Here is a 45,570-nt window from a genome sequence, read left to right as displayed (position 1 = left end):
GTGAGGGCTTGTTCGATGACGCGTTGTTGTGCGGGTCCGTTGGGTGCGGTGAGTCCGCTGCTGGCGCCGTCCTGGTTGATGGCGGAGCCGCGGATTATGGCGAGGACGGGGTGGTTGTTGCGGTGGGCGTCGCTGAGGCGTTCCAGGACGAGGACGCCGGCGCCCTCGCCCCAGCCGGTGCCGTCGGCTGCTGCCGCGAACGGCTTGCACCGCCCGTCCGGGGCCAGTCCGCCGTGCCGGGAGAACTCCACGAACGCGTTGGGCGTGGCCATCACGGTGACGCCCCCGGCGAGCGCGAGGGAGCATTCGCCCGAGCGCAGGGCGTGGGCGGCCTGGTGGATCGCCACCAGTGAGGACGAGCAGGCGGTGTCCACGGTCACGGCGGGGCCGGTCAGCCCGAGGATGTACGAGGTGCGGCCGGCGGCCACGGCCGCCGTGCTGCCGGTCAGCCGGTACCCGGCCACCTCGTCGGGGCCGTCCGTCCGCGGCGCGAAGGCGTACCCCTGGTGCGTCAGCCCCACGAACACACCCGTCCGGCTCTCCCGCAGCGCCAGCGGGTCGAGGCCGGCGCGCTCCAGGGACTCCCAGACGATCTCCAGCCACAGCCGCTGCTGCGGGTCCATCGCCAGCGCCTCACGCGGGCTGATCCCGAAGAACTCCGCGTCGAACCCGGCCACGTCGTCCAGGAACGCGCCCGAGCGCACCGGGGTCTTGCCGGGGCGGCCGGGCTCCGGGTCGTAGAGGGCGTCCAGGTCCCAGGTGCGGTCCGCCGGCAGGTCCGATACGGCGTCGGTGCCCTCGGCGACCAGCCGCCACAGCCCCTCCGGCGAGTCCACGCCCCCGGGGTAGCGACAGCCCATGCCGACGATCGCGATCGGTTCGTGCCGCTGTTCCTCGGCGTCGTGCAGCCGCTCCTTGGTCTGGCGCAGTTCGTTGGTGACCAGCTTCAGATACTGGCGGAGTTTGTCGTCGGCGGCGGTCACGAGATCCCCAGCTCCTTGTTGACGATGTCGAACATCTCCTCGTCGGTGGCCGCCGTCAGCACGTCGGCTTCCGCGGTCGCCTCGGACCGTGGCCGCTCCCACTTCCACAGCAGCGTCCGCAGCCGGCCGACGACCCGGTCCCGGTCGTCCGGCTCCAGCGCTCCGACCAGCTCCTCCAACTGCTCCAGCCGGCCGAGCGCGTCCGCCCCCTCCGCGTCGTCCGGCACCAGGGACGCGTCCAGGAACCGGGCCAGCGCGGCCGGGTTGGCGTGGTCGAAGACCACCGTGGTGGGCAGCCGGAGACCGGTGGCCTCGATCAGCCGGTTGCGCAGCGCGACCGAGGCCATCGAGTCGAAACCGGCCTCCTGGAACGCCTTCGTGGCGTGCACGCGGTCGGGCGAGGTGTGCCCCAGCGCGCCGGCCGCCTCGGTGCGCACCAGGTCCAGCAGCACCTGCCGGCGGCCGTCCGGGTCCAGCCCGGCGAGCCGCTGCCGCAGGTCCTCGGCGTGCCCGGGGCCCGGGTCGCCGCGCAGGGCCCGCTGGGCGTCGGGCAGGTCGTTCAGCAGCGCCCGGGTCCGGGCGAGGCTGTAGGCGGGGGCGAACCGGGACCAGTCGATCGCGGCGAAGGCGGTGGCGGTCTCGTCCCGGTCCAGCGCCGCCCGCAGCCCCGCGAGCGCCGTCTCGGGTGCCATCAGCGGCACCCCGCGCCGGCTCAGCACGGACTCGGCGCCCTCGGTGCCCGCCATGCCCGCGCCGTCCCACGCGCCCCAGGCCACGGACGTCGCCGGCAGACCCCGGCCGCGGCGGGCGCCGGCCAGGGCGTCCAGGAAGGCGTTGCCCGCCGCGTACGCCGCCTGCCCGGTGTTGCCCCACAGGCCCGCACCGGAGGAGAACAGCACGAACGCCTGCGGTGACCGGCCGGGACCGCCGTCGAAGACGGCGTCGAGGGTGCGGGCGCCGGCCAGCTTGGCGGCGAGCACCTCCGCGATCTGCCCGGGCGTGCACTCGGTCAGCGCGGTCTCGGCGCCGATCGTGCCCGCCGCGTGCACCACCGTGTCCACCGGCTGCCCGGCGGGCAGCGCCGCGAGGACGCCCTCCAGCTCGGCCCGGTCGGTGATGTCGCAGGCGGCGATCGTCACCTCGGCGCCCAGCGCGCGCAGTTCCGCCGCCAGTTCCTGTGCTCCCGGCGCGGCGGGGCCCCGCCGGCTGAGCAGCACCAGGTGCTCCGTCCCCTGGGCGGCGAGCCAGCGCGCCACGTGCGCGCCGAGCGCTCCGGTCCCGCCGGTCACCAGGGCGCTGCCGGACGGTTTCCAGGTCCGGCGCACCGGTGTTCCGTGCAGGGGCGAACGGACCAGCCGGCAGCCGCGCGGTCCGTCCGCGCGCAGGGCGAGCTGATCCTCGCCGCCGGCGTCGGCGAGCACCGCGGGCAGCCGGGACAGCGTCTCCTCGGACAGGGTGTCCGGCAGGTCGACCAGGCCGCCCCAGTGGTCCGGCCGCTCCAGCGCCGCGACCCGCCCGAGACCCCAGACGGCCGCCTGCACGGGACGCCGTACCGGGTCGTCGGCGCCGGTGGAGACGGCGCCCTGGGTCAGGGCCCACACCGGAGCGTCCACCTTCGCGTCCTCCAGCGCCTGGAGGAGGACGGTGGTCAGGGCCAGCCCGCGCGGCAGCGGCGAGCCGTCCGTCACGGGCCGCTCGTCCAGGGCGAGGAGCGACACCACCCGGGCCGGCGGTTCGGCACCGGCGGCGTCGCCCAGCAGGCGGGCCAGCTCCTCCCGGCCGGTGTCCTCGCCGGCCACGAGGTGGCGGACCCGGTGTCCCGCCCGGCGGCAGGCCGCGAGGACCTCGTCCACCGGGCCGCCCGCGCCCTCGCCGGAGACGACCAGCCAGTCCTGCGCCGGACCGGCGGCGGCGCCGGACCCGGACAGCCGCGCCCACTCCACGCGGTAGCGGTGCTCGTCGACCCGGGCGTTGAGCCGGTCGGACTCCCCGGCACCGGCCGGCTGGAGCCAGTACCGCTCCCGCTGGAAGGCGTAGGTCGGCAGCGGCACCGCCCGCCCGCCGGCGACCACGGCCGCCCAGTCGACCGGGACACCCCGGACGTGTACCTCGGCGAGGGCGGCCAGCAGGGTGCGGGACCCGGGCTCGTCGCGGCGGGCCACGGCGGTGAACACGGTGTCGGACGAGGCCGCACAGCTCGGGCCGAGCGCCGTGAGCACCGCGTCGGGGCCGAGTTCCAGGAAGGTGCCGGCCCCCTGCTCCTCCAGGGTCCGCACCGCGTCGTGGAACCGCACGGTCCGGCGGGCCTGGCGCACCCAGTAGTCCGGCGCGCACAGCTCCTCGGCCGTCACCAGGCCGCCGGTCGACGCCGACACGACGGCCAGGCGCGGCGCGTCGAGACGGACCCGGCCCACCACGGCGGCGAACTCCGCCAGCATCGGGTCCATGAGCGGGGAGTGGAAGGCGTGGCTCACCCGCAGCCGGCGGGTGCGCCGGCCCTCGGCGGAGAAGCGGGCGGCCACCGCCGCCGCGGCCTCCTCGTGCCCGGCGACCACCACCGAGGACGGGCCGTTCACCGCCGCGAGGCCGGCGCCGTCCGTCAGCAGCGGGGCGACCTCCTCCTCGGTCGCCTCGATCGCGAACATGGCGCCGCCCGGCTCCAGCCGCTGCATCAGCCGGCCCCGGGCCGCCACCACGGCCGCCGCGTCGGGCAGCGAGAACACCCCGGCCACGTGCGCCGCCGCCAGCTCGCCGACGGAGTGCCCGGACACGTACCGCGGGCGCACCCCCCAGGACTCCACCAGCCGGTACAGCGCGACCTCGACCGCGAACAGGGCGGGCTGGGTCCAGCCGGTCCGGTCCAGCAGCCCTTCGGTGCCGGGCCGCCCGAAGACGACGTCCCGCAGCGGCCTGTCCAGGTGCGGGTCCAGCTCGGCGCAGACCTCGTCGAAGGCCCGCGCGTACGCCGGGTAGCGCGCGTACAGCTCCCGGCCCATCCCCGGCCACTGCGCGCCCTGGCCGGTGAACAGCACCGCCAGGGCGCCGTCCGCCGCCTCGCCGCGGGCGCCCGTGGCGGGCCGCTCGCCCCGGGCGAGGCGCAGCAGCCCGTCGGCCAGCTCGTCCCCGTCCGCCGCCACGACCACCGCGCGGTGCTCGAACACCGAGCGGGTCGTCGCCAGCGAGTACGCCACGTCGGGCAGCCGGGGCGCCGGACCCTCCGTCAGGTACGCGTGCAGCCGCCGGGCCTGGCCGGCGAGCGCCTCCGCGTCGCGCCCCGACACGAGGTACGGCGCGACGGAGCCGCTCTCGGCGCCGGCCGTCGCCTCGGTGCCGGCCGGGTCGCCGGCGCCGTCGTCCGGGCCGGCCGCGGGCGCCTCCTCCAGCACCACGTGCGCGTTGGTGCCGCTGATCCCGAAGGAGGACACGGCCGCGCGCCGGGGCCGTCCCTCGTCCGGCCACGGCCGGGCGCCGGTCAGCAGCTCCACGGCACCGGCCGACCAGTCGACCTTTGTACTGGCCCGCTCGGCGTGCAGGGTCCGCGGGAGCGTACGGTGCCGCAGCGCCTGCACCATCTTGATGACCCCGGCGACACCGGACGCGGCCTGGGTGTGGCCGAGGTTGGACTTCACCGAGCCCAGCCACACCGGGCGCTCCGCCGGGCGGCCCTGGCCGTACGTCGCGAGGATCGCCTGCGCCTCGATCGGGTCGCCCAGCGGCGTGCCCGTGCCGTGCCCCTCGACCACGTCGACCTCGGCCGCCGACAGCCCGGCGTCCTGGAGCGCCTGCCGGATCACCCGCTCCTGCGCCGGCCCGCTGGGCGCCGTCAGACCGCTGCTCGCCCCGTCCTGGTTCACCGCGCTGCCGCGCAGCACCGCCAGGATCCGGCGGTTGTTGCGGCGCGCGTCGGACAGCCGCTCCAGCAGCAGCACGCCCACGCCCTCGCTCCACCCGGCGCCGTCCGCCGAGTCGGCGAACGACTTGCACCGGCCGTCCTGGGCGAGGCCGCGCTGCCGGCTGAACTCCACGAAGGTGGCGGGCGTCGACATCACCGTCGCCCCGCCCGCGAAGGCCAGCGAGCAGTCGCCGCGGCGCAGCGCCTGCATGGCCAGGTGCAGCGCCACCAGGGACGAGGAGCACGCCGTGTCCACGGTGATCGCCGGACCCTCCAGGCCCAGGGCGTACGCCACGCGCCCGGAGGCCACGCTGCCGGCGCTGCCGGTGCCCAGGTAGCCCTCCACCTCGCCGGCGTCCAGGCCGGGCCGGGAGCCGTAGTCGTGGTACATGATCCCGGCGAACACCCCGGTCCCGGTTCCGCGCAGGGAGCGCGGATCGATCCCGGCGTGCTCCCCGGCCTCCCAGGAGGTCTCCAGCAGCAGCCGCTGCTGCGGGTCCATGGCGAGCGCCTCACGCGGGGAGATCCCGAAGAAGGCGGCGTCGAACTCGGTGGCGTCGTACAGGAACCCGCCCTCGCGGACGTAGGAGGTTCCCGGCTCGTCCGGGTCGGACGAGAACAGGGACGCCAGGTCCCAGCCGCGGTCGGCGGGGAACCCGGACACCGCGTCGCGGCCCTCCAGCACCGCGTCCCACAACTGCTCCGGGGAGCGCACCCCGGACGGGTAACGGCAGGCCATCCCGACGATGGCGATCGGCTCGACCGTGGCCTGGACCGCGCCGCGGAGCCGCTCGTTCTCCTTCAGCGAAGCCCGCAGCGCTTCGACCACCGCTTCCGGCGATGTGGCCATGAATCCTCCGTAACCGAATCCGAGATCAGAACGTGTCGCCGCCGAAAGCGGTGCGTACGAGGTCGTCGACGTCCATGGCGTCGATGCCGGCCTCCGCGGACGCCGGCGCGGGGTCCGCGGCGGCGTCCTGTCCGGCGAGCCGCAGCAGGTCCGCCAGGAGACCGGCCTGCTTGAACCGCGCCAGCGGGACCGAGGCGAGGACCTCCCGGAGGGTGTGCTCCTGGGCCTCGGACTCGGTGAGTTCGCGGCTCTCCGGGAACAGCCGGTCGCGGATGAAGCGGGCGGTGTTGGCGGGGGTCGCCTGGTCGAAGACGAGCGTCGCGGGCAGCGGCAGACCGGTGGCGGCCCGCAACCGGGTGCGTAGCTCCACCGCCGTCAGCGAGTCGAAGCCCATCTCCAGGAACCCGCGGGTGTCGGCGACCTCCTCGGGCGAGGCGAGGCCGAGCACCGTCGCCGCCTCCCGGCGCACCAGGCGCAGGACCGCCGGGTACCGCTCGCCGGCCGGGAGCGCGTTCACCTCGGCCAGGAACGTCCCGCCCGGGCCGTCGCCCGCGGCCGCGGCCGCGCGCCGCCCCGCCCGCACCAGCGAGCGCAGCGGTGCCGGGACCAGCTCGGGCCGGCCCGCCGCGAGCAGCGACGCCAGGTCGAGCCGCAACGGCACCAGCGTGGCGTCCCCGGTGCCCAGCGCCGCGTCGAACAGGGCGAGGCCCTCCTCGGTGGGCAGCGGCCCGACCCCGGACCGGGCCATGCGCCGCAGGTCGGCGTCGGTCAGCGCCCGGGTGAGACCACTGCGCCGCTCCCACATGCCCCAGGCCAGCGAGGTGCCGGCCAGCCCCGTGGCCCGCCGCTCGTGGGCGAGCGCGTCGAGGAAGGCGTTGGCGGCCGCGTATCCGCCCTGGCCCGGTGTGCCCAGCACCCCGGCGGCCGAGGAGAACAGGACGAACGCCGACAGGTCCGCGTCCCGGGTGAGTTCGTGCAGGTGCAGCGCGCCGTCCACCTTGGGCCGCAGCACCCCGTCGATCCGCTCCGGGGTCAGCGAGGTGACCACGCCGTCGTCCAGGACGCCGGCCGCGTGCACCACACCGGTCAGCGGATGCGCGGCGGGTACGGCGGCGAGGACCGCGGCCAGCGCCGCCCGGTCGGCGACGTCGCAGGCCGCCACCGTGACCTCGGCGCCCGCCGCGCCCAGTTCCGCGACGAGTTCGGGCACGCCCTCGGCGCGCTCCCCGCTGCGGCTGGTCAGCAGCAGCCGGGTGACGCCGTGCGCGGCCACCAGGTGCCGGGCGACCAGTGCGCCGAGGCCGCTGGTGCCGCCGGTGACCAGCACGGTGCCGCCGGGTGCGAACGACACCGCCGGTTCCTGCGCGCCGGTGTCGGCGGCGCGGGCCAGGCGCACCGCGGACACCACGCCGTCGCGGACGACGAGTTGGGGTTCGCCGGACGCCAGCGCGGCGGCCAGCACCTGCCCGGAGGCGGCGGTGCCGTCCGTGTCCACCAGGGCGAACCGGCCCGGGTGCTCCGACTGCGCCGCCCGCACCAGGCCCCACAGCGGCGCCTGGCCCAGATCGGGCCGCTCGTCGCCGTCGCCGAGCGGCATCGCGCGGTGGGTGACGAAGACCAGCCGCGCGCCCTCGAACCGGTCGTCGGCGAGCCAGGCCCGCACCAGGGCGAGCGCCGCGTGCGTCGCGGTGTGCGCGGCGGCGGCGAGGTCACCGGCCGGCGCGGTCGCCGGGGCCGCCACGACGACGGCCTCGGGCAGCGGCGCGCCCTCGGCGGCCAGGGCGTCCAGGCCGGTCCGGGTGTCCACCTGCCGGCCGCCGGACTCCAGGACGGCGGCCAGGCCGCGGCCGGGCTCGCCGTCCGCGCCGGGTCCGGCGAGGACGGTCCAGGCACCCGCGGCCGCTTCCGTGGCCGCCGGCAGGGCCAGCGGTTCGCCGGTCACGCGGAACAGCGAACGGTGCCGGGCGCCACGGGCGCTGCCGAGGCGGTCGGCGGGCAGCGGACGCAGCAGCAGGGACTCCACCGACAGCACCGGCCGGCCGGCCGGGTCGACGGCCGTCACGCGGACCGTGTCCGGTCCCGCGGGCGTCAGCCGGACGCGCAACGCCTCGGCCCCGGTCCGGTGCAGCCGGACGCCCTTCCAGGCGTAGGGCAGCCGCGGTTCGGCCGCGTCGGGCAGCAGTCCGCCGAGGACCACGCCGTGCAGGGCGGCGTCGAACAGTGCCGGATGCACACCGAACGTCCCGGCCTGCGCGGTGCCGGGCAGCCGTACCTCGGCGAGGACGTCCGCTCCGGAACGCCAGACCGCGCTCAGCCCCTGGAAGGCGGGGCCGTAGTCGAGACCGGTGGCGGCCAGGACGGCGTAGCCCGCGTCCAGCGGCACGGGTTCGGCGTCCGCCGGCGGCCACGCCGGCATCGGGTCCGCCGGTTCCGGTCCGCCGGCCGCGAGCACCCCGACGGCGTGCCGCAGCCACGGGGTGTCCGCGGGCGCGTCCTCGGCGCGGGAGTGCACCTCGACCGCTGCGCGGCCGGTGCCGTCGGGACCGGTCACCGTCACCCGGAGCTGCACCGCGCTCCCCTCGTCCAGGACCAGGGGCTCCACCAGGGTCAGTTCCTCGACCAGGTCGTGGCCGCTCTCCTGGCAGGCCCGCAGGGCGAGTTCGACCAGGCCCGTGCCCGGGAACACCACGGTGCCCAGCACCGCGTGGTCGGCCAGCCAGGGCTGGGCGCCGGCCGACAGCCGTCCGGCCAGGACGGTGCCGGTGGAGTCGGGCAGCGTGACGACGGCGCCGAGCAGCGGATGGTGCGCCGTGCCGAGGCCGGCGGCGGCCAGGTCGCCCGGCCCGTCGCCGCGCCGCAGCCAGTACCGGTCCCCGCCGAACGGGTACGTCGGCAGCCGGGTCTCCCGCGCGGCGGACGGCGGGAAGGCCCGCGCCCAGTCCACCTGGCCGCCGCAGGTGTGCAGTTGGGCGAGCGAGGCGAGGAAGCGCCGGGGGCCGCCGTCGTCGCGGCGCAGCGAGCCCACGGTCGTGCCGGCCGCCCCGGCGGCGTCCATGGTCTCCTGGATCGCCATGCCCAGCACGGGGTGCGGGCTGGCCTCGACGAACACGTCGTACCCGTCGTCCAGCAGCAGCCGGGTCACCGGCTCCAGCAGCACGGTCTGCCGCAGATTGCGGTACCAGTACGCGGCGTCCAGGCCGGCGGTGTCGATCCTGCCGCCGGTGACCGTGGAGTAGAACGGGACCTCGGCGGGCCGGGGCGCGATCGGCGCCAGCTCCCGCAGGATGTCGTCCCGCACCTCCTCCACGTGCGGCGAGTGCGAGGCGTAGTCGACGGGCAGCGTCCGGGTCCGCACCCCGTCCTGCGCGCACTGTGCCACCAGCTCCTGGAGGGCGTCCGGGTCACCGGAGACGACGGTGGAGGAGGCGCCGTTCACCGAGGCCACGGAGAGCCGTCCGGGCCAGCGCTCCACCAGCGCCGACGCCTCGGCCTCGCCGAGGGCCACGGACACCATGCCGCCCTTGCCGGACAGCGCGCCCAGCGCCTTGCTGCGCAGCGCCACCGCCCGCGCGGCGTCGTCCAGGCTGAGCGCGCCCGCCACACAGGCCGCGGCGATCTCGCCCTGGCTGTGCCCCATCACGGCACCCGGCCGCACCCCGAAGGACTCCCACAGCCGGGCCAGGGACACCATGACCGCGAACAGCGCCGGCTGGACCACGTCCACCCGCTCCAGCGACGGCGCCTGCCCGGCGCCGTGCAGCACGTCCGTCAGCGACCAGTCGACGTACGGCGCGAGAGCCGCCTCGCACTCGCGGATCCGCTCCGCGAACACCTCGCTGGCGGCGTACAGTTCCGCGGCCATGCCCGGCCACTGCGAGCCCTGGCCGGAGAAGACGAAGACCGTCCTCTCCCGGGCGCGGGCCGTGTCCCGGACCACGCCGTCGGCGTCCCGGCCCTCGGCCAGCGCGCCCAGCGCGTCCCGCAGTTCCCCGAGTCCGCCGCCGATGACGACGGCCCGGTGGTCGAGGGTGGCGCGGGCCGTGGCCAGGGCGTGGCCGATCCGGGCCGGGTCGGCCCCGGGCCGGTCGGCGAGGTGGTCCAGCAGCCGCCGGGCCTGCGCGCGCAGCGCCTCCTCGGTCTTCCCGGACAGCACCCAGGGCACGACGGCCGGCTCCGGAGCGCCGGGCGAGGCGGCGGTGTCGTCCTCGTCCGGGACGGCGGCGGCCTCGGCCTGCTCCACGATGACGTGGGCGTTGGTGCCGCTGATGCCGAACGAGGAGACGGCGGCCCGCCGGGCCCGGCCGCTGTCCGGCCAGGGCCTGGCCTCGGTGAGCAGCGCCAGGCCGCTTCCCGTCCAGTCCACCTCGGGCGTCGGCCGGTCGACGTGCAGGGTGCGGGGCAGCACGCCGTGCCGCATCGCCGCCACCATCTTGATCAGTCCGGCCATGCCCGCGGCGGCCTGGGTGTGCCCGATGTTGGACTTCACCGAGCCCAGCCACAGCGGCTGCCCGGCGTCCCGCTCCCGGCCGTACACCGCCGCCAGGGCCTGCGCCTCGATCGGGTCGCCGAGCCGGGTGCCGGTGCCGTGCGCCTCCACGGCGTCGACGTCGGCGGGGGTCAGCCGCGCGTCGGTCAGCGCCTGCCGGATCACCCGCTGCTGCGACGGCCCGTTCGGCGCGGTCAGCCCGTTGCTGGCGCCGTCGGAGTTGACCGCCGTACCGCGGACGAGGGCGAGCACCGGATGGCCGTTGCGCCGGGCGTCGGAGAGCCGCTCCAGCAGCAGCGTGCCGACGCCCTCGCCCCAGCCGGTGCCGTCCGCCGCGGCGGCGAACGCCTTGCACCGGCCGTCGGGGGACAGGCCGCGCTGGCGGCTGAACTCCAGGAAGATGTCGGGTACGGCCATCACGGCGGCGGCACCGGCCAGGGCGAGGGAGCACTCGCCGCGCCGCAGGGACTGCACCGCCAGGTGCAGCGCCACCAGCGACGAGGAGCAGGCGGTGTCGATCGTCACCGCCGGGCCCTCCACCCCGTAGGCGTAGGCGATACGGCCGGACATGACGCTCGCCGTGCTGCCGGTCAGCAGATAGCCGCCGAGGTCGTCCGGGGCCTGCCGCGGGTCCGAGGGATAGCCCTGGGACGCGGCGCCGACGAACACGCCGACCTGGTCGCCCTTGAGCGAGGTCGGGTCGATGCCGGCCCGCTCCAGCGCCTCCCAGGAGGTCTCCAGGAGCAGCCGCTGCTGGGGGTCCATGGCCAGCGCCTCGCGGGGGCTGATCCCGAACAGGGCCGCGTCGAACCGCGCGGCGTCGTCGAGGAAGCCGCCCACCCGCACGTACGTGGTGCCGGGCCGGGTGCCGTCCGGGTCGTACAGGCTGTCGGTGTCCCAGCCGCGGTCGGCCGGGAACGGGCCGACCGTGTCGGCCTCCCCGGCCACCAGCCGCCACAGGTCCTCCGGGGTCGCCACGCCCCCGGGATAGCGGCAGCTCATCGAGACGATCGCGATCGGGTCGTCGTCCACCGGCCCGCGCGGCGCGGCGACGGCCGGCGCCGCCTCGGCGGCGGCGCCCAGCACCTCCGTGCGCAGGTGGCGGGCGAGTTCGGCCGGCGTCGGGTAGTCGAAGACGACCGTGGAGGACAGCTGCGCCGCGGCGGCCTGGCCGAGGCGGTTGCGCAGCTCCACCGCGGTCAGCGAGTCGAAGCCCAGCTCCTTGAAGGTGCGGTCGGCGGCCACCGTGGCGCCGTCGGCGTGTCCCAGGACGGTCGCCGCCTGCTCGCGCACCAGGTCCAGCAGGAGCCGTTCGGCCTGCGCCGGCGGCAGCGGGGCCAGCCGGTCGCGCAGCGGCGCGCCGGCGGCCGGGCCGCCCGCGGCGCGGCCGGCCCGGGGCCGCGGCTTGCCGGCCAGACCGCGCAGCAGGTACGGCACGTCCTCGGGCGTGCCGCGGCGCAGCGCCGCCGGGTCGGTCCGGGCCGGGACCAGGACGGCCTCCGCGGTGCCGAGGGCGGCGTCGAACAGGTCCAGCCCCTCCGCCTCGGTGAGCGGGACCAGCCCGGTGCGGCCCAGCCGGACCAGGTCCACCTCGGCGAGGCCGCCGAGCATGCTCTCGGAGTGTCCCCACGGTCCCCAGGCCAGCGACACCGCAGGCCGGCCGGCCGCCCTGCGGTGGTGGGCCAGGGCGTCCAGCAGGGCGTTGGCCGCCGCGTAGTTCGCCTGGCCGGCCCCGCCGAGGAGACCGGAGGTGGAGGAGAACAGCACGAAGGCCGCCAGGTCGGCGGAGCGGGTGAGGTCGTCCAGCAGCAGCGCCGCGTCGGCCTTGGCCCGCAGGACGGTGTCCAGCCGTTCGGGCGTGAGCGAGGTGAGGACACCGTCGTCCAGGACGCCCGCCGTGTGCACCACCGCGGTCAGCGGATGGGCGGCGGGCACGGCGGCCAGCAGGCGTTCCAGCGCGGCCCGGTCGGAGACGTCGCAGTCCGTCACCGTCACGGTGGCGCCCTGGGCCTCCAGCTCGGCCGCCAGCTCGGCCGCGCCCGGTGCCGCGGCGCCCCGGCGGCTGACCAGCAGCAGCCGGCGCGCCCCGTGGCGCTCCACCAGCCGGCGGGCGACCGCCGAACCGAGCGCGCCGGTGCCGCCCGTGATCAGCACGGTGCCGTCCGGGTCGAGCGGGGCCGGCACGGTGAGCACCACCTTGCCGATGTGCCGTGCCTGGCTGAGGAAGCGCAGCGCCTCGACGGCGTGGCGCACGTCCCAGGAGGTCACCGGCGGCAGCCGCAGGGCTCCCTCGCCGAACAGCGCGAGCAGCGCGTCCAGCATCTCCCGGATGCGTCCGGCCCCGGCGTCGACCAGGTCGAAGGCCCGGTAGCGGGCCCCGTCGTGCGCGGCGGCGACCGTTTCGGCGTCCCGGACGTCGGTCTTGCCCATCTCCAGGAACCGGCCGCCGGGTGCCAGCAGCCGCAAGGACGCGTCCACGTACTCCCCGGCCAGGGAGTTGAGCACCACGTCCACGCCCCGGCCGCCGCCCGCCTCCCGGAACTTCTCCTCGAACTCCAGGGACCGGGAGGAGGCGATGTGGCGGTCGTCGAGACCCAGGGCGCGCAGCGCGTCCCACTTCGCGGGGCTCGCCGTCGCGTACACCTCGGCGCCGAGGTGCCGGGCCAGCTGCACGGCGGCCATGCCGACGCCGCCGGCTCCCGCGTGCACCAGCACCGATTCGCCGGGCCGCAGGCCGCCCAGGTCGACCAGCGCGTAGTAGGCGGTGAGGAAGACCGCCGGCACGGCCGCGGCCTCGGTGAAGGACCAGCCGTCCGGGACGTGGGCGACCATGCGGTGGTCGGTCACGGCGACCGGACCGATGCCGCCGAAGATCATGCCCATGACCCGGTCCCCGGGCGCGAGACCGCGGACGCCGGGGCCGGTCTCCAGGACCACGCCCGCGCCCTCGACGCCGAGCGCTCCGGCCTCGCCGGGGTACATGCCGAGGGCGTTGAGCGCGTCGCGGAAGTTCAGGCCCGCGGCGCGCACGCCCACCCGTATCTCGCCCTCGGCCAGCGGCTCGCCGGCCCGCGGGTACGGCGTGAGGGCCAGCCCCTCCAGCGTGCCGCGCCGCTCGGAGTCCAGCCGCCAGGCCGGCTCCCGCGGCACCGCGAGGGCCTGCCCGGCGTGCGGCCGGGCCAGCAGCGGGGCCAGCGGCTCGCCCTGCCGGACGGCGAGCTGCGGCTCACCGGAGCGGACGGCGGCGGCCAGGGCCGCGTACGACCGCGGGTCGCCGTCGAGATCGACCAGCGCGAACCGGCCGGGGTGCTCCGACTGGGCGGTGCGCAGCAGTCCCCACACGGCGCTGTGCGGCAGATCGGCGATCCGCTCGTCACCGGCGGCGACGGCCCGGTGGGTCACCACGACCAGCCGGGAGTCCGCCGCGTTCTCCCGGGCGAGCCAGCCGCGGGCGAGGTCGAGCGCCTGGTGGGCCGCCGCGCGCACGGCGTCGGCGCGGCCGGCCGCCGGACCGGTGGCGGTGAGCGGCAGCAGCACCACGGCCGGGGCGGCGCCCTCGTCCGCCGCCCGGGACAGCGCGGCCAGGTCCGGGTACCGGGACACCGTGCCCTCGCCCAGGTACGCCGCGATGCCGGGCGTGTCGGGTCCCACCACCGCCCAGTCCGGCGCGGCTTCGCCGGCGGCGGGCTGCCGCGCCGGCTCCCAGCGCAGCTGGAACAGGCGGTCGCGGGCGGCGGCGTCCCCGCCGGGCGCGGCCGGACGCAGCACGAGCGCCTCGGCGGACAGCACGGTACGGCCGGTGCCGTCGGCGGCGAGCACGGACACCGCGTCCGTGCCCGCGGGGGCCAGCCGGGCCCGCAGCTCCGCGGCGCCCGCGGCGTGCCGGCGCACGCCCCGCCAGGAGAACGGCAGCCGGGCCTGGTCCCAGGCGCCGCCCGTGACGTTCAGCGCGACCCCGTGCAGGGCGCTGTCCAGCAGCGCCGGGTGGAGCCCGAAGTCCGCGGTGTCCGCGCCGTCCGGCAGCGCGGCCTCCACGAACAGCTCCGCGCCCCGCCGCCAGGCCGCGCGCAGCCCCTGGAACAGGGGCCCGTAGTCGAGACCGGTCTCCGCCATCACGGCGTACAGCGCCTCGGTGTCGACCGGCTCGGTGCCGGCCGGCGGCCACACGCCGAACTCCTCGGTGGCCACGGGTGACTCGTCCGGCGCGAGCAGACCGGTGGCGTGCGCCGTCCACGGCTCGTCGTCGTCCCCGCCGTCCGGGCGCGCGTGCACGCTCAGCGGGCGCCGTCCGGAGTCGTCGGCCGCGCCCACGCGCACCTGGAGCAGCACCCCGCCCCGCTCGGGCAGCGGCAGCGGCGCGTGCAGGGTCAGCTCCGCCAGCAGGCCGAGGCCGGTCCGCTCGCCCGCGTGCAGCGCCAGGTCCAGGAACGCGGTGCCCGGCAGCAGCGCCCGGCCGAACACGCTGTGGTCCAGCACCCAGCCGTGCGCCTCGGCCGAGAGCCGGCCGGTGAAGAGCAGTTCGTCGGCGTCGGCCGGCGCCACCACGGCACCGAGCAGCGGATGGCCGGCCGTGCCGAGCCCGGCGCTGCCCACGGCCGCCGCGGCGGCGGGCGGGGTCAGCCAGTAGCGCGTGGTCTGGAAGGGGTAGACGGGCAGTTCGACCGGGCGCGCCCCGGTCCCGGCGTAGAACGCCGTCCAGTCCACCGCGACACCGCGCGTGTGCAGCCAGGCCACGGCGTCGGTGACGGACAGCTCCTCGGCCCGGTCGGAACGCAGGGTCGCGCTCAGCGCGGCGTCCTCGGCGGTGACGCTGTCCTGCCCCGTCGCCGCGAGCACACCGCCGGGGCCCAGCTCCAGGAACGTGCGGACACCGGCGGCCTCCATGGCCCGTACGGCGTCCGCGAACCGCACCGTGCCCCGGGCGTGCCGCACCCAGTACTCGGGGTCGCGGATCTCCTCGGCCGTCACCTCGCGGCCGGTCAGGGTGGAGACGACGGGCAGGTGCGGAGCGGAGAACGTCAGCCGCGCGACCACCGCGCGGAAGTCCGCCAGCATCGGGTCGATCAGCGGCGAGTGGAAGGCGTGGCTGACGGTCAGCCGCCGGGTCTTGCGGCCCTGCCGCGCGAAGTGGCCGGCGATCTCGTCCACCGCGTCCTCGGCGCCGGCCACGACCACCGCGGACGGCCCGTTCACCGCGGCGAGGTCCGCCCGGTCCGCGCGCTTGGCCAGCAGGGGCCGCACCTCGTCCTCGCCGGCCTGCACCGCCACCATGGCGCCGCCCTCGGGCAGGGCCTGCATCAGCCGGCCGCGCGCGGCCACCAGCGTCGCGGCGTCCGCCAGCGACAGCACGCCCGCGGCGTGCGCGGCGCTCACCTCGCCGACGGAGTGGCCCGCGAGCCGGTCCGGGCGCACGCCCCAGCGGGTCAGCAGCCGGAAGAGCGCCACCTCCACCGCGAACAGCGCCGGCTGCGTGTACGCGGTGCGGTCCAGCGTCCCGTCGTCCGTGTCGGCGAACACCACCTCGCGCAGCGGCCGGTCCAGGTGCGGGTCCAGGGCGGCGCACACCTCGTCGAACGCCTCGGCGAACACGGGCGAGGCCGCGTACAGCGCGCGGCCCATGCCCACCCGCTGGCTGCCCTGCCCGGTGAACAGGAAGCCCAGCTTGCCGCGGCCGGCGGTGCCGAGGGTCACCCGCGGGTCGGCGCGGTCCTCGGCCAGGGCGGCCAGCGCCCGGGTGAACGCCTCGCCCTCGTCCGCGACGATCGCGGCCCGGTGCGGGAACGCCGAGCGGGTGGTGGCCAGGGAGTACCCGACGTCGGCCGCCGCCGGCTCGCGCTCGGCGAGCCAGGACAGCAGCCGCCCGGCCTGCTCCCGCAGCGCCTGCGGGGTGCGGGCGGAGAGCAGCCACGGCACCGTGCGCGGCGGTGTGCCGGCCCCGGCCGCCGGGTTCTCGTCGCCGGCCTCGGGGGTCTCGTCGCCGGCGGCGGGCGGCTCTTCGAGGATCAGGTGGGCGTTGGTGCCGCTGATCCCGAACGAGGACACCCCGGCCCGGCGCGGGCGGTCCGCCGCCGGCCACGGCACGGCCTCGGTCAGCAGCTCGATGTTCCCCGCGGACCAGTCCACGTGCGGGGTCGGGGCGTCGACGTGCAGGGTCCGCGGCAGCAGGCCGTGCCGCATCGCCAGGACCAGCTTGATGACCCCCGCGACACCGGCCGCGGCCTGGGTGTGGCCGATGTTGGACTTCACCGAGCCCAGCCACAGCGGCTGCGTGCGCCGCCTGCCGTAGGTGGCCAGCAGCGCCTGCGCCTCGATCGGGTCGCCCAGCTTCGTGCCGGTGCCGTGCGCCTCGACCGCGTCGACGTCGTCCGCGGACAGGCCGGCGTCCGCCAGCGCCTGCTGGATGACCCGCTGCTGCGCGGGACCGTTCGGCGCGGCGAGGCCGTTGCTCGCCCCGTCCTGGTTCGTCGCGCTGCCGCGTACGACGGCCAGCACCCGGTGGCCGAGCCGGCGGGCGTCCGACAGCCGCTCCAGCAGCAGGACGCCGACGCCCTCGGCCAGACCGGTGCCGTCGGCCGACGCCGCGAAGGACCGGCACCGGCCGTCCTGGGACAGCCCGCGCTGCCGGCTGAAGCCCATGAGCTGCGACGGCGTGGTCATCAGGGTGACACCGCCGGCGAGCGCGAGGGTGCACTCGTCGCGGCGCAGCGCCTGGCAGGCGGAGTGGATCGCCACCAGCGACGCCGAACACGCGGTGTCGAAGGTGACCGCCGGGCCCTCAAGACCCAGGGTGTACGCGATGCGGCCGGAGAGTACGCTCGCCGCTCCCGCGGTGAGGAAATAGCCTTCGTACTCGCCGAGTTCGGCCGTCCGGACCCGGGTCGCGTAGTCCTGGAACGCGGCTCCCACATAGACGCCGGTACGACTGCCGTGCAGGGACGCCGGGTCGATCCCGGCGCGCTCCACGGTCTCCCACGCCGTCTGCAGCAGCAGCCGCTGCTGCGGGTCCATGGCCACCGCCTCGCGCGGGCTGATCCCGAAGAACTCCGCGTCGAACCCGGCGACGTCGGTGAGGAACCCGCCCTGGCGGGTGTACACCGTGCCCGGGGTGTCCGGGTCCGGGTCGAACAGGGCGTCCAGGTCCCAGCCCCGGTCGGCCGGCAGGTCCGAGACCGCGTCCTCGCCGGCCGCGACGAGCCGCCAGAAGTCGTCGGGCGTCGCCACGCCGCCGGGCAGGCGGCAGCCCATCCCCACGATGGCGATCGGCTCCCGCGCCGCGGCGATCAGCTCTTCGTTCTCCTGTCGCAGCCGCTCCGTCTCCTTCACGGACGCGCGCAGCGCATCGACGAGTTTCTCCGGCGACGTGGCCATGTCCCCTCACAGTTTCTGTTGCGTCGGAACGAGCTGGATGTCCGGCGGTGGCTACCGTTCGCCGAGCGCGAGGCGCACCAGGTCGTCGGCGTCCATGTCGTTGATCCGCTCTTGCGCGTGCTGGATGCGCCGGGTCCGGTCGCGCTCCCGGTCGGACCCGGGCGCGTCCCGGGACACGGAGGCGTCGTCCCCGGCACCGGAGGCGTCGTCGGACGCGCTGTCGTCCCCGGTGCCGGCCGCGGCCAGCAGGAGGTCGGCGAGCTGCGCCACCGTGGGGTGGTCGAAGACCACGGTGACCGGCAGCCGCAGCCCGGTGTCGGCCTGGAGCCGGTTGCGCAGCTCCACCGAGATCACGGAGTCGACGCCCAGGTCCTTGAACGGCTTCTCCTCGCTGACGGCGTCCGGCCCGGCGTACCCGAGGACCCGCGCCACCTGCGTCCGGACGATCAGCGAGACCGTCTCCCGGCGCTGGAGGGGGCTCAGCGGGGCGAGCCGCCCGGCCAGCGTCTGCGTGGGCTCCTCGGCGGCCGGCCGCGCCTCCCCGAGGGCCGCGCGGGCCTCGGGCAGGTCGGCGAAGAGCGCCGTCGTCCGGGTCGCGCCGAACGCGCCGGCCAGCGCCTCCCAGTCCACGTCCGCGACCACCGGCGTCGGGTCGTCGCCGAGCAGGCACCGGCCCAGCGCGGCGGTCGCCGGCTCCGGGGCCAGCAGCCGCAGACCCCGCCGGACGACGGCCTGGGCCATGCCGCCCCGGGTCATCATGCCGTCGCCGTCCCACGGACCCCAGATCACCGAGGTCGCCGGCAGCCCCAGGCCGCGCCGGTGGAGCGCCAGCGCGTCCAGGAAGGCGTTGGCCGCCGCGTACCCGCCGTTGCCGGTGCTGCCCCACATCCCCGACACCGAGGAGAACAGCACGAACGCGTCCAGCTCCCGGTCCCGGGTCAGGTCGTGCAGGTGCAGCGCCGCGTCGGCCTTGGCCCGCAGCACCTCGGCGAACCGCTCGGGCGTCAGCTCGCCCAGCGGGGTGTTCTCGATGACTCCCGCGGTGTGCACGACCGCCCTGATCCGGTCGCCGGCGGCGTCGAGACCGTCCAGCAGCGCGGCGAGCGCCGCCCGGTCGGACACGTCGCACGCCAGCGTGCTGACCCGCACGCCCCGCTCGGACAGCAGGGCCTGAAGGGCGTCGGCCCCGGGTGCCGCCGGGCCGCTGCGGCTGACCAGCACAAGGTGCTCGGCGCCCCGGTCCGCCAGCCAGGCCGCGGTGTGCCGGCCGAGCGCACCGGTGCCGCCGGTGACGAGGACGGTGCCGCCGAACCGCGGCTCGTCGCCGCCGGGCCGGGTCTGTCTGGGCGCGCGCACCAGCCGGCGCACGAAGACGCCCTCGGTCCGCAGCGCCACCTGGCTCTCGCCCCCGGGATCGGCCAGCACCGCGGCGAGCGGGCCGGCCGCCGCCGGGTCCAGGTCCGCCGGCAGGTCGACCAGGCCGCCCCACCGCTGCGGGAACTCCACGGCGGCGACCCGCCCCAGACCCCACAGCTGCGCCTGCACGGGGGCGGCCAGCTCCTCGCCGCCGACCGCCACGGCGCCCTGGGTGACACACCACAGCGGCGCCGTCACTCCGGCCTCGCCCAGCGCCCGCAGCACGCCCAGCAGACCGGGCCAGTCGCCGGAGCGGGACGGGACCGTGGCCCCGAGGGGCGTCGGCGGCGCGAGCAGCAGCACACCCGACGGCTCCGGGCCGCAGGCCGGCAGGGACCGCAGTACGGCCGCCAGCCCGTCGGCTCCGCCGTCCGCGCCGTAGTGATCCACCGGCACCACCCGCGCGCTGTCGCCGAGCGCGCCGAGGACGGCGGCGGCGAGCGGCGATTCACGGGTCGCCGGGTCCAGCAGCACCAGCCAGCCGCCCGCCGGCGACCCGGCCGGGGTGTGCGGCGCGGGCCGCCAGGTGATCCGGTACCGCCAGGAATCGGCCGACGCGGCCGCCCGCTGCCGCTCGTGCCACGCCGACAGCGCCGGCAGCACGGCCCGCAGCGCGGCCTCGTCCGGCAGCGCCAGCTCCGCCGCGAGCCCGTCGGCGTCACCGCGCGCCACGATGTCCCAGAACGCGGAGTGCGTCTCGTCCGCGCCGCCCGGTGCGGCGGCGGGCGCGGGCGGCGCCAGCCAGTACCGCTCGTGCTGGAAGGCGTAGGTGGGCAGCTCCACCCGGGCCGCGCCGGTCCCGGCGAAGACCCCGGACCAGTCCACCGGCGCCCCGTGCGCGTGTGCCTCGGCCACCGAGGTCACGAAGCGCCGCAGACCGCCGTCGTCCCGGCGCAGCGAGCCCACGACCGCGCCCCGGGCGCCCCGCGAGGCGATGGCCTCCTCGATGTCGCCGCGCAGCACCGGGTGCGGGCTGATCTCCAGGACGAGCGTGTGCCCCTTGGCGAGCACCGTGCCCATGGTCCGCTCGAAGCGGACCGTCTCACGCAGGTTGCGGTACCAGTAGGCGGCGTCGAGCGTGGTGGTGTCCAGGACGTCCCCGGTCACCGTGGAGTAGAAGGGGATGCCGGCGGCGCGCGGCGTGACCTCGCGCAGCGCCTCCATCAGCTCTTCTTGGATCGCCTCCACCTGCGCGGAGTGCGCCGCGTAGCTGACCGGGATCCGCTTCGCCCGGACCCCGCGCTCGGCGCACACGGCCAGCAGTTCGTCCAGGGCCGCCGGCTCACCGGAGACCACCACCGACGACGGGCCGTTGACGACGGCCACGTCCAGGCGTCCGTCCCAGCACGGCAGCCGCCGCGCCTCCGCGTCCGGCAGCGCCACCGAGACCATCCCGCCCCGGCCCGACAGCGCCACCAGCGCCCGGCTGCGCAGCGCCACGATCCGCGCGGCGTCCGCCAGCGAGAGCGCGCCGGCCACGCAGGCCGCGGCGATCTCGCCCTGGCTGTGCCCGACCACGGCCGTCGGCCGCACCCCGTACGACTCCCACAGCCGGGCCAGCGACACCATCATCGCGAACAGCACCGGCTGGACGACGTCGACCCGCTCCAGGGTCGGCGCGCCCGGCTCGCCGCGCAGCACGTCGAGCAGCGACCAGTCGGTCACGGCGTCCAGCGCGGCGGCGCACTCCCGCATGCGCGCGGCGAACACCGGCGCGGTGTCGAGCAGTTCCACCGCCATCCGGGCCCACTGCGCGCCCTGCCCGGGGAAGACGAACACCCGCTCCGCGTCGGCCGCGGCGACCGCCCGCACCACCGCGTCCGCGGTGTCGCCGGCCAGCAGGGCGTCCAGCCCGGCCGTCAGTTCCTCCCGGCTCCCGCCGACCACGACGGCGCGGTGCTCCAGCGCGGCGCGGGTGGTGGCCAGCGAGTGGCCCACGTCGACGGGGGACAGGCCGGGCCGGTCCGCGAGGTACGAGCGCAGCGCGGCGGCCTGGCCGCGCAGCGCCTCGGGCGACCGCGCCGACAGCGGCCACGGCACCACGGCGGGCGGCGGCCCGGCGGCCGGGTCCGGCGCGGCCGGCCCGTCCTCGGCCGGGGCCTCCTCCAGGATGGCGTGGACGTTCGTCCCGCTGATCCCGAACGAGGAGACGCCCGCACGGCGCGTCCGCTCGCCGCGGGGCCACGGCAGCGGCTCGGTCAGCAGCTCCACCGCGCCCGCGGACCAGTCGACGTACGGGGTCGGCTCGTCGATGTTCAGGCTGGCGGGCAGGCTGTCGTGGCGCAGCGCCATGACCATCTTGATCACGGCGGCCACTCCCGCCGCCGCCTGGGTGTGGCCGATGTTCGACTTCACCGAGCCCAGCCGCAGCGGCCGCCCGCTGTCGCGGCCCTGCCCGTAGGTGGCCAGCAGCGCCTGCGCCTCGATCGGGTCGCCCAGCTTCGTGCCGGTGCCGTGCGCCTCCACCACGTCCACGTCGCCCGCGGCCAGCCCCGCGTCGGCGAGGGCCTGGCGGATCACCCGCTCCTGCGAGGGGCCGTTGGGCGCGGTGAGCCCGTTGCTGGCGCCGTCCTGGTTGACGGCCGAGCCGCGCAGCACCGCCAGCACGCGGTGGCCGTGGCGCCGGGCGTCCGACAGGCGCTCCAGGACCACCATGCCGACGCCCTCGCTCCAGCCTGTGCCGTCGGCGGACCGGGCGAACGGCTTGCACCGCCCGTCGGGCGCCAGACCGCGCTGCTGCGCGAACTCCACGAACATGCCGGGCGTCGCCATCACCGTCACCCCGCCGGCCAGCGCCAGCGCGCACTCGCCCGCCGACAGGGAGCGGGCGGCCAGGTGCAGCGCCGCCAGGGAGGAGGAGCAGGCGGTGTCCACGGTGAGGGCGGGGCCTTCGAGCCCGAGGGCGTAGGCGACGCGGCCCGAGACGACGCTGGGGGTGCTGCCCGTGAGCAGATAGCCGTGCGTGCCGTGGTCCGGGTCGCCGAGGCGGGGCCCGTAGTCCTGGGCGGTGGCGCCGGTGAACACGCCCACCTGACGGCCCCGCAGGCCGCCGGGGTCGATGCCGGCCCGCTCCAGGGCCTCCCAGGAGGTCTCCAGCACCAGCCGCTGCTGCGGGTCCATCGCGAGCGCCTCGCGCGGGCTGATGCCGAAGAACGGGGCGTCGAAGGCGGCGGCGTCGTGCAGGAAGCCGCCGGTCCTGGCGTAGCGCACGTCCGGGTTCTCCGGGTCGCGCAGCTCGACGTCGGGCCACTCGCGGTCGTCCGGGAACGCCGACAGTCCGGTCCTGCCGTCGGCCACCAGGCGCCACAGGTCCTCGGGCGAGCGGACGCCGCCGGGGAAGCGGCAGCTCATGCCGACGATCGCGATCGGCTCGTCGTGCCGGGCCGGTACGGCCGCCGCGGGGGCCTCGGCGGCGGACTGCTCGCCCGACAGCCGGCTCTGGAGGAAGCCGGCCAGACCGGCCGGGGTGGGGAAGTTGTAGATCAGCGTGGGCGGCAGCCCGGTCAGCCCGGTGGCCTCGGCGACCCGGTCGCGGAACTCCACCGCGGTGAGCGAGTCGAAGCCCAGCTCCTTGAACGTCCGGCGGGTGTCCACGGTGTCCGTGGACAGGTACCCGAGCACGGTCGCCACACAGGTCCGCACCAGCTCCAGCGGCTCGGCACCGGGCTCGCGGGCGGGACCGGGGGCGGACTCCGGGGCCGGGCGGGGCTCGGGCGCGGCGCCGGTCACGGGACCGGTCGCGGTGCCGTCCGTGTGACCGGGGGCGGTTCCGTCCGCGTGCCCCGTGGCCGAGCCGACCGTCTCACCGGTGGCGGAGCCGGCCGCCGCGGCGGTGTCCTCGCGCGCCCGGCCGCCGGGCTCCTCGAACCAGAAGGGACGGCGCTGGAAGGCGTAGGTGGGCAGCTCGACCCGCGCGGGCGTCCACCCGGTGAGCACCCCCCAGTCCACCGCGGCTCCGCGCACGTACGCCTCGGCGAGCGCGGTGGCGACGGTCAGCTCCTCCGGCCGGCCGTCCCGCAGCACCGGGACGACCACGCCGCCGGGCGCGGTGCCGGCGTCGGCGAGGCTCTCGCGGGTCATCGCGGCCAGCCCGCCCGGACCCAGCTCCCAGTAGCCGGTGACTCCCTCGGCGTGCAGCAGCCGGACACCGTCGGCGTAGCGCACGCAGGCGCGGATGTGCCGGGTCCAGTAGTCGGCGGACGCCAGCTCCGCCGCTGTCGCGAGGCGGCCGGTGACGTTGGAGACCACGGGGATCTTCGGTGTGCCGTAGGTCAGCCCGGCCGCCACCGCGCGGAACTCCTCCAGGGCGCCGTCCATGTGCGCGGAGTGGAACGCGTGGCTGACCCGCAGTTCCTTGGTCCTGCGGCCGGCGGTCCGGAAGTGCGCCGTGACCTCCGCCACCGCCGCCCGGTCCCCGGAGACCACCGTGGTGCGCGGTCCGTTGAGCGCGGCGATGGACACCCGGTCGCCGTGCGCGGCCAGTACGGCGCCGACCTCCTCCTCGCCGGCCTCGACGGCGGCCATGGCGCCGCCCGCGGTGGCCCGCTGCATCAGCCGGCCGCGCGCCGCGACCAGGGCGCAGGCGTCCGCCAGGCCGAGCACCCCGGAGGCGTACGCCGCGGTGAGTTCGCCGATCGAGTGGCCCAGCAGGTAGTCCGGCTCCACCCCGGACGCCCGCAGCAGGCGGTACAGGGCGCTCTCCACGGCGAACAGCGCGGCCTGGGTGTACTCGGTCTCGTCCAGCAGCGCGGCCTCGGCGGTGCCGGGCCCGGCGAACAGCAGGTCCTTGAGACGGTGCGGCAGATGCGGGTCGAACGCCGTACAGACCTCGTCCAGCGCGGCGGCGAACTCCGGTAAGGAGGCGTGTAGTTCGTAGCCCATCCGGGGCCTCTGGCTGCCCTGTCCGGAGAACAGGAACGCCGTCCGGCCGCCGTCGCGGGCGGTGCCCCGCACCAGGCCGGCGGCCGGCACACCGCGGGCCAGCGCGTCCAGCCCGGCGAGGTGGTCCTCCGGCGTGCGGCCGAGCACCACCGCGCGTTCCTCGTGCGCGGTGCGGTGGGCGCTGAGCGTGTAGCCGACGGCCTCGGCGCCGAGGCCGGGCCGGGCGGCGACGTGCTCGCGCAGCCGCGCCGCCTGGGCGCGCAGCGCGCCGGGGGAGCGCGCCGTCACCACCCACGGCACCGGCGCGGCGGCCCCGGGAACCGCCTCCTGCGCCTCGCGCCCGGCGGCCACCGCCTCCGCGCCTTCGCCGGCGGCGGCCTCCGCCGCGTCCTCACCGGTGGCCGCCGCTTCAGCGGCTCCGTCGTACATCACCGCGCCGCCTCCGCCGGCCGCCGCCTCGTCCGCCGGGGCCACCGGGTGCCGGTCCGACAGCACCACGTGGCAGTTGGTGCCGCCCATGCCGAACGAGCTGACGCCCGCCAGCAGCGGCGCGTCCTCGCGCGGCCACGGTGCCGGCTCCGTCGGCACCCGCAGGTGCCACGCGTCCAGCGGGATGTCGGGGTGCGGTTCGGAGAAGTTGCGGGACGGCGGGATGCGACGGTGCCGGATGCTCAGGACCGTCTTGATGAGTCCGGCGACACCCGCCGCGGCCTCCAGGTGCCCGATGTTGGTCTTCACCGAACCGACGTACAGCGGGGGACGCCCGCCGGACCCGCCGCCGAACACCGCGCCGAGCGCGGCGGCCTCGACCGGGTCGCCCTTCCTGGTCCCGGTGCCGTGCAGCTCGACGTACTGCACGTCGGCCGGGTCGACACCGGCCCTGCCGTACGCCTCGCGCAGCACCGCCTCCTGCGCGCCGGCCCGCGGCACCGTCAGGCCCTCGCTCGCCCCGCCGCTGTTCACCGCGCCGGCCTCGATGACGCAGTACACGCGGTCGTGGTCGGCCAGGGCCGCCGAGAGCGGCTTGAGGACGAGGAAACCGGCGCCCTCCCCGCGCACGTAGCCGTTGGCGCGCGCGTCGAGCGTGAAGCACTGCCCGTCCGGGGACAGCGCGCCGAACTTCTCGGAGTACACGGTGCTCTCGGGTGCCAGCATGAGGCTGACCCCGCCGGCGAGGGCGAGCACCGACTCGCCCCGGCGCAGGCTCTCGCAGGCGGTGTGCACCGCCACCAGCGAGGACGACTGCCCGGTGTCGATCACCATGCTGGGGCCGCGCAGGTCGAAGGTGTACGACACCCGGTTGGCGATGGCGCCGCGGTGCAGGCCCGTCATGCTGTGCTGGGTGGCGGCGGCCGGGCCTGCCCGGTGCAGCAGCGTGGCGTAGTCGTCCCACATGGCGCCCACGAACACGCCGGCCCGCCGGCCCCTGAGGTCGCCCGCGACGATGCCGGCGTCCTCGAACGCCTCCCAGCCCAGCTCCAGCGCCAGCCGCTGCTGCGGGTCCATGGCGGCCGCCTCGCGCGGCGAGATGTCGAAGAACTCGGGATCGAACCCGGCGACGTCGTCCAGGAAGCCGCCGGGCCGGGCGGCGAGCCGGCGTTCCGGCGCGGGCGGCGCGAGGGCGCTGCCGCCGTCGCGGAGCAGGTCCCAGAAGGCCGCCGGACGGTCCGCGCCGGGGAACCGGCAGGCCAGGCCGACGACGGCGATCGGCTCGCTCGGTGTGCCGGCGCGGTCGTCCGGAATCGTTCGGGCGGTACGCATACGTGTCCCCCAGGAGGCCGTTGCCCGTCTCGGAGAATGGGCGGGGAAGGAACGAGGAAACAGGGCGTTCGTCAGCGGGGATTCGGGACGGGGCGCCGCTTCCGCTTCGGTCGCAGCAGGTACCATTCGACGAACAGGAGATGGCCGAGAACCGCACCCCAGGTAGCCGACGCGTAGGCCTGTTCGTAGTTCAGGCCGACGGCCACCAGAATGAGGTTGAGCGGACGCAGCGTGACCGTGGAGGTGGTCATCGCGACGTTCCGCAGCATCCACTTGCGGTGGTCGGCGTACTTTCGCTGCCGGGCGGTCAGGTAACCGGCGACACCGGTGATGATCCAGCAGGCGTCCATGGCGAGCAGCGCGGTGGACACGTCCGGTCCGCTGGTCGTCAGCAGCGAGTCGGGCAGGGCCAGCGCCGCGGACGGGAAGACGCCGGCGAAGAAGTAGACGCGGCCGACGATGCGGTGCGCCCGCGGCCGCTGGGCCCGGAACCAGGGCCAGACCTGGAGCCAGGCCAGCACGATGGCGATGACGGCGGTGTAGATGTGGACGACGAACAGCGGGTAGTGCCAGGGCAGGTCGGTGCGTATGCCCAGCCTGCTGTTGGACGGGTCGAAGGTGAGGTACCGGGAGACGCCGAACGCGGCGAATCCCACGCAGTAGACCGCGAGGCAGGCCACCCACGTCAGTTCACGCCCGCCGGGCTTCGACACCGGCGCCGCTTGGAGCGGGCGCTCTGCTTCCACGGGAACTTCCCGGACGCTGTCCACAGCATCACCTTTCCTCGCCGCTAACCTGAAGGCTCCCTCGGAGACTAAGAAATGCGGCGGCGTACGGCGGCGTACGGGCCGATAATCCCCACCTATGTGGTATCCGGTGTGCCTCTTTGGTGGTACGCGGCACTCCGGTTCGCCGATTTCACGTGCTTCTTTTGTTGACTTTCTACGGCGCGTCACCGCGGGGTATGTTTTTTGCCAATTCCGATCTTGCCCGACTGAATTCCTAAGGGGACCGCCAGCCCATGCGCATCGTTCGGTACCACGAATTCGGGCCGTCGAGTGTTCTCCGAATCGAGGAGGCGGACGTCCCGCGTCCCGGGCCCGGCGACGTACTGGTCCGCGTGGAGGCGATCGGCGTCGACCAGGCCGATGTGCAGCGGCGGCGCGGCGAGCACCCCGTGTCCGCACCGGTGCTGCCGGCCTGCCCCGCCGCGGACGTCGTCGGCGTGGTCGAGGCGGCCGGCGCCGAGGTGCCCGACGGACATCTCGGCACCCGCGTGGTGGTGTGGAAGGCGCAGAACGCCTACGCCGACCACGTCATCGCCCCGGTGGACCGGATCATGCCGCTGCCGGACGGCCTGGACCCGGCCGGGGCCACGGTCCTGGGCTCCACCGGACGGGTCGCGATGCAGATCGTCGACACCGGGCGGCTGCGGGCCGGGGAGAGCGTGCTGGTGCACGGGGCGGCCGGCGCCGTGGGCCACATGGCCCTGCAGATCGCCAAGGCACTCGGCGCGAAACCCGTGATCGCCACCGCGAGTTCGGCCGGGAAGCTGGAGTTCGCCCGGTCCCTGGGAGCCGACGTCTGCGTGGACTACGGCCGCCCCGACTGGGCCGAGCGGGTGCGCGAAGCCGTGGACGGGCCGGGCGTGGACGTCATCCTCGACGGCGTCGGCGGCGACCTGCTGCACGACGACGTCGCCCTGCTGGCCCCGTACGGCCGGCTCGTCTTCTACGGCGCCTCCGGCAGCCCGACCGCGCGTCCCGTCCTGCCGTTCCTGGACGTGCTCGGCATGAAGTACGTGACCGGCTTCAGCATGGCCACCCTGCTGCGCCACCGCCCCGACCTCGCCGAGTCCGGCACCCGGCGGCTCCTCGGCCTGGTCGCCGACGGATCCGTACGCCCCGTGGTCGCGGCGCGCGTGCCCCTGGCCGAGGCCGCCCGGGCCCACGATCTGGTCGAGTCACGCGCCAGCCGGGGCCGTGTCGTGCTCGTGCCCTGAGGAGACCACCCGCCGTGACCACACCAGGAACACATCCCGCTGACGGGGAAGGGAACAGCATGCTGGAGCAGTCCGAGACCGAGGTGCTCATCGTCGGGGCGGGACCGGTCGGCCTCGCCCTGGGCGTCGACCTGCTGCGCCGGGGCATCTCCGTACGCGTCGTCGACCGGGACCCCACCCACCACCCGCACTCCAAGTCCCTGGCGCTGTGGCCGCGGGCCCTGGAGAGCTTCCACCGCATGGGGCTCGTCGACCCGCTGCTCGACCGGTCGCTGACGGTCGGCGCGCTGAAGTACTACATCGGCGGACGGATCATCCGGATCGGCTTCGGCAGCCTGGACGGAAGCCGGTACCGCTATCCGGTCACCCTGCCGCAGAGCGCCACCGAGGACGTGCTGCGGCAGGGCTTCGCGGACGCGGGCGGCAAGGTCGAGTACGGCACGGAGTTCGTCCGGGTCACCCAGGACGCCGACGGCGTACGGGCCGTGCTGCGCACCGACGGGCAGGAGACCGAGGCGACGGCGCGCTACCTCGTCGGCTGCGACGGCGCGCACAGCACCGTCCGCCAGTGCCTCGGCGTGGGCTTCGAGGGCGCCACCTACCCGGCGCGGTTCCTGGTGGCGGACGGCGTGTGGGAGACCAGCCTGCCGCAGAACGAGACGCACTACTTCATGGACCCCTCCGGCATCCTGGTCGTCACCAGCCTGCCCGACGGCAAGGCCCGTGTCTTCCTCGGCCTGCGCGAGGAAGTGCCCGAAGGACAGCTCGCCGAGACCGCGCAGAGGCTGGCCCGGACCCGGTGCACCGTGCCGATCCGGGCGGTGGGCGAACTGCAGACCGGGATCTTCCGCGTCCACCGGCGCATGGCGGACCGGTTCCGGGTGGGCCGCGTCCTGCTGGCCGGCGACGCCGCCCACATCCACAGCCCCGCCGGCGCCCAGGGACTCAACACCGGCCTGGAGGACGCCAGTTCGCTCGCCTGGCGGCTGGCGGCCATCCAGCGGCAGCAGCTCGCCCCCGCCGCCCTGGAGGAATGGGACCGACAGCGGCGGCACACGGCCGCCGCGGTGGTCGCCGACAGCGACCGGCAGACCCGGATGTGGACCCTGGACGGCTGGCGCAGGAACCTGCGCGACCTCGCCCTGGACGGCGCCGCCCGCGCCGGCCTCCTCGACCGGTTCGTCGCGCCGCGCCAGGCCCAGCTCACCCTGGCCTACCCCGGCGACGGCTCCCGGACCGGGAGACTGGCCAGTGGCATGCGGCTGCCCGACGTGCCGCTGGAGGGCCGGCCCGACCGGACCTGGCTGCACGACAAGGTGGCGCTCGACACGCCGGTGCTGCTGCTGTTCGCGGCCGACAACCGGGTCCCGGAGCGGCTGGAGAGCACCCGGCGGGCCGCCCGGCGGCTGCTCGCCGAGGGCGGCGGGCAGGGCTCCGCCTACCAGAAGGCCGTACTCCTCAGCGCCCGCATCCCCGCGTCCGCCGCCCAGGACGCCGGCATCGACGAGATCAACGATCCGGGCGCCGACATCCACCGGACCTTCGGCATCGACCGGCCGTGCGCCGTCGAGGTCAGGCCCGACGCCACCCTCGGCGCGGTCTTCGAGCTGAAGAACGGCGCACTGGTGCGCGCCACCCGGCGGCGCGGCCCGCGCTGACCGCCGGACCGCGAGGAGACACAGGGAAGGAGAGCGGGGTGGCTCTGTTCACCATGCTCGGTCCGTTCGGGGTGGAGCCTCGGCTGCCGCAGGACCGGATCGCGGTGCCCCGGGGACCGAAAGTGCGGAAGCTGCTCTGCCTCTTCCTGCTGCACCCCGGCACGATCGTGACGCTGCATCAGATCATGGACGAGCTGTGGGGCGAGAAGACGGTCGACAGCGCCGTGCCCACGGTGCGCACGCACATCTACCACGTGCGCCGCTTCCTCGCGGAGCGCGGCGCCGGCGAGTACGGCGCGGTGATCCGCACCAGCAGCTCCGGCTACGTCCTGGAGCCGCGGGAGGACAGCACCGACGTGGCGGAGTTCCGGGTGTCCGCCCGGCGCGGCGGCGCGCTGCTGAAGGAACGGGACTACGCGGCGGCGGCCCGGGAACTGCGCGCGGCGCTGGCGCTCTGGCGCGGGCCGGCACTGGCCGACGTGGCGCACGGCCGGGTGCTCGAACAGGAGGTCGCCCGGCTGGAGGACCAGCGGCAGGACGCGCTGCACCAGCGGATCGTCGCCGATCTCCAGCTCGGCAACCACCGCGAGCTGGTCGGCGAGCTGCGCGCCCTGGTGGCCGCCCAGCCACTGGACGAGTGGCTGTACGGATGCCTGATCGAAAGCCTCCACCGCAGCGGCCGCCGCACCGAGGCACTGCAGGCCTACGGCCGGATCAGCCAGGCGCTGGACACCGAACTGGGCCTGGAGCCCGCGCCGTTCCTCCAGGAGATGCGGCGGATGATCCTCGCGCCCGCGGCGGACGGCCCGGCCCGCTCCGGCTCGTTCATGACCCAGGCGTTCTCGACCATCGCATGACACGTGAAAGGCGAAGGTGACAGGAAAGATGAAGGTTGTCGCGGACTACGACAAGTGCTGTGCCGCGGGCCAGTGCGCCGTGCTGGCCCCGGACGTGTTCGACCAGGACGAGGACGACGGTGTCGTGGTGATCCTGGACGAGGAGCCGCCCGCCGTCCTGCACGACGCGGTGCTGCGGGCCGTCACGGCCTGCCCCGGCGCGGCTCTCCGGGTGGTGCGGTGAGCCCTCGGACGATCGTCGTGGTCGGCGCGTCCGCCGCGGGCATCGCGACGGCGGAGACCCTGCGCCGGAAGGGCTACGACGGACGCCTCGTCGTCGTCGGCGACGAGAAGCACCTGCCCTACGAACGCCCGCCGCTGTCCAAGCAGGTGCTGACCGGCGAGTGGGACGAGGACCGCACCGCCATGCGGGACACCGCCTCGCTCGAGGAGTGCGCCCTCGACCTGCGCCTCGGAGTCCGCGCCACCGGACTCGACGCCGCCGCCCGCCGGGTCACCCTCGACGACGGCGCGGTCCTCGGCTACGACGGCCTGGTCATCGCCACCGGCGTGCGGCCCCGCACCCTGCCCGGCGCCGGGGAACTGTCCGGTGTGCACACGCTGCGCACGCTGGACGACCTGGCCGCCCTGCGCGCCAGCCTGCGGGCCGGCGGCACGGTCGCCGTCATCGGCTCCGGCCCGCTCGGCATGGAGGTCGCCGCGTCCCTCGCCAAGGGCGGCGCCCACCGGGTGACCGTCGTCACCGACGAACCGGTGCCGATGGAGCGGGTCTTCGGCGCCGAGGTCGGCACCCTGCTCGACCGGGTCCACCGCGGCAAGGGCGTCACCCTGCGCACCGGGCAGACCGTGACGGGACTCGCCGGCGCCCGGGGCGCGGTGACGGGGGTCGAGCTCGCCTCCGGGGAGACGGTCCCGGCGGACACCGTCGTCGTGGCGATCGGCTCCACGCCGAACACCGAATGGCTCGCGGACAGCGGACTCACCGTCGACCGCGGCATCCACTGCGACGCGTACAGCGCGGCGGCGCCCCGCGTGTACGCCGCCGGCGACGTCGCGCACTGGCACCACCCCGTCCAGGGCGAACGGGTGCGCACCGAGCACCGCATCAACGCCACCGAGCAGGGCGCCGTGGCCGCGCACAACCTGCTGGCCGAGCTGGACGGCATACCCGAGCAGCGCGGCGAGTACGCGCCGGTGCCCTACTTCTGGTCCGACCAGTACGCGCTGAAGCTCCAGGCGTACGGCCTGCTGCACGGCGCGGACCGGGTGGAACTGCGGTACGCCGACCTCGGCGACCCCGACCGCCCCCGCGTCGTCGCCTTCTACTTCCGCCAGGGCCTGCTGCGCGGCGTCCTCGGCACCGGGATACCGCCCCGCGTCCTGCGCGAGGCACGCGGCCTCGTCGCCCGCCCCCAGCCGTGGGACGGCATCCGGGACCGGGCCGACGACGTACTGGCCGCCCTCGGCTAGGACCCCTCCGGCCCCTCCCGCGCACGAGACGCCACCGAACACCTGAGAAGAGGCATGATGACGACGAGCCGGACGACACCCGAGGCGGGCGCCGGCCTGAGCGGTCTGCTGCTGCGGGCCGCGGCCCGGTTCCCGGACCACGGAGTGCGCTACGGCTCCGCCGAGCACCCCGCCGAGTACACCCTCCAGACCTACCCCGACCTCCTCGCCGACGCCCTGCGCCTGCTGGGCGCCCTGCGGGAGAACGGCGTCGGCCGGGACCGGGTCGTGGCGCTGCTCCTGGAACGGCCCGAGGACTTCCTCCCGGCCTTCTGGGCCTGCCTGCTCGGCGGCGTCACCGTCTGCCCGCTGGTGCCGCTGCGCACCGACCCGCAGCGCTGGGCCGCCCAACTGGCCCACGTCGACACCCTCCTCGGCGGTCCGCTGGTGGTCACCGACCGGCGCGTGCGCGAGGAACTCCCCGTGGTCGACGGGCTGGCCGTGACCACCCTCGACGAGCTGGCCCGCGCCACGGACGGCGCGGCCGCCCCCGCGGCCGCACCGGCCGCCACCGGCCCCGACGACGTCGCGCTGCTGGTGCTCACCTCCGGTTCCACCGGCGCCGCCAAGGCGGTCCGGCTCACCCACGGCAACCTGCTGGCCTCCATGGCCGCCAAGGCCGGCACGCAGTCGCTCGGCGCGGACGACGTGACCCTCAACTGGATCTCGTACGACCACGTCGCCGCGCTGCTGGAGGCGCATCTGCTGCCGCTGTCGGTGGGAGCCGTCCAGGTGCAGGTCGCCCCGGAGGCGGTGCTGGCCGACCCGCTGCGCTTCCTGGAGCTGATCGACGCCCACCGGGTGACGATGACGTTCACCCCGAACTTCCTGCTCGGCCTCCTCAACAAGGCGCTCGACCGGCTGCCCGACCCGCCCGCCCTGGACCTGTCCCGGCTGCGGCACATCGTCTCCGGCGGCGAGGCCAACCCGGTGGCCACGGGCACCGGGTTCCTCGACCGGCTGGCTCCGTACGGGCTGCGCCGCGGCGCCCTGTGGCCCGCCTTCGGCATGACCGAGACCTGCGCCGGCAGCATCTACAACCGGGAGTTCCCGGACGCCGACCGGACGGCCGAGTTCGCGGCGGTCGGCCGGCCGGTCGACGGACTGCGGATCAGGGTCACCGCGGACGACGACACGCCCCTGGCCGACGGCGAGACCGGCGAGGTCCAGCTCACCGGCCCGATGATCACCGACGGGTACTGGAACGACAAGGAGGCCACCCAGGCGGCCTTCACGGACGACGGCTGGTTCCGCACCGGCGACCTCGGCCGGCTCGACCACGGGCGGCTGACCCTGGCCGGGCGCAGCAAGGACAGCATCATCGTCAACGGCGTCAACTACTACAGCCACGACCTGGAGTCGGTGCTCGACGGCCTGGACGGCATCGCCCGGTCCTACGTCGCCGCGTTCCCGACCCGCCCGCCGGGCGGCGACACCGAACAGCTCGCCGTCGCGTTCGCCGTCAACCCCGGTACCGCCGCCGACGAGGCGGCCCTGCACCGCCTGCTCATCGCCGTCCGGAACAGCGCCGTACTGCACTGGGGCTTCCGCCCGGCGGTGCTGCTCCCGCTGCCCCAGGACGCCTTCCCGAAGACGAGCCTCGGCAAGATCCAGCGCTCCCTGATGCGCCGGCGGCTGGAGGCCGGCGACTACGCGGACCACCTGACAGCCGTCCGGGAGCTGGTCACCCGGCAACTGGGCGGCTACACCGCCCCGGTGGGCGAGACCGAGCGGACCCTGACCGCGCTGTACGGCGAACTGGTCGAGGAGCCGCCGGACACGATCAGCGCCACCGCCGGCTTCTTCGACCTCGGCGGGACCTCGCTGGACATCCTGCGCCTCAAGCGTCTGATCGCCCGGCACTTCCCCGGTGCGCGGCTGCCCGTCCTCGCCCTCCTCACCTCGCCCAGCGTCCGCGCCCTGGCCGCGCGCATCGACGCCGGCCAGGGCGAGCGGCCCGCGCCCTACGACCCGGTCGTCCCGCTCCAGACCGGCGGCGACAGGACACCCCTGTTCTGCGTCCACCCGGGCGTCGGCGAAGTGCTCGTCTTCGTCAACCTCGCCAAGTACTTCGCGCACGAGCGGCCCTTCTACGCCCTGCGGGCCCGCGGCTTCAACCCCGGCGAGACACCCTTCGCGAGCTTCGCCGAGATGGCCCGCACCTACGCCGACGCCATCCGGGCCACGCAGCCGCACGGCCCCTACGCCCTCGCCGGGTACTCCTTCGGCGCGGCGGTGGCCTTCGAGGTGGCCAAGCTGCTGGAGGCGGACGGCGAACGCGTGGACTTCCTCGGCAGCTTCAACCTCCCCCCGCACATCAAGTACCGCATGGACGAACTCGACTTCACCGAGACCGCGGTCAACCTGGCGATGTTCCTGGACCTGATAACCAAGCGGCAGGCGGCCACCCTGCCCGCCGAGCTGCGCCCGCTGGACCGGCCGGAACAGCTCGGCCGGCTGCTCGCCCTCGCCCCGCCGGACCGGCTCGCCGAACTCGACCTCGACACCGAGCGGTTCACCGCGTGGGCGGAACTCGCCGACAGCCTCACCGGCCTCGGCCGTACCTACCAGCCCACCGGCGAGGTCGCCGCCCCCCTGAGCGTCTTCTACGCCGTACCGCTGCGCGGCACCAAGCAGGACTGGCTGGACCACGAGCTGAAGCGATGGGCCGACTTCACCCGCGAGGAAGCCCGGTACATCGACGTGCCCGGCGAGCACTACACCCTCATGGGCCCCCGGCACGTGGCCGTCTTCCAGTCCCTGCTGCGCGCCGAACTGGCCCGCGCCCTGGAGGACTGAGCCCATGGCCGGCACCACCGCGCTCACCGGGCGGAAGATCCTGATCACCGGGGCCACCGGCCTGGTGGCCCGTACCGTCGCCGAGACGCTCGCGGCCCGCAACGAGGTCTGGTGCGCCGGCCGGTTCGGCGACCCGGCCCTGGAGCACCGGCTCCGGGACCGGTCCATCCGGACCTGGCACTGGGACATGGCCACCGACACCCTGGACGGCCTCCCCGACGACTTCACCCATGTGCTGCACGCCGCCGTCGAACGCGGTGACGGGGACTTCGAGGAGACGGTGACGGTCAACTCCGTCGCCACCGGCCGCCTGATGACCCACTGCCGCACCGCCGAAGCCTTCCTCTACGTCTCCACCAGCGCCGTCTACGCACCCCAGGCCCCGGACCACCGGCACACCGAGTCCGACCCGCTGGCCGCCGCGTCCGCCTGGCTGCCCGCCTACCCGGTGGGCAAGCTGGCCACCGAGGGCGCCGTCCGCGCGCTCGCCGTCACCCTGGGCCTGCCCACCACCATCGCCCGGCTCAACGTGGCCTACGGGCCGCACGGACACGGCGGGCTCCCGGTCATCCACTACCGGCAGATGCTCGCCGGACAGCCCATCGCCGTGCCCCGCGAGGACCAGCACTACTGCTCCCCGATCCACACCGACGACATCGCGCGGCACGTGCCCCGGCTGTGGGCCGCGGCGGCGGCCCCCGCGACCGTGGTCAACTGGGGCGGGGACGAGACCGTCGGCGTGCGGGACCTGATGACGTACGTCTCCCGCCTCACCGGGGTGCCGGTCGCCTTCGCACCCGCCGACGTCACCCGCGCCGTCGTCGCCTTCGACCCCACCCGCCGCCGGGACCTCGCGGGCGACTGCGCGTGGTCCTGGCGCGACGGCGTCCGGCAGGTGCTGGACGCGCACTTCCCCGGCTCGGTCGACACCGGCCCGCAAAGAGCCGACACCGGCCCGCAAAGAGAGGTCCCGGCTCCATGACCACCGTGCCCGCCCCCACCGGCGAGACCCCCGCACCCCCCGGGACACCGGCCGAACCCCAGGTGCTGGGCCTGCTGGAGCGCGCCCTCAGCACCAGTTGCGCCGCCTCCCTGCGCGCCGCCGTGAAACTCGGCCTCGCCGACGCCCTCGGCACCGCCCCGGCCACCGCCGGGGACCTGGCCGCCGCGGTCGGCGCCGACCCGGACGCGCTGCGCCGCCTGCTGCGCGCGCTCACCTGCCACCAGGTCTTCACCGAGGACGCCGCGGGCCGGTTCGCCCACACGGACGTCTCACGGCTGCTGCGCACCGGCACCCCCGACAGCCTCGACCAGCTCGTGCTGTGGATGACCGAACCGTGGACCTGGGAGCTGTGGGGCCGGCTCGACGAGTCGGTCCGCACCGGCGAGGACGTCTTCGTCGGCCTGTACGGCCAGGAGTTCTTCGAGCAGGTGCACACCGCCTGGCCGCAGTCCGCGGAGGTGTTCGACCGGGCCATGACCCAGGCGAGCCGGCAGTCCGCCCGGGCCGTCGCGGCCGCCCTGCCGCTGGACGGGGCGCGCGTGGTCGCGGACATCGGCGGCGGCCAGGGCTTCCTGCTGGCCTCGCTGCTCGAACACCACCCCGGCCTGCGGGGCATCCTCTTCGACCGGCCGGACGTGCTGGCCGGCGCCGACGCCCGGCTGCGCGAGGGCGGTCCGCTCGCCGGCCGGACCCGGCTGCTGCCCGGCGACTGCCGGGAGGAGGTGCCGGACGGCGTCGACGCGTACGTGTTCAAGAACGTGCTCGGCATGAACGACGAGGACGCCGCCGTGGTCCTCGGCACCGTCCTGCGGACGGCCCGCCCCGGCGCCCGGGTGATCATCGTGGAGAACCTCGTCGACGACGGCCCGGGCCAGGCCTTCAGCACCGCGATGGACCTGCGGATGCTCCTCACCGTCGGCGGACGCAAGCACACCCTGCGCGGACTGTGCGAGCTGGTGACGCGGTCCGGCCTCACCGTCCGGCAGGCCCGGCCGGTCGACTCCTACCAGCACATGATCGAGGCCACGGTGCCCGCGCCGGCCGCGGGGACCCGGTGAGAGCCCGGTGAGAGAGGGACGGACCGCCATGACCGAGGCCGTGGACGTCCTGGTCGTCGGAGCGGGCCCCACCGGCCTGCTGCTGGCCGGGGACCTGGCCGCCGCCGGCGTGCGGGTCACCCTGCTGGAACGGCGCCCGCACGCCGACGCCAACCTGACCCGCGCCTTCGCGGTGCACGCCCGCAGCCTGGAGGTGCTCGACGCCCGCGGCCTCGGCGACGAACTGGCCGGCCTCGGCCGCACGGCACCCGTCGTCGGCGTCTTCGGCAAGCTGGAACTGCATCTGCACCGGCTGCGCACCCGCTACCCGTTCGTGCTGATCACCCCGCAGTACAACACCGAGCGGCTGCTGGAGCGCCGGGCGCTGGCGGCCGGCGTGCGCATCGTGCGGGGCGCCGAGGTGGTGGGACTGCGCCGGCGGGCCGACGGCGTCGAGGCCGAGACGACGGGGGCGGGCACCTTCCGCGCCGCGTACCTGGTCGGCTGCGACGGCGTGCGCAGCGCGGTCCGGCGGCTGAGCGGCATCGGCTTCCCCGGCCGGTCGGTCCTGCGCTCGGTGATGCTGGCCGACGTCCGGCTCGCGGACCTGCCCACCGAGGCGGTGACCACCAACGCCAACCGGTACGGCTTCGCCTCGCTGGTGCCGTTCGGCGACGGCTGGTACCGGGCGATCGGCTGGATCGCCGGGGACGACCGCCCCGACGACGCCCCGGTGGAGGCGGCGGAGCTGGCCGGGCTGCTGCGCCGGGTGCTCGGCTCCGACCACGGCATGCACGAGCCGCGCTGGATCTCCCGCTTCCACAGCGACGAGCGGCAGGCGGTGCGCTACCGCGCGGGCCGGGTGCTGCTGGCCGGCGACGCCGCGCACGTGCACTCGCCCGCCGGCGGCATGGGCATGAACACCGGGCTGCAGGACGCCGCCAACCTGGGCTGGAAACTGGCCGCCGTGGTCCGGGGCCGGGCCGGGGAGCCGCTGCTCGACTCCTATGAGCGCGAGCGCCATCCGGTCGGCCGGCAGACGCTGCGGATCTCCGGTGCCATCACCCGGGGTGTGCTGAGCGCCCCGCGCAGCCGGACCGTGCGCCGGCTGCGGGACCTGGCCCTGCCCGCGGTCTCGCGGCTGAGTTCGCTCACGGCGCTGGGGGAGAGCCGGCTGTCGGGCATCGGCGTCTCCTACCCGGCGCCGCCCGGCAGCCACCCGCTCACCGGACGCCGGGTGCCCGACCTGCGGCTCGCGGACGGACGGCGGCTGTACGAGGTGCTGCGCGACGGCGCCTTCGTGCTGGTCGGCCGGGACCGGCCGGTACCGGAGGACGCCTGGCTGCGGGTCGCGGCGCCCGCCGGCGACCTGCGCCACACCCTGCTGGTCCGCCCGGACGGCCACATCGCCTGGGCCGCCGGCCGGCCCGACCCCGCCGGACTCCGCGCCGAACTGGAGCGCTGGCCGGTACGGGCCCACTGAGCCGCGCACCACCGGGCACAAGGGGCACCCGGCACCCGCCGAGCGGTGATCACCGCTCGGCGGGTGCCCGGTCCCGTCCCGCGGGTCAGACCCGTCGCGTCACGGGCGGAACCGCAGCACCTGCGGGTCGTGGTCGCTGATCTGGTCGTGGAACTCCGCGTTGATGTGCACGCTGTCGTACGCGAAGTCGCCGCCGCGGCGGATCGCCGGGCTGATCAGGATCTGGTCCAGGACCTGCTGGTTGCCCTGGTAGTCGTAGGTGTAACGCTCGCCGCGCGGCAGCGACTTGATCGCCGACCACAGCTCGCCGTCGCCCTCCAGGATGCGCGCGGTGCCGGAGAACTCGAAGTCGTTCATGTCGCCGAGCGCGATCACCTCTGCGTTCTTCTGGGCGGCCAGGATGTCCTTGACGAACGCGTTCACCACGGTCGCCTGGGCGTGCCTCTGGACCTCCGAGCTGCGCACCGGCGGCTGGTACTGGGCGGTCAGGCCCTGGTCGCCGCCCTTGGAGTTGAGGTGGTTGGCGATCACGAAGACGGTCTTGCCGCGGAAGACGAACTCGCCCGCGAGCGGCTTGCGGCTGTTGTTCCACGCCGCGTTCGCCGGGTCGATCCGGCCCGGCGAGACCGTCAGTCGCGCCTTGCCGTGCGCCTTGACGACACCGGCCGCGGTGGTGGAGCCGCCGCCCGGCCGGTCCGTGAAGGACACCCGGTCCGGGTTGAACAGGAACACCTGGCGGATGTTGCCGCCGGGCTCGCCGCCGTCCTGGCCGTCGACCGGGTCGACCGAGCGCCAGTCGTACCTCGGGCCGCCCGCCGCGACGATCGCGTCGATCAGCTTGGCCACCGTCCGGCTCGCGTCGACCGTGCCGTCGTCCACCGCGCCGTTGTCGTCCTGGATCTCCTCCAAGGACACGATGTCCGGCGACTGCAGGCGGTCCACGATCGCGGCGGCGTGCCGGTCGAAGGTGGTGTCCGACGGGTCGAGGTTCTCGACGTTGTACGTCGCCACCGCCAGCTCGCGGTCCGACTGCCGGCGCGTGGTCTCGCGCTCCAGGCCGCCGCCGTCCAGCGTGCCGAGGCTGCTCGCGGCCAGGGTGTAGCCGCCGAACTGGTTGAAGTCCAGCGGGCCGGTGGTGGCGCCCGCCAGGGTGTCGCCGACGTCCGCCTGCGGGAAGCCGGCGGCCGGGCCCAGCGACTGGATCTGGAGCCGGCCGGTGTTCTGCGCGTCGTAGGAGCCGTACACCGTGCCGCCGCGGCGGCTGCGGTGCTCCCACGGCTTCACCGTGACCCACAGCTCGCTGTACGGGTCGGTCGCGGTGACCACGCGGGCGTCGGCGACCTGGACGTTCATGCCCTCCAGGGACTCGTAGTAGTCCAGCGCGTACGCCGACGGGTCCAGGGCGAGGCCGTTGACGGAGCCGGCGGCGGCCGGGTCGCCCTGCGGGGCGTACGCGTCCGGCACCGCGTCCTCGTCGATCACGACCGGCGCCGGCACCGCGTTGCCCGTGGAGACGGTGGTGACCTGCGGCTTGGTGATCTCGGTCAGCGACTGGTTGCCGGACGAGGCGCCGCCCGGGACGAACTCGGTGACCGTGCCGCTCACCGTCACCGCGTCACCGGCCGCCACCTTCGGCGCGGAGCTGGTGAAGACGAACACGCCCTCGCTGGTGGCCGGGTCGTCGTCGGGGGCCGGGTCCTGGAGCCAGAAGCCCCGGGAGGAGCCGTAGGAGCGCGTGGCCGTGACGATGCCGGACACGTCCGTCACCTTCTGCCCGGCGAACGGCGATATCCGGGTGGTGCCCTGGATGTCGTGCACGCGCACCGAGTCGGCGTGCGCGGGAGAGGTGAGGACGACGGCGGAGACCGCGCTGCAGACGGCGGCGACGGTGAGCGCGCCGAGACGCGCGGAAGACCTGCTCGGCAAGGGATTCCCTCCGGGGACGGGCGTGGGCGCCGGGGTGCGGGCGGTGTGGGAGACGTGGGGTGCTGGTGGCCCTGTGTGACACGCGCAGCGTCGGGTGAACACCTGTCCCCCCGGCTTCTACGCGCGTCAATCTCCTGCCTGGCCCGGGAAGTTGTCAAGGTTTCGGCCATGTACGGCCGCCGACGGGGAGATGAACCGGGCGGCATGGGTGGATATCCGTCTAGGCTGAGCGGCTGAGCCCGTTCACGGTCCGAGGAGAACCACCCGATGTCAGACAGCTCCCCCCTGCCGCCCGCGCGGCTGCACCCCGAAGCGGAGCTGGCGCGTGCCGCGCTGTCCACGCCGTTGCTCTCCCGGGCGGCCCGCCTCGCCCGCTGGGCCGGCCCCGGCACCCGCGTGGACGCCGACGGCGCCCTGGCCGAGGAGCAGTTGCCGGCCGCCGCCGGCCTGCTGGGACTCACCGGGGACGACGCCGCCGCGTACGCCGCCGAGGCGTGGCGGATCGCCGTGGACGCCGGTCTGGTCGAGATCGAGGACGAGGCGGCCGGCACCGTCCGGCCCGGCGCGGGGCTCGCGCGGCTCACCGGCTCCCCGCAGGACGTGCTCGGGGTGTGGCTGGCCGTACTGGAGACCGTCGTCGCCGACGCGGCCGTTCCCGGCCTGGACGACCTCGCGGACGCGGTGGACGACGACGGCAGGGTCGATTTCTCGTCACTCGACTGGGACCCGCAGGCCGAGGCGGAGTTCCTCGACGGCGTCCTCGGCAACCTCTATCTGCTGACCGTCGGTGAGGACGGCCCCGGCGAGGCCCCCGTCCCGCTGCCCGCGCTGGCCGCGTCGATGCTCGTGCCCGACGGCATGGGCGAGCCCACCAACGACGTCCTGGAGCGGGTCTCCGACGCGATGATCCGGCTGGACGAGCAGTTCCGCGCGCTGGAGCCGGCCGGGCTCGTGGCCTACCAGCCGGTGGACGAGGCCCTGCTGGCCGACGCCGACGAGGAGCCGGCGCCGTCCGTGGACGACACCGACGTCTCCCGCTACGGCATGGTCCGGCTCACCCCGCTCGGTGTGTACGGGCTGCGGGCGCGGCTGCTGGAGGCCGGGTTCACCGCGCCGGCCGCCGGCGACCTGGCCGACGAGGGCGCGGACGTGCTGCTCGACGGCACCGCCCGGTTCGGCCGGGACGCCGCCCGCGCCGAGACCGAGCAGTGGCTCGGCCGCCGCGAACCGCTCGCCGCGGCCCGCGAGCTGCTGGCCGCCGCCCGCGGCGCGGACGCCGGCGCCCCGCTGCGCAGGCTGCGCTGCCAGCAGGCGCTGACCCTGGTCGGCGCCGAGGCCGAACCCGCGCTGCGCGAGGTGCTGGACGACCCGGAGCTGGGCGGCCTCGCCCGGGTCTGGCTGAGCGAGCACGGGGCCGCGGACGTGCCGCCGCCCTCGCAGGAGATGGTGTTCTGGCTGACCGTCGACACGCTGGCCGCGCAGTTGGCGGCCGAGGGCAACTCCGAGGAGCTGCGCGCCCTGGTGGAGGGGCTGGCCGCCCAGCACGGCGGGTTCTTCGCGGCGGCCTGGCGGGTGGACCACCCGGCGACCGCCGAGGTGCTGGACGCGATGGGACGGCTGCACCCGGACAAGAAGGTGGCCAAGGAGGCCCGGAAGGCGGCCTTCAAGGCCCGCTCCCAGCACGGCGGCTGAGCGGGCCGCCCACGCGGGACGGCCGGACTCCCGGCGCGGGACGGCCGGGGGTCCGCCGTATACGGCCGCATGGTGGGCCGTATACGGATTCATGGAACAGGCGCCGCCGTGGTGGCCCGGTGTTCAACTCCCGTTCACGGCCGGGCGGGAGCGTGTGCGCCGAACCGAGGCCCCCCACCCTCCACGACACCGCAACGCCGTCACAGGAGACACCATGACGCTCAGCCGCAGGGACTTCGCCAGGACATCCGCGCTCACCGGCGCCGGGGTCGCGCTGGCGGGCAGCGTCGGCGCCCTCGCCACCGCGCCGAACGCCCTGGCCGCCACGGAGACCGAGAGCGCCGGGGCCGCGCACGGGGACCACGGGGACCACCACCACGGCGTCGGCTACGGCCCGCTGGTCCCCGACCCGGACGGCATACTCGCCCTGCCCGCCGGCTTCCGCTACGAGATCGTCACCTACAGCGGCCGCACCACGCTGGAGTCCGGCGAGTTCACCCCGTCCAACCACGACGGCACCGCCGCCTTCGCCGGCCCGCGCGGCACCACCCTGCTCGTCAACAACCACGAGCTGGCCGGCGCCCGCGCCCAGTGGCCGCACCCGGTGCCGCTCGCCGAGGGCCTCGTCTACGACCCGGCGGCGGCCGGCGGCTGCACGGTGGTCGAGGTCCGCCGCGGCGGCGAGGTCGCCGAGTGGGTGGGCATCGCCGGCACCGCCACCAACTGCGCGGGCGGCAGCACCCCCTGGGGCACCTGGCTGACCTGCGAGGAAACCGAGGACAAGGCCGGGAAGAACGGCTTCACCAAGGACCACGGCTATGTCTTCGAGGTCGACCCGGCCGACCGCCGGGCCAACCGGGAGCCGAAGCCCGTCAAGGCGTTCGGCCGCTACGCCCACGAGGCCGTCGTCATCGACCCCCGGCACGGCCACGCCTACCTCACCGAGGACGCCTCCGGCCCCAACGGCCTGTTCTACCGCTGGACCCCGCCGGAGGGCTTCCGCCACGGCCGCGGCAAGCTGCGCACCCTCGCCGACGACGCGGGCGTGCTCCAGGCCTTCAGGTGCTTCGACTCCGGCGGCCGGTTCGTGGACGACCTGTCCCGCGCCACGAAGACCGGCACGGTGTACGGCGTGGACTGGGTGGACGTCCCCGACCGCGACGCCCGGACCGTCTCCGTGCGCAAGCAGTTCACGGACGGCCAGGTCACCCGGGCCCGCAAGCTGGAAGGCATGTGGTGGGGCGACGGCGGTGTCTACGTCGTCTCCTCCTTCGCCCGCCAGGAGAGCCCGGTCCAGCACGACGGCCAGGTGTGGTTCTACGACCCCAAGCGCCGCACCCTCACCCTGAAGGTGCTGTTCGGCGTGAACCCGGACCCGGCCGCGGACGGCGCCTTCGACGGTCCCGACAACATCACCGTCTCGCCGTACGGCGGACTGGTCATCGCCGAGGACGGCGAGGGCGTCCAGCACCTGTTCGGCGCCACCGAGAGCGGCCGGACCTACCCGATCGCCCGCAACGAACTGAACATCGGTACCGCCGCGGAGCCGGAGTACAGCGAGTTCACCGGCGTCACCTTCTCGCCCGACGGCCGGACCCTGTTCGCGAACATCCAGACCCCCGGCATCATGCTGGCGATCACCGGCCCCTGGAAGCGGCACAAGCGGTGACCTCCCGCCCACGGCGCTGATCCCACCCCGTCCCCGTCCCCGGCCAAGCCCCGGCCGGGGACGGCCGTCACACCGGCGGCGGGTCCCCGGCCTGCTGCGGTGTCCGCCGCGCTACAGCGCCTTCGCTCCCGGGTCCACCATGTTCCGTACCGTGCGGGCCTTCACGAAGTCGCCCAGGGCCGTCATATCCCACTCGCCGGAGAACTGGCGGACCAGCTTGGCCATCAGGACGCCGGTCTGGGGCTGCGCGCCGGTGAGGTCGAAGCGGACCAGTTCCTCGCCCGTCGCCGCGTCGAGCAGACGGCAGTACGCCTTGGCGACCTCGGTGAACTTCTGCCCGGAGAAGGAGTTCACCGTGAAGACCAGGCCGGTGACCTCCTGGGGCAGCCGGCCGAGGTCGACCATGATGGCCTCGTCGTCGCCCCCGCCCTCACCGGTCAGGTTGTCACCGGAGTGCTGCACCGAGCCGTTCAGGATCGCCAGCTTGCCGAAGTAGCAGCTGTCGAGGTGGTTGCGCCGCGGGCCGTAGGCGATGACCGAGGCGTCCAGGTCGATGTCCTTGCCGCGGAACGCCGGTTCCCAGCCGAGGCCCATCCGGACCTGCGTCAGCAGCGGCCGGCCGCCCTTGACCAGGGACACGGTCTGGTTCTTCTGGAGGCTGACCCGGCCCTTGTCCAGGTTGATCTTCCCCGCCCCGGGCGCCGGGGCGGGCGGCGGGGTCGCCGGCCGCGGCGGCACGGCGGCCGGCTGCGGCGGGGCGGCCGGCTGCGGCGGGGCCGGGGGAGCGGCCGGGGCCGTGGGGGAGACGGCCGGGGCCGGGGCCGGCTCCTCCACCGTCACGCCGAAGTCGGTCGCGATGCCCGCCAGACCGTCGGCGTACCCCTGGCCGACGGCCCGCGCCTTCCACTGGCCGCCGCGGCGGTAGATCTCCACGATCACCAGCGCGGTCTCCGTGCCGAGCCGCGGCGGCGTGAACGTCGCCAGCACGGCGCCGCCGTCCGCGTCCCGGACCGTGGCCGTCGGCTCGATGCCCTGGAAGGTCTGGCCGGCCGCGTCCGGGCTGGCCGTGACGACGATCTTCTCGATCTCCGGCGGCACGGCGGCGGTGTCCACCGTGACCGCGTCCGGAGCCGTGCCGCCGCCCGAGCGGTAGGTCACGCCGGGGCCGCTCGGCTGGTTGTAGAAGATGAAATCGCCGTCGGACCGCACCTTGCCGTCGCCGGTGAGCAGCAGGCCCGACACATCGAGCCGCACCGGGGCGGAGACGTCCACCGTCACGCGCGCGACCGGGAGAGCGATGTTCGAACCAGGGGTCATAGCTGTCATGCCGGGAGAACGAACGACACCGCTTTACCGTTCCCTTACCAGCCGAACGGGTTACGGCACCACCACGATCTTGCGCCCCACGCCCGCCGCGAACTGCTCCAGCGCCTGCGGATAGCGCGCCAGCTCGATCCGGTCGCTGATGAACACCTCCGGGTCCAGCACGCCGCTCGCGAACAGCTCCGCCGCCCGCTCGAAGCTGTGCAGCACGGCCATGGAACCGGTGATCGTGATCTCCTGGTTGTAGATGCGGTACGGGTCGATGGTCACGCGCGCCGCGTAGTCCGCCACGCCGAACTGGAGGAACGTGCCCGCCTTCGCCACCCGGCCCAGGCCGTCCTGGATCGCCGCCGCGTTGCCGGTCGCGTCCACGACCACGTCCCAGCCCTGCGGCCGGTCCAGTTCGTCCGCGCTGCCCGCCGCGCCCGAGACGCCGAGCCGGCGGGCGGTCTGAAGGCGGTCCGGGTTCACGTCGACCACCTCCACGCTCGCCGCGCCGGTCCGCTTGGCCAGCTCCAGCATCATCAGGCCCATGGTCCCGGAGCCGTAGACCAGGACGTGCGCGCCCAGCCGGGAGCGGAGCACGTCGTAGCCGCGCACCGCGCAGGACAGCGGTTCCACCAGGGCCGCGTCCTCGGTGCGCACATGCTCGGGCAGCCGTACGCAGTTCGCCACCGGGGCGACGGCGTACCGGGCCGCGCCGCCCGGGTCCGTCACACCGATCGCGGCCCACCGCTCGCACAGGTTGCCGTGCCCGGTACGGCAGTGGCGGCACTCGTGGCAGTGGAGCGAGGGGTCCACGGCCACCCGGTCGCCGACCGCCAGCTCGGTGACCCGGGTGCCGGTCCCGACGACCGTGCCCGCGAACTCGTGCCCGGGGATGATCGGCAGCCGGGGCGCGAACTCGCCCTGGAGGATGTGCAGGTCCGTGCCGCACAGGCCGCAGGCGGCGACCTCGACGACGACCTCGCGGGG

At 75.6% G+C, this 45,570-nt stretch carries 19 protein-coding genes (1 of these 19 running past the window's edge); 11 read left to right on the top strand and 8 right to left on the bottom strand.

Annotation, left to right across the window (positions count from 1 at the left end; genetic code table 11):
• From ACH4OA_RS29765 to ACH4OA_RS29745, 5 genes are all read right to left on the bottom strand, one after another.
• A partial coding sequence (locus ACH4OA_RS29765) for a beta-ketoacyl synthase N-terminal-like domain-containing protein (protein WP_397972233.1) occupies nucleotides 1–983 on the bottom strand: 983 nt, incomplete at its 3' end.
• Nucleotides 980–5,725, bottom strand: coding sequence for a type I polyketide synthase (locus ACH4OA_RS29760; protein ID WP_397972230.1), 4,746 nt, complete (start codon nucleotides 5,723–5,725; stop codon nucleotides 980–982). The genes ACH4OA_RS29765 and ACH4OA_RS29760, both read right to left, overlap by 4 nt.
• 25 nt (nucleotides 5,726–5,750) lie before the next feature.
• Entirely contained in the window at nucleotides 5,751–17,579 is an 11,829-nt protein-coding gene (locus ACH4OA_RS29755; protein ID WP_397972227.1) for an SDR family NAD(P)-dependent oxidoreductase, read from the bottom strand.
• A 51-nt stretch (nucleotides 17,580–17,630) separates the two neighbouring features.
• Nucleotides 17,631–25,637, bottom strand: a complete 8,007-nt coding sequence (locus tag ACH4OA_RS29750) for a type I polyketide synthase (protein ID WP_397972225.1) — start codon at nucleotides 25,635–25,637, stop codon at nucleotides 17,631–17,633.
• 71 nt (nucleotides 25,638–25,708) lie between these two features.
• The gene (locus ACH4OA_RS29745) at nucleotides 25,709–26,383 is read right to left on the bottom strand and encodes a DUF2306 domain-containing protein (protein ID WP_397948261.1); all 675 of its coding nucleotides are present in this window, start codon (nucleotides 26,381–26,383) and stop codon (nucleotides 25,709–25,711) included.
• 275 nt (nucleotides 26,384–26,658) lie between these two features.
• Here ACH4OA_RS29745 and ACH4OA_RS29740 point away from each other — a divergent pair, with 275 nt between their 5' ends.
• The 9 genes from ACH4OA_RS29740 to ACH4OA_RS29700 are packed head-to-tail and all read left to right on the top strand — an operon-like array spanning nucleotide 26,659 to nucleotide 37,985.
• Complete coding sequence (locus ACH4OA_RS29740; protein WP_397972222.1) at nucleotides 26,659–27,639, top strand: zinc-binding alcohol dehydrogenase family protein; 981 nt, start codon at nucleotides 26,659–26,661, stop codon at nucleotides 27,637–27,639.
• A gap of 59 nt (nucleotides 27,640–27,698) precedes the next feature.
• Nucleotides 27,699–29,297: an FAD-dependent monooxygenase gene (locus ACH4OA_RS29735; RefSeq protein WP_397972219.1), complete on the top strand. Its 1,599-nt coding sequence runs from the start codon at nucleotides 27,699–27,701 to the stop codon at nucleotides 29,295–29,297.
• Between the two features lie 38 nt (nucleotides 29,298–29,335).
• Entirely contained in the window at nucleotides 29,336–30,154 is an 819-nt protein-coding gene (locus ACH4OA_RS29730) for an AfsR/SARP family transcriptional regulator (protein ID WP_365879327.1), read from the top strand.
• 28 nt (nucleotides 30,155–30,182) lie between these two features.
• On the top strand, nucleotides 30,183–30,377 hold the full coding sequence (locus ACH4OA_RS29725; RefSeq protein WP_365879325.1) for a ferredoxin: 195 nt from the start codon (nucleotides 30,183–30,185) through the stop codon (nucleotides 30,375–30,377).
• The gene (locus ACH4OA_RS29720) at nucleotides 30,374–31,624 is read left to right on the top strand and encodes an NAD(P)/FAD-dependent oxidoreductase (protein ID WP_397972216.1); all 1,251 of its coding nucleotides are present in this window, start codon (nucleotides 30,374–30,376) and stop codon (nucleotides 31,622–31,624) included. The genes ACH4OA_RS29725 and ACH4OA_RS29720 overlap by 4 nt, the downstream gene beginning before the upstream one ends.
• 54 nt (nucleotides 31,625–31,678) lie before the next feature.
• Entirely contained in the window at nucleotides 31,679–34,462 is a 2,784-nt protein-coding gene (locus ACH4OA_RS29715; RefSeq protein WP_397972213.1) for an alpha/beta fold hydrolase, read from the top strand.
• Nucleotides 34,463–34,466: 4 nt separating this feature from the next.
• On the top strand, nucleotides 34,467–35,444 hold the full coding sequence (locus ACH4OA_RS29710) for an NAD-dependent epimerase/dehydratase family protein (protein ID WP_397941738.1): 978 nt from the start codon (nucleotides 34,467–34,469) through the stop codon (nucleotides 35,442–35,444).
• Nucleotides 35,441–36,523 (top strand): methyltransferase, encoded by a 1,083-nt coding sequence (locus tag ACH4OA_RS29705; RefSeq protein WP_397948255.1) that lies wholly within the window; start codon nucleotides 35,441–35,443, stop codon nucleotides 36,521–36,523. Before ACH4OA_RS29710 ends, ACH4OA_RS29705 begins: the two co-directional genes overlap by 4 nt.
• Before the next feature lie 28 nt (nucleotides 36,524–36,551).
• A complete protein-coding gene (locus ACH4OA_RS29700) occupies nucleotides 36,552–37,985 on the top strand; it encodes an FAD-dependent monooxygenase (RefSeq protein WP_397941742.1) in 1,434 nt (477 codons plus the stop codon).
• A gap of 99 nt (nucleotides 37,986–38,084) precedes the next feature.
• Here the strand turns inward: ACH4OA_RS29700 and ACH4OA_RS29695 are convergent, their stop codons facing one another.
• Nucleotides 38,085–39,911, bottom strand: coding sequence for an endonuclease/exonuclease/phosphatase family protein (locus ACH4OA_RS29695; protein WP_397972211.1), 1,827 nt, complete (start codon nucleotides 39,909–39,911; stop codon nucleotides 38,085–38,087).
• Nucleotides 39,912–40,178: 267 nt separating this feature from the next.
• On the opposite strand from ACH4OA_RS29695, the gene ACH4OA_RS29690 reads away from it, so the two are divergent.
• Both ACH4OA_RS29690 and ACH4OA_RS29685 read left to right on the top strand, forming a co-directional pair.
• Nucleotides 40,179–41,603 carry a hypothetical protein gene (locus tag ACH4OA_RS29690; RefSeq protein ID WP_397948254.1) on the top strand — a complete coding sequence of 475 codons (1,425 nt, stop codon included), beginning with the start codon at nucleotides 40,179–40,181 and terminating at the stop codon, nucleotides 41,601–41,603.
• Between the two features lie 214 nt (nucleotides 41,604–41,817).
• Entirely contained in the window at nucleotides 41,818–43,272 is a 1,455-nt protein-coding gene (locus ACH4OA_RS29685; RefSeq protein ID WP_397941746.1) for an alkaline phosphatase PhoX, read from the top strand.
• Nucleotides 43,273–43,383: 111 nt separating this feature from the next.
• Here ACH4OA_RS29685 and ACH4OA_RS29680 read toward each other — a convergent pair whose 3' ends face one another.
• A complete protein-coding gene (locus tag ACH4OA_RS29680) occupies nucleotides 43,384–44,589 on the bottom strand; it encodes a TerD family protein (protein WP_397941747.1) in 1,206 nt (401 codons plus the stop codon).
• Nucleotides 44,590–44,649: 60 nt separating this feature from the next.
• Nucleotides 44,650–45,570 carry the 3' portion of a zinc-dependent alcohol dehydrogenase family protein gene (locus ACH4OA_RS29675; RefSeq protein ID WP_397941749.1) on the bottom strand. The gene runs 69 nt beyond the window's last position, so only the last 921 of its 990 coding nucleotides appear in the window; its start codon lies beyond the right edge, outside the window — the gene reads right to left on this strand; its stop codon occupies nucleotides 44,650–44,652.

Source organism: Streptomyces sp. NPDC017095 (genome assembly GCF_044332325.1).
Taxonomy (GTDB): Bacteria; Actinomycetota; Actinomycetes; order Streptomycetales; family Streptomycetaceae; genus Streptomyces.
The sequence above is the reverse complement of the archived record's forward strand: the minus strand, read 5'-3'. Positions and strand labels throughout refer to the sequence as shown.

Excerpts from the sequence above, each read along its gene's own strand:
- ACH4OA_RS29715 (WP_397972213.1), top strand. The coding sequence starts at position 31,679 with ATGATGACGACGAGCCGGACGACACCCGAGGCGGGCGCCGGCCTGAGC.
- ACH4OA_RS29710 (WP_397941738.1), top strand. The coding sequence starts at position 34,467 with ATGGCCGGCACCACCGCGCTCACCGGGCGGAAGATCCTGATCACCGGG.
- ACH4OA_RS29685 (WP_397941746.1), top strand. The coding sequence starts at position 41,818 with ATGACGCTCAGCCGCAGGGACTTCGCCAGGACATCCGCGCTCACCGGC.
- ACH4OA_RS29735 (WP_397972219.1), top strand. The coding sequence starts at position 27,699 with ATGCTGGAGCAGTCCGAGACCGAGGTGCTCATCGTCGGGGCGGGACCG.
- ACH4OA_RS29740 (WP_397972222.1), top strand. The coding sequence starts at position 26,659 with ATGCGCATCGTTCGGTACCACGAATTCGGGCCGTCGAGTGTTCTCCGA.
- ACH4OA_RS29755 (WP_397972227.1), bottom strand. The coding sequence starts at position 17,579 with ATGGCCACGTCGCCGGAGAAACTCGTCGATGCGCTGCGCGCGTCCGTG.
- ACH4OA_RS29690 (WP_397948254.1), top strand. The coding sequence starts at position 40,179 with ATGTCAGACAGCTCCCCCCTGCCGCCCGCGCGGCTGCACCCCGAAGCG.
- ACH4OA_RS29705 (WP_397948255.1), top strand. The coding sequence starts at position 35,441 with ATGACCACCGTGCCCGCCCCCACCGGCGAGACCCCCGCACCCCCCGGG.
- ACH4OA_RS29700 (WP_397941742.1), top strand. The coding sequence starts at position 36,552 with ATGACCGAGGCCGTGGACGTCCTGGTCGTCGGAGCGGGCCCCACCGGC.
- ACH4OA_RS29760 (WP_397972230.1), bottom strand. The coding sequence starts at position 5,725 with ATGGCCACATCGCCGGAAGCGGTGGTCGAAGCGCTGCGGGCTTCGCTG.
- ACH4OA_RS29680 (WP_397941747.1), bottom strand. The coding sequence starts at position 44,589 with ATGACCCCTGGTTCGAACATCGCTCTCCCGGTCGCGCGCGTGACGGTG.
- ACH4OA_RS29725 (WP_365879325.1), top strand. The coding sequence starts at position 30,183 with ATGAAGGTTGTCGCGGACTACGACAAGTGCTGTGCCGCGGGCCAGTGC.
- ACH4OA_RS29750 (WP_397972225.1), bottom strand. The coding sequence starts at position 25,637 with ATGCGTACCGCCCGAACGATTCCGGACGACCGCGCCGGCACACCGAGC.